Annotated in this window: 54 protein-coding genes, 1 tRNA gene and 4 pseudogenes (2 of these 59 running past the window's edge); 29 read left to right on the top strand and 30 right to left on the bottom strand. The window is 62.4% G+C overall.

Going from position 1 to position 55,682, the window contains the following annotated elements:
- Positions 1 to 54, bottom strand: the start of a protein-coding gene (locus tag Q6A47_RS10825) for a YebC/PmpR family DNA-binding transcriptional regulator (RefSeq protein ID WP_039577023.1). It extends 657 nt beyond the left edge of the window; the window shows 54 of its 711 coding nt (coding positions 1-54); its start codon is at positions 52 to 54; the stop codon falls past the left edge of the window.
- 96 nt (positions 55 to 150) lie between these two features.
- Complete coding sequence (locus Q6A47_RS10820) at positions 151 to 1,542, bottom strand: FAD-dependent oxidoreductase (protein WP_304484305.1); 1,392 nt, start codon at positions 1,540 to 1,542, stop codon at positions 151 to 153.
- A gap of 129 nt (positions 1,543 to 1,671) precedes the next feature.
- Between Q6A47_RS10820 and Q6A47_RS10815 the strand changes: the two genes are divergently transcribed.
- Complete coding sequence (locus Q6A47_RS10815) at positions 1,672 to 2,547, top strand: LysR substrate-binding domain-containing protein (protein ID WP_304484304.1); 876 nt, start codon at positions 1,672 to 1,674, stop codon at positions 2,545 to 2,547.
- A gap of 18 nt (positions 2,548 to 2,565) precedes the next feature.
- On the opposite strand, the gene tam is transcribed toward Q6A47_RS10815, so the two are convergent.
- Positions 2,566 to 3,342: a trans-aconitate 2-methyltransferase gene (gene tam, locus Q6A47_RS10810; protein WP_304484303.1), complete on the bottom strand. Its 777-nt coding sequence runs from the start codon at positions 3,340 to 3,342 to the stop codon at positions 2,566 to 2,568.
- A 165-nt stretch (positions 3,343 to 3,507) separates the two neighbouring features.
- On the opposite strand from tam, the gene Q6A47_RS10805 reads away from it, so the two are divergent.
- On the top strand, positions 3,508 to 4,242 hold the full coding sequence (locus tag Q6A47_RS10805; RefSeq protein ID WP_162889506.1) for a FecR family protein: 735 nt from the start codon (positions 3,508 to 3,510) through the stop codon (positions 4,240 to 4,242).
- Between the two features lie 64 nt (positions 4,243 to 4,306).
- Here the strand turns inward: Q6A47_RS10805 and Q6A47_RS10800 are convergent, their stop codons facing one another.
- Positions 4,307 to 5,719 carry an amino acid permease gene (locus Q6A47_RS10800; RefSeq protein ID WP_039577013.1) on the bottom strand — a complete coding sequence of 471 codons (1,413 nt, stop codon included), beginning with the start codon at positions 5,717 to 5,719 and terminating at the stop codon, positions 4,307 to 4,309.
- A gap of 333 nt (positions 5,720 to 6,052) precedes the next feature.
- On the opposite strand from Q6A47_RS10800, the gene Q6A47_RS10795 reads away from it, so the two are divergent.
- Complete coding sequence (locus Q6A47_RS10795) at positions 6,053 to 7,468, top strand: aminotransferase-like domain-containing protein (RefSeq protein WP_039577012.1); 1,416 nt, start codon at positions 6,053 to 6,055, stop codon at positions 7,466 to 7,468.
- Positions 7,469 to 7,730: 262 nt separating this feature from the next.
- Positions 7,731 to 7,898, top strand: coding sequence for a hypothetical protein (locus Q6A47_RS10790; protein WP_304484302.1), 168 nt, complete (start codon positions 7,731 to 7,733; stop codon positions 7,896 to 7,898).
- A 313-nt stretch (positions 7,899 to 8,211) separates the two neighbouring features.
- Here the strand turns inward: Q6A47_RS10790 and Q6A47_RS10785 are convergent, their stop codons facing one another.
- From Q6A47_RS10785 to lexA, 4 genes are read right to left on the bottom strand one after another with little or no spacing between them, the layout of a single operon-like run.
- Positions 8,212 to 11,313 carry an error-prone DNA polymerase gene (locus tag Q6A47_RS10785; protein ID WP_304484301.1) on the bottom strand — a complete coding sequence of 1,034 codons (3,102 nt, stop codon included), beginning with the start codon at positions 11,311 to 11,313 and terminating at the stop codon, positions 8,212 to 8,214.
- Positions 11,289 to 12,707, bottom strand: coding sequence for a Y-family DNA polymerase (locus tag Q6A47_RS10780; RefSeq protein WP_304484300.1), 1,419 nt, complete (start codon positions 12,705 to 12,707; stop codon positions 11,289 to 11,291). Before Q6A47_RS10780 ends, Q6A47_RS10785 begins: the two co-directional genes overlap by 25 nt.
- A gap of 6 nt (positions 12,708 to 12,713) precedes the next feature.
- Entirely contained in the window at positions 12,714 to 13,334 is a 621-nt protein-coding gene (imuA, locus tag Q6A47_RS10775; RefSeq protein WP_116887992.1) for a translesion DNA synthesis-associated protein ImuA, read from the bottom strand.
- A complete protein-coding gene (gene lexA / locus Q6A47_RS10770) occupies positions 13,334 to 13,951 on the bottom strand; it encodes a transcriptional repressor LexA (RefSeq protein WP_304484299.1) in 618 nt (205 codons plus the stop codon). Before lexA ends, imuA begins: the two co-directional genes overlap by 1 nt.
- 94 nt (positions 13,952 to 14,045) lie before the next feature.
- Here lexA and Q6A47_RS10765 point away from each other — a divergent pair, with 94 nt between their 5' ends.
- Positions 14,046 to 14,711 carry an HAD family hydrolase gene (locus Q6A47_RS10765; protein ID WP_304484298.1) on the top strand — a complete coding sequence of 222 codons (666 nt, stop codon included), beginning with the start codon at positions 14,046 to 14,048 and terminating at the stop codon, positions 14,709 to 14,711.
- Positions 14,712 to 14,736: 25 nt separating this feature from the next.
- Here Q6A47_RS10765 and Q6A47_RS10760 read toward each other — a convergent pair whose 3' ends face one another.
- Entirely contained in the window at positions 14,737 to 15,942 is a 1,206-nt protein-coding gene (locus Q6A47_RS10760) for an MFS transporter (RefSeq protein ID WP_369811468.1), read from the bottom strand.
- 325 nt (positions 15,943 to 16,267) lie between these two features.
- On the opposite strand from Q6A47_RS10760, the gene Q6A47_RS10755 reads away from it, so the two are divergent.
- Entirely contained in the window at positions 16,268 to 17,962 is a 1,695-nt protein-coding gene (locus Q6A47_RS10755) for a methyl-accepting chemotaxis protein (protein ID WP_369811467.1), read from the top strand.
- Between the two features lie 38 nt (positions 17,963 to 18,000).
- On the opposite strand, the gene Q6A47_RS10750 is transcribed toward Q6A47_RS10755, so the two are convergent.
- Entirely contained in the window at positions 18,001 to 19,404 is a 1,404-nt protein-coding gene (locus tag Q6A47_RS10750; protein ID WP_029613158.1) for a purine-cytosine permease family protein, read from the bottom strand.
- Between the two features lie 317 nt (positions 19,405 to 19,721).
- Here Q6A47_RS10750 and Q6A47_RS10745 point away from each other — a divergent pair, with 317 nt between their 5' ends.
- The 10 genes from Q6A47_RS10745 to Q6A47_RS10700 all read left to right on the top strand — a co-directional run bounded on the left by Q6A47_RS10745 (position 19,722) and on the right by Q6A47_RS10700 (position 29,139).
- Entirely contained in the window at positions 19,722 to 20,207 is a 486-nt protein-coding gene (locus tag Q6A47_RS10745) for a flavin reductase family protein (RefSeq protein WP_039576989.1), read from the top strand.
- 111 nt (positions 20,208 to 20,318) lie between these two features.
- Positions 20,319 to 21,362: an LLM class flavin-dependent oxidoreductase gene (locus tag Q6A47_RS10740; RefSeq protein ID WP_029613157.1), complete on the top strand. Its 1,044-nt coding sequence runs from the start codon at positions 20,319 to 20,321 to the stop codon at positions 21,360 to 21,362.
- A 145-nt stretch (positions 21,363 to 21,507) separates the two neighbouring features.
- Positions 21,508 to 22,104, top strand: coding sequence for an amino acid synthesis family protein (locus Q6A47_RS10735; RefSeq protein WP_029613156.1), 597 nt, complete (start codon positions 21,508 to 21,510; stop codon positions 22,102 to 22,104).
- A 59-nt stretch (positions 22,105 to 22,163) separates the two neighbouring features.
- A complete protein-coding gene (locus Q6A47_RS10730) occupies positions 22,164 to 22,997 on the top strand; it encodes an alpha/beta fold hydrolase (protein WP_039576986.1) in 834 nt (277 codons plus the stop codon).
- Positions 22,994 to 24,475 carry an aldehyde dehydrogenase gene (locus tag Q6A47_RS10725; protein ID WP_304484296.1) on the top strand — a complete coding sequence of 494 codons (1,482 nt, stop codon included), beginning with the start codon at positions 22,994 to 22,996 and terminating at the stop codon, positions 24,473 to 24,475. Before Q6A47_RS10730 ends, Q6A47_RS10725 begins: the two co-directional genes overlap by 4 nt.
- 14 nt (positions 24,476 to 24,489) lie before the next feature.
- Positions 24,490 to 24,975, top strand: coding sequence for a flavin reductase family protein (locus Q6A47_RS10720; protein WP_039576980.1), 486 nt, complete (start codon positions 24,490 to 24,492; stop codon positions 24,973 to 24,975).
- A 97-nt stretch (positions 24,976 to 25,072) separates the two neighbouring features.
- Positions 25,073 to 25,462, top strand: coding sequence for a 4-carboxymuconolactone decarboxylase (gene pcaC, locus Q6A47_RS10715; RefSeq protein ID WP_029613154.1), 390 nt, complete (start codon positions 25,073 to 25,075; stop codon positions 25,460 to 25,462).
- Positions 25,463 to 25,547: 85 nt separating this feature from the next.
- Complete coding sequence (locus Q6A47_RS10710; protein ID WP_029613153.1) at positions 25,548 to 26,300, top strand: GntR family transcriptional regulator; 753 nt, start codon at positions 25,548 to 25,550, stop codon at positions 26,298 to 26,300.
- A 1-nt stretch (position 26,301) separates the two neighbouring features.
- Positions 26,302 to 26,865, top strand: coding sequence for an NUDIX hydrolase (locus Q6A47_RS10705; protein ID WP_295487634.1), 564 nt, complete (start codon positions 26,302 to 26,304; stop codon positions 26,863 to 26,865).
- 93 nt (positions 26,866 to 26,958) lie between these two features.
- On the top strand, positions 26,959 to 29,139 hold the full coding sequence (locus Q6A47_RS10700) for a GAF domain-containing hybrid sensor histidine kinase/response regulator (RefSeq protein ID WP_304484295.1): 2,181 nt from the start codon (positions 26,959 to 26,961) through the stop codon (positions 29,137 to 29,139).
- A gap of 26 nt (positions 29,140 to 29,165) precedes the next feature.
- On the opposite strand, the gene Q6A47_RS10695 is transcribed toward Q6A47_RS10700, so the two are convergent.
- A complete protein-coding gene (locus Q6A47_RS10695) occupies positions 29,166 to 31,376 on the bottom strand; it encodes an ATP-binding protein (protein WP_304484294.1) in 2,211 nt (736 codons plus the stop codon).
- Positions 31,377 to 31,757: 381 nt separating this feature from the next.
- Here Q6A47_RS10695 and Q6A47_RS10690 point away from each other — a divergent pair, with 381 nt between their 5' ends.
- The 7 genes from Q6A47_RS10690 (at position 31,758) to Q6A47_RS10660 (ending at position 38,682) form a co-directional block, all read left to right on the top strand.
- Positions 31,758 to 32,426 carry a GntR family transcriptional regulator gene (locus Q6A47_RS10690; RefSeq protein ID WP_039576967.1) on the top strand — a complete coding sequence of 223 codons (669 nt, stop codon included), beginning with the start codon at positions 31,758 to 31,760 and terminating at the stop codon, positions 32,424 to 32,426.
- Between the two features lie 60 nt (positions 32,427 to 32,486).
- Positions 32,487 to 33,296 (top strand): ABC transporter substrate-binding protein, encoded by an 810-nt coding sequence (locus tag Q6A47_RS10685; RefSeq protein ID WP_029613152.1) that lies wholly within the window; start codon positions 32,487 to 32,489, stop codon positions 33,294 to 33,296.
- A gap of 15 nt (positions 33,297 to 33,311) precedes the next feature.
- Entirely contained in the window at positions 33,312 to 34,082 is a 771-nt protein-coding gene (locus tag Q6A47_RS10680) for an amino acid ABC transporter permease (protein WP_304484293.1), read from the top strand.
- A 1-nt stretch (position 34,083) separates the two neighbouring features.
- A complete protein-coding gene (locus Q6A47_RS10675; protein ID WP_116887982.1) occupies positions 34,084 to 34,863 on the top strand; it encodes an amino acid ABC transporter ATP-binding protein in 780 nt (259 codons plus the stop codon).
- A gap of 10 nt (positions 34,864 to 34,873) precedes the next feature.
- On the top strand, positions 34,874 to 35,965 hold the full coding sequence (locus Q6A47_RS10670; protein ID WP_039576958.1) for a polyamine ABC transporter substrate-binding protein: 1,092 nt from the start codon (positions 34,874 to 34,876) through the stop codon (positions 35,963 to 35,965).
- Positions 35,966 to 35,997: 32 nt separating this feature from the next.
- On the top strand, positions 35,998 to 37,614 hold the full coding sequence (locus tag Q6A47_RS10665; protein WP_039576956.1) for a gamma-glutamyltransferase family protein: 1,617 nt from the start codon (positions 35,998 to 36,000) through the stop codon (positions 37,612 to 37,614).
- A gap of 183 nt (positions 37,615 to 37,797) precedes the next feature.
- Positions 37,798 to 38,682: a hypothetical protein gene (locus Q6A47_RS10660; protein WP_304484292.1), complete on the top strand. Its 885-nt coding sequence runs from the start codon at positions 37,798 to 37,800 to the stop codon at positions 38,680 to 38,682.
- Positions 38,683 to 38,742: 60 nt separating this feature from the next.
- Here the strand turns inward: Q6A47_RS10660 and Q6A47_RS10655 are convergent, their stop codons facing one another.
- Positions 38,743 to 39,816: an aldo/keto reductase gene (locus Q6A47_RS10655; RefSeq protein WP_304484291.1), complete on the bottom strand. Its 1,074-nt coding sequence runs from the start codon at positions 39,814 to 39,816 to the stop codon at positions 38,743 to 38,745.
- A gap of 190 nt (positions 39,817 to 40,006) precedes the next feature.
- Positions 40,007 to 40,723, bottom strand: a complete 717-nt coding sequence (locus Q6A47_RS10650) for a hypothetical protein (RefSeq protein ID WP_304484290.1) — start codon at positions 40,721 to 40,723, stop codon at positions 40,007 to 40,009.
- Here Q6A47_RS10650 and Q6A47_RS10645 point away from each other — a divergent pair.
- Together Q6A47_RS10645 and Q6A47_RS10640 are read left to right on the top strand one after the other, a co-directional pair.
- Positions 40,722 to 41,282, top strand: a complete 561-nt coding sequence (locus Q6A47_RS10645) for a YeeE/YedE family protein (protein ID WP_369811465.1) — start codon at positions 40,722 to 40,724, stop codon at positions 41,280 to 41,282. The two genes, Q6A47_RS10650 and Q6A47_RS10645, sit on opposite strands and share 2 nt — an antisense overlap.
- Before the next feature lie 2 nt (positions 41,283 to 41,284).
- Positions 41,285 to 41,695: a DUF6691 family protein gene (locus Q6A47_RS10640; protein ID WP_304484288.1), complete on the top strand. Its 411-nt coding sequence runs from the start codon at positions 41,285 to 41,287 to the stop codon at positions 41,693 to 41,695.
- Positions 41,696 to 41,797: 102 nt separating this feature from the next.
- Here the strand turns inward: Q6A47_RS10640 and Q6A47_RS10635 are convergent, their stop codons facing one another.
- The 6 genes and pseudogenes from Q6A47_RS10635 to Q6A47_RS10610 all read right to left on the bottom strand — a co-directional run bounded on the left by Q6A47_RS10635 (position 41,798) and on the right by Q6A47_RS10610 (position 45,341).
- The gene (locus tag Q6A47_RS10635) at positions 41,798 to 42,025 is read right to left on the bottom strand and encodes a hypothetical protein (protein WP_029613145.1); all 228 of its coding nucleotides are present in this window, start codon (positions 42,023 to 42,025) and stop codon (positions 41,798 to 41,800) included.
- Positions 42,026 to 42,380: 355 nt separating this feature from the next.
- Positions 42,381 to 42,620: a PA2433 domain-containing protein gene (locus tag Q6A47_RS10630; protein ID WP_029613144.1), complete on the bottom strand. Its 240-nt coding sequence runs from the start codon at positions 42,618 to 42,620 to the stop codon at positions 42,381 to 42,383.
- A gap of 34 nt (positions 42,621 to 42,654) precedes the next feature.
- Positions 42,655 to 42,918, bottom strand: coding sequence for a hypothetical protein (locus Q6A47_RS10625; protein WP_029613143.1), 264 nt, complete (start codon positions 42,916 to 42,918; stop codon positions 42,655 to 42,657).
- Between the two features lie 524 nt (positions 42,919 to 43,442).
- Positions 43,443 to 43,853 (bottom strand): annotated as a pseudogene (locus tag Q6A47_RS10620) (transposase); the annotation flags it as partial.
- A pseudogene (locus Q6A47_RS10615) lies at positions 43,851 to 44,060 on the bottom strand (tail assembly protein); the annotation flags it as partial. The pseudogenes Q6A47_RS10615 and Q6A47_RS10620, both read right to left, overlap by 3 nt.
- 116 nt (positions 44,061 to 44,176) lie before the next feature.
- A pseudogene (locus Q6A47_RS10610) lies at positions 44,177 to 45,341 on the bottom strand (IS256 family transposase).
- 202 nt (positions 45,342 to 45,543) lie between these two features.
- Between Q6A47_RS10610 and Q6A47_RS10605 the strand changes: the two are divergent.
- A complete protein-coding gene (locus Q6A47_RS10605) occupies positions 45,544 to 46,014 on the top strand; it encodes an SMI1/KNR4 family protein (protein ID WP_304484287.1) in 471 nt (156 codons plus the stop codon).
- Between the two features lie 297 nt (positions 46,015 to 46,311).
- Here Q6A47_RS10605 and Q6A47_RS10600 read toward each other — a convergent pair whose 3' ends face one another.
- On the bottom strand, positions 46,312 to 46,800 hold the full coding sequence (locus Q6A47_RS10600; protein ID WP_304484286.1) for an SMI1/KNR4 family protein: 489 nt from the start codon (positions 46,798 to 46,800) through the stop codon (positions 46,312 to 46,314).
- An 85-nt stretch (positions 46,801 to 46,885) separates the two neighbouring features.
- Positions 46,886 to 47,455 (bottom strand): GNAT family N-acetyltransferase, encoded by a 570-nt coding sequence (locus tag Q6A47_RS10595; protein ID WP_304484285.1) that lies wholly within the window; start codon positions 47,453 to 47,455, stop codon positions 46,886 to 46,888.
- Between the two features lie 116 nt (positions 47,456 to 47,571).
- On the opposite strand from Q6A47_RS10595, the gene Q6A47_RS10590 reads away from it, so the two are divergent.
- The 3 genes and pseudogenes from Q6A47_RS10590 to Q6A47_RS10580 all read left to right on the top strand — a co-directional run.
- Positions 47,572 to 48,078 carry a hypothetical protein gene (locus Q6A47_RS10590; protein WP_304484284.1) on the top strand — a complete coding sequence of 169 codons (507 nt, stop codon included), beginning with the start codon at positions 47,572 to 47,574 and terminating at the stop codon, positions 48,076 to 48,078.
- A gap of 408 nt (positions 48,079 to 48,486) precedes the next feature.
- Positions 48,487 to 48,963, top strand: coding sequence for a hypothetical protein (locus tag Q6A47_RS10585; protein ID WP_304484283.1), 477 nt, complete (start codon positions 48,487 to 48,489; stop codon positions 48,961 to 48,963).
- A pseudogene (locus Q6A47_RS10580) lies at positions 48,960 to 49,841 on the top strand (tyrosine-type recombinase/integrase); the annotation flags it as partial. The gene Q6A47_RS10585 and the pseudogene Q6A47_RS10580, both read left to right, overlap by 4 nt.
- A 90-nt stretch (positions 49,842 to 49,931) precedes the next feature.
- Here the strand turns inward: Q6A47_RS10580 and Q6A47_RS10575 are convergent.
- The 9 genes from Q6A47_RS10575 to thrS all read right to left on the bottom strand — a co-directional run.
- Positions 49,932 to 50,008 (bottom strand) — tRNA-Pro (locus tag Q6A47_RS10575).
- A 100-nt stretch (positions 50,009 to 50,108) separates the two neighbouring features.
- Entirely contained in the window at positions 50,109 to 50,465 is a 357-nt protein-coding gene (locus tag Q6A47_RS10570; protein WP_009394050.1) for a MerR family transcriptional regulator, read from the bottom strand.
- Positions 50,446 to 50,748 carry an integration host factor subunit alpha gene (gene ihfA / locus Q6A47_RS10565; protein ID WP_029613142.1) on the bottom strand — a complete coding sequence of 101 codons (303 nt, stop codon included), beginning with the start codon at positions 50,746 to 50,748 and terminating at the stop codon, positions 50,446 to 50,448. Before ihfA ends, Q6A47_RS10570 begins: the two co-directional genes overlap by 20 nt.
- 4 nt (positions 50,749 to 50,752) lie before the next feature.
- Entirely contained in the window at positions 50,753 to 53,134 is a 2,382-nt protein-coding gene (gene pheT, locus Q6A47_RS10560; RefSeq protein ID WP_304484282.1) for a phenylalanine--tRNA ligase subunit beta, read from the bottom strand.
- A gap of 33 nt (positions 53,135 to 53,167) precedes the next feature.
- On the bottom strand, positions 53,168 to 54,184 hold the full coding sequence (gene pheS, locus Q6A47_RS10555) for a phenylalanine--tRNA ligase subunit alpha (RefSeq protein ID WP_029613141.1): 1,017 nt from the start codon (positions 54,182 to 54,184) through the stop codon (positions 53,168 to 53,170).
- 110 nt (positions 54,185 to 54,294) lie between these two features.
- The gene (gene rplT, locus Q6A47_RS10550; RefSeq protein WP_003250671.1) at positions 54,295 to 54,651 is read right to left on the bottom strand and encodes a 50S ribosomal protein L20; all 357 of its coding nucleotides are present in this window, start codon (positions 54,649 to 54,651) and stop codon (positions 54,295 to 54,297) included.
- Positions 54,652 to 54,679: 28 nt separating this feature from the next.
- A complete protein-coding gene (gene rpmI, locus Q6A47_RS10545; RefSeq protein WP_003250667.1) occupies positions 54,680 to 54,874 on the bottom strand; it encodes a 50S ribosomal protein L35 in 195 nt (64 codons plus the stop codon).
- 61 nt (positions 54,875 to 54,935) lie between these two features.
- Entirely contained in the window at positions 54,936 to 55,487 is a 552-nt protein-coding gene (gene infC / locus Q6A47_RS10540) for a translation initiation factor IF-3 (protein WP_205419309.1), read from the bottom strand.
- Positions 55,487 to 55,682, bottom strand: partial view of a threonine--tRNA ligase gene (gene thrS, locus Q6A47_RS10535; RefSeq protein WP_039576902.1) — the end only. The gene runs 1,727 nt beyond the window's last position; 196 of the gene's 1,923 nt are visible here — the last part of the coding sequence; its start codon lies off the right edge, out of view — the gene reads right to left on this strand; its stop codon occupies positions 55,487 to 55,489. Before thrS ends, infC begins: the two co-directional genes overlap by 1 nt.

Genomic DNA, 55,682 nt, shown 5'->3' with positions numbered 1-55,682 from the left:
GCCCTTGGCATTGGCGGCGGCTTCTCTATGTTTGGCTTTCCACTGTGCGCCCATCTCGACTCTCTTGTTTGCGCGGCCGGTTCAGGAAGCGACCGGCCAAAAAGTGGGGAGAGTTTATACGCCCTCGCCGACCGGTTCGACAAGAAATCCTCACCCCTTGTCGGCCTTCCCCGCCGCGGCCGCGAACTTGGCCAGGCGGACATCGAGCCGCCGAGGCCGTTGCCCTCGGTCTTCGGCGCGCTCCTTGCGGCGGATGGCCTCGCGCACCAGCAACGAACCGAGGTAGCGGATGGGCTCTGGCGGAAACAGTCCCAGCGGCCCACGCACCAGCGGTGAGCGGGTCCAGGCATTGTCCAGGCCCAAGGCCAGCGACGAAAGGATCTGACCGCCCATGTGGCAGGGTCCGACACCGCTGCCGGAGTAACCCAAGCCGTAGAACACGTTGGCCTGCCCGTCCAGCCGCCCGAAGAACGGCAGGCCGCTGACCGAGCGATCCGATGGACCGTTCCAGCTCGCCGCCAGCGGCACCTCGGCCAGACTCGGAAAGAACTCGCCCAGGGTGCGCTGGAGCAGCGCACGATACGGCGAAGGCTGGTCGAACACCTTGGACAGGCGCCCACCGTAGGCGAACGTATTACCGCCCTTGCCCAGCATCAGCCGACCATCGACGGTAGTGCGGTAGTAATGTACGAAAATCCGTGAGTCGAGCACGCTGATGCCGCTGTCCAGTCCGGTCTGGTGCAGCAGCTCAGCGCACGGCTCGGTGATGACCATGTCGCTGGAAACGATCGCCACGCTGCGCTCGAACGCCCGGAACTGACGCGCCATCGCGGCATTGAGCCCCAACACCACGCGATCGGCGCGGACAGTGCCGTGAGGCGTGTGCACCGCCACCACTGAGCCATGCTGCAACTGCGTCATCGCCGTGCCTTCATGAATTCGCACGCCGTGCTGCAGCGCCACCCGGCGCAGCCCGCGCACCAGCTTCGCCGGTTGCACGGTGGCCGCCGCTGGCGAGAACCAGCCCTCCAGGTGCCGGCGCGAGCCGGCGCGGCGCTGCACCTGCGGCAACGGCAGACGCTGGAAGCTGCTGATGCCCTGGCGCTCGAGCGCCGCGATCACCGCATCGGTGCTGCCCACCTGTGCGGCATTAGTGGCCGTATACAGCGTGCCGTCACGGCGGTAATCGCAGTCGATGCCGTGCGCCTGGCAGAACGCGCCGATGGCGGCGATGCTGCGCTCGGACTCGCTCACCAGACGCACCGCCTCGGCCACACCGAACAGCCGTTCCAAGGTGAAATACTTGGCTGACCACGACAGCGCACAGCCGCCATTGCGACCACTCGCGCCGGCCCCGCAGATATCCGCCTCGATCAGCAGCACATCCAGCGTCGGCTGGGCCTGCTTGAGCATCAGCGCGGTCCACAGGCCAGTGTAGCCGCCGCCGACGATGCAGACATTGCAGCGGACATCGCCCTGCAATGGGGGACACGGCGACCCAGACTGTGACGCCAGCGCCTGCTGCAGCCAGAACGGTCTCATTGCGCGAGTTCCTTGTAGACGAAAGCAAAAGACAGGGCGGTATCAAAACAAGCGCTGAATAATAAGAAAAATCGATTTATCGTATGTCAGTCATAAGCCAAGCTTTCACTACTGTCGTTGGAGACGTCCATGTCGGTCTCGCATGCTCAGCTCAAAGCCTTCCACGCCGTCGCCCTGCATCACAACTTCACCCGTGCCGCCGAGTATCTGTGCCTGACCCAGCCTGCCGTCTCCGATCAAGTACGCAAGCTGGAAGAACGCTTCGGCATCCTGCTGTTCCAGCGCAACAAGCGCACCGTGGGGCTGACCGACCTGGGTGAGCGCCTGTTCGGCATCACTCGACGGCTATTTGCCTGCGAAGCCGAGGCCGTCGAGCTGTTGCAGGACTCACGCGCCCTGGACACCGGCAGCCTGGTGCTGGCGGTGGACGCGCCGGTGCATGTACTGCCGCAGATCGCACGCTTCTGTCAGCGTTATCCGGGCATCCAGGTCAAGGTCGAAACGGGCAACAGCGACCAGGCGCTGGCCCGGCTCTTTCGCTACCAGGCCGACTTGGCGCTGCTCGCCTGCGAGGTGACGGATGAACGGCTGTTCTGCCTGCCGATCCGCAGCGACCCGCTGGTGGCATTCGTTTCCGCCCAGCACCCCTGGACGACACGCGGCGCCCTCCGTCTTGCCGACCTGGACGACACGCCACTGGTGCTGCGCGAACCCGGCTCGGTGACCCGGCAGGTACTGGAAGAGGAAATGCAGCGCGCCGGCCTGCGCGTGCGCACGGCCATCGAGGTGCAAGGCCGCGAAGCCGCGCGCGAAGCGGTCGTGGCGGGAATTGGCGTGGGCGTGGTGTCGGCGGCCGAATTCGGCGCCGATGCCCGCTTGTGCGCACTGCCGATCGAGGACTGCCATCGGCGCTTGAGCGAAACCCTGGTGTGCCTCGATGAGCAGCGCTCGCGCCGGGTGGTGGCGACGTTCCTGCAGATGGTCCAGGAAAATGCCGAGGATTGATGCTCGCCGGCGCCGCACTTAGCGCGTGGCCACCACGAACAATCGTGGAAAGGGTAGCAGCACCTTGCCGTCGGTCGCGGCTGGGTAATCCTGCTGCATCGCTTGCAGGTACAACTGCAGGAACGCCGCGCGTTCGTCCTCATCCAGGCGCGCCAGGTAAGGCCGCAGACCCGAGCCCTTGAACCACTCCACCACCGCTTCGGCGCCACCGATCAGTGGGTGGTGATAGGTGGTGCGCCAGACGTCTACCCGTGCGCACAGCGGGCTGAGCAGGTCGTAGTAGAACGTGGCGCTGTGCCGTGGCGGCAGGGCGAAGTCGCTGAATTTTTCTTTCCACGGTCCTTGGCCGGCAATCTCGCGCATGCGCCGATGTGCAGGCTCGTCCAGGTTGTCAGGGGTCTGCACCGCCAGGCTGCCACCTTCGGAAAGCTGTTGCACCAGGTGTGGGTACAGCGCGCCATGCTCGGGCAGCCACTGCAAGGAGGCGTTGGCGAGAATCAGGTCCTGAGGTTCGGCGGCGTTCCAAAGCGCGATGTCCGCGACCTCGCAGCGTACCCGGGGCACCTTCAGACGGGCACGTTCACGGGCCTTGTCGATCATGTCCTGATCACTGTCCAACGCCAACACCAACGCATCACCGTACTGTTGCAGCAGCACTTCGGTGGAGTTGCCGGGGCCACAGCCCAGGTCGGTAGCGTGACGGACCGGGCGCGGCGGCACCGCCGCAAGCAAGTCGCGCACGGCGCGGGTGCGCTCGTTTTCGAACAACGAATACTGAGTGGCAGACCAGGCCATGGGCAGCTCCTTGGGCAGGGGGAAGTATCAGCATATGCCTTTCGGTGCTCGTCTGGGGTAAGTGCCGCACCGATTCGTTTCGTCAGAAACAGATCATGCCTGCGAAGGCTGGAACTGACAGGCGAAGGCGAAGGTCATCCGCTTAGTCCATACATGCTGCCAACCATGAAATCCTTGCGCTCCTCACCCCTTGCCTTGCCCATCGCTCTCCTCGCTCTGGTCGGCGCATCGCTGCTGCTCGCCTCGCCCTGGATGGGCCAAGGCTTCGACGTGTCGGATCTGTCCACCGATAGCCAGAACCGCCTGACCCGGCAACTGGAAGACGGCAGCCTGCTGACCCTGGATAACGGCTCGGCCGTGGATCTGGAGTTCGACAGGACGCAACGCCGCATCCACCTACTCAAGGGGCAACTGCTGCTGGAAGCGGCCAGGGGCGACACCCGACCGCTGTACATCGTCACCCCGTACGCCACCCTACGGCCACTGGACGCCACGCTGATCGTCGAACGGCTGCAGGACAGCAGCGAGGTGACCGTGCTCGACGGTCGGGTCGAATTCCAGGGCAATGATGGGCGCCTGTCACTGAACCGCAGTCATTACCTGCGCTTCGATGCCCAAGGCCACAGCACACCGATCAAGGCCGATGGTGGCGATGCCCAAGCGGCCTGGTATCTGGAACGCCTGCCGGGCACTGGCCAAGCGTTGAACGAAGTGCTCGAACGCCTGGCTCGACATCACCGTGGCGTGCTGCTGTTCAGCGCCGCCTCGCTGGCCGACCTGCGAGTGGCCGACGATCTGGCGCTGGACGACAGCGACGAGGCCTTGCAGTCGCTGGAAGCCGCGCTGCCCATCACGGTCAGCCACTACACCGACTGGATCACCGTGGTCAGGCGCCGCTAGCGGCCACATACAAAAACGCGGCCGACCCTGGGAGAGTCGACCGCGCGTGACGAGCGGCGAAACGTCAGTGACGCTTGGCGCTGCGGATCTGGTGCACGACGCCCATGGCCACCACGACGGCCGCGGCAATACCGGTGGACAGCACGATTTCCTGGTAGTCAGCCATGAACGCCATGGTCACCAGTGCGGCCACGATGAAGGCGATCACCAGGTAGGTCAGCCAAGGGAACAGCCACATCTTCAGGCGTACCTCGCGGCCTTCGGCAATCAGCTTGCGACGCATGCGCAACTGCGAGAAGGCGATCACCAGGTACACCAGCAAGGCGATCATGCCCGTGGTGTTCATCAGCGTGTCCAGGACATCCTTCGGACGCAGGGTGTCGCTGAAGTTGATGAGTGCGCAGAAAATCGCCACCACGCACGACCCCATGATCGCGTACACCGGCACGCCAGTACCGGCGCGGGTGATCTTGAAGAACGACGGTGCGTCGCCGCGCTGGGACAGCGAGAACAGCATGCGCGAGGCGGTGTAGTGGCCGGAAATCAGGCAACTGCTCACCGAGGTCAGCACCACGAAGTTCATCAGCAGTTCGGCATAGGGCACGCCCAGCAGTTCCAGGGTGCGACGGTAGGCGCCGTAGCCGGAAACGCCCAAATGCGGGTCGTTCCACGGCACCAGGCAGACGATCAGGAAGATCGAGCCGACATAGAACAGGCACACGCGCCAAACCACCGAGTTGGTCGCCTTGACGATCTGGGTGGCCGGGTCCTTCGCTTCGGACGCGGCAATGGTGACGATCTCGGCGCCGAGAAAGGCGAACATCACCCCGAGCAAGGCACCGATCACCGTGGTGATGCCGTTGGGCATGAAGCCTTCGGCGGTCAGGTGGGTAATCCCGCGCACCTCACCGAATTGCCAGATGTTCAGCACCGCCGCGGTACACACCACCAGGAAGCAGACAATCGCCACCACCTTGATCAAGGCGAACCAGAATTCGAACTCGCCGTAGTGCTTGACGTTGAAGAAGTTCACAGTGATCAGCAGCAAAGTGGTCGCCAACACGAACACGTTGACGCTGACGCCGGGGAAGAAACCGTGCAGGATCTTGCCCGCCACGTAGGCTTCCCAGGCCATGAGGATGACCCAGTACCACCAATACAGCCATCCGATGGTGAAACCGGCCCAGCGCCCGATGGCGCGGTCGGCGTAGGTGGAGAACGAGCCGGTGTCCGGCGAGGACGTCGCCATCTCGCCGAGCATGCGCATGATCAGCACCACCAGGATGCCGCCGGCGAGATACGCCAGGACAGCCGCTGGACCGGCGCTGTGGATCACGCTGCCGGAGCCGACGAACAAGGCGCCGCCGATCACCCCGGCGATCGACATCATCGTCAGGTGGCGCGACTTGAGCGAGGCACTGAGCTGGCTCTCGTGCCCGCCTTTCGCGGTGGTGGAGGATGTGGATGTTGCGTCCATCAGTTGTGTACCCCGTGTTTCTTTTTATCCAAGGAAAACTGTGAAACCCCGATGGTTATCGGCCTCACCTTTACATCAGCGCTAATGCGGGCAGGAGGTGTGAGAAACACACGCAGACCTTCCATGGCGGCCTGCTGACGCGTCCGAACGTGGCCGCTCGGACGTACTGAACGTGCTACATCTGGCGATATCTGACACCTAATGTAAAAATGTCCGACACAGAGAGCCATGCACAGTGGCATGAAATCCGCACTGCACTGTACAGGCCGCCCATGCAATACACCTGCGACACCGCGCAGGCGCCCGCCGCTCTGCACCCCTGAAGGCCCCCCCATGCTGCGACTACACCCCGACGCCCCTACCCCGCTGGTCAACCAGATCATCGACGGCCTGCGCGCACTCATCGACAACCAGACCCTCAAGCCCGGCGCCAAGGTGCCGTCGATCCGCGCGTTCGCCTCGACCTACTCGGTGAGCACCTTCACCGTCGTCGAAGCCTACGACCGTTTGGTGGCCCAAGGGCTGCTGGTCAGTCGCGGCAACGCCGGCTTCTTCGTCAGTCGCACGGCCGGCGAGGTGCTCGACGCCCAGACCCCGACCGCAGACGCAACCCGACCATCGTTCAACTCGGAATGGTACCTGCAGCAGATCTTCGAAACCCGCCAGTTGCCGTTCAAGCCCGGTTGCGGCTGGCTACCCAACGACTGGATGTATGAAGACGGCCTGCGCCGGGGCATGCGCCAGGTGGCCGGCAGTCCGCTGGAGCTGTCCGGCTACGGCGACCCGATGGGCCTGCCGGAGCTGCGCGCGCTCACCGCGCAGAATCTGCAGCAGGAGCTGTCGATCGTGGTCAACCCGGCGCAGCTGATGCTCACCCACGGCGCCAGTCAGGCACTGGACCTGGCGGTACGCACGCTGGTGCGCCCGGGTGACGTGGTGCTGGTCGACGACCCGGGCTATCCCAACCTGATGAGCATCCTGCGCTTTCAGGGTGCCACGCTGGTGGGGGTGCCGCGCACGCCGGCCGGCTATGACCTGGACCAACTGCAGCGGCTGCTGGCCGAACATCGACCGACGGTGTTCTTCACCCAGCCGCACCTGCACAGCCCAACCTGTTCGCGCACGCCGCTGGCGCAACTGCACCGTCTACTGCAACTGGCGTCGCAGCATGGGGTGCGCTTGGTGGAGAACAACTTGTATGCGGACATGATCGCCAATCCGCAGCCTTGCCTGGCCAGCCTCGACCACTTGCAGCAGGTGGTGTATGTGGGCAGCTATTCCAAGAGCATCTCGCCGAACGTGCGGGTCGGCTATCTGGTGGCTGAGTCGGAACTGATGCAAAGGTTGTTGCAGTTGAAGATGCGCTCGGGGCTGACCACCTCTCAGGTGATGGAGCGGGTGGTGTATGCGGCGGTGATCGATGGGCGCTGGCGCAAACACCTCAAGCGTCTGCGCCAGCGCCTGGCGCAAGCGCACCAAGTGGTCGGGGGGCGCCTGCAGAGGATGGGGTTCGAGCTGTTCACCGAGTCGGATGAGGGGATGTATATCTGGACGCGGCATCCGGGGATTCCTGATAGCGCGGCGTTGTTGGACGAGGCGCTCGAGGCGGGGGTGATGTTGGGGCCTGGGCAGTTGTTCATGGTCGATGCGGGGGTGACGGGGTGGATGAGGTTCAATGTGGCGTTTAGTTTGGATGAGGGGATGTGGGGGGTCTTGGAGCAGGTTGTTCGGGGGCGGTTGGGGTTGTAGGGGGGCTGGTGGTGTCTGCTATTTTTTTGTTGCATCTCTTTGATTTGTATTGGGTTTTAGTCACCTTTTCGCCTTTACGGCAACCCCCTTTTTTTCTTGGAAAAAAGGGGGGCAAAAACCGCTTGCTCCCGCATCCGGCCCCTGCGCTGCGCGCAGGGGTTCCCTCGCGCCGGCGTCGCTCCGGGAGGACCGCGCTTAGGGACCATCGTGGTCCCAAGCGCTTGACGGGCATCCATGCCCGTCACCTCCCTGCGCAACGCCTATGCTCGGCCTCCTGAGGTCGCGGTTGGCGGTGTTGGAGCTACCGCGCACTAAGATCAAGATCAAGGGCAACGGCAACCGCAACGGCAACGGCAACGGCAACGGCAACGGCAACGCCGATTTGATCGCGCAGCGCTCCAGAACATCTGCCCCACCGCCCAGCTTCTAAGCGCGCGCCAGTTCAGACGCCGCCCATCGCGACCTCAGGAGGCCAAGCAGAGGTGGCATGGAGGGGGTTGACGGGCATGGATGCCCGTCAAGCGCTTGGGGCCATGGATGGCCCCTAAGCGCGGTACCCCCGGAATGCCACCGGCGCGAGGGAACCCCGCAGCGCAGCGAAGGGGCCGTATGCGGGAGCAAGCGGTTTTTGCCCCTCTTTTTTCCAAGAAAAAAAGAGGGTCGCCGTAAGGGCGAAAAGGTGACTCAGCCTCAACAAAGCCACCGGATAAGCCCCCAAACCACCCGTCCCCTCCCCAAAAGAATCAATGAAAATCCCGGCTCCTAACCTCAAGCCCCTCCAACAACCCACTGACATCTTCAAGCCGCCGAGCAACAAGATGCAACACCCCTTTCTCCCGCTCCAACCTCCCCCTGACCTTCAACAACCGAGCCCCCACCAATACCCCCCGCTGCCGCTCCGCCAACTCCCGCCACACCACCACATTCAGCAACCCATGCTCATCCTCAAGCGTCACAAAGGTCACCCCGCTGGCAGTCTGCGGTCGCTGCCGCCCCACCACGATCCCAGCCACGGCAACCGCATCCCCATGCCCCAACGCCTCGAGCTCCACCAGACTGCGGCACCCCAACCCCCGCAAACGCCGTCGTAACAGAACCAACGGATGCGGTCCGAGCGTCGTACCCAACGAGGCATAGTCGGCAAACACCTCCTCAGCCACCGTCGGCACCGGCAATGACACCGCCGCTTCCGCCACAGGTTCGAGCCCTGCGAACAAGGGCAACTGCGCCTGCACAGCAGCCACCTGCCAGCGCGCCTGGTGCCGGTCCGCAGCCAGCGCCCTCAAGGCGCCAGCATCGGCAAGACGCGCGCGGGCGCGGCTGTCCAGGGCGGCACGCAAACACAAATCCTCGACATCGCGCCAGGCACGCTGCGCCCGCGCCTGCTCCAGACGCCGCGCATCCTCCTCGCTGAAGCCGCGGATCTGCCGCAACCCCAGACGGATCGCCAAGTCGCCGTCTTCCCTCAATTCCAACGTACAGTCCCATGCACTGTGGAACACATCCACCGCACGCACCTCAATGCCCTGCCGACGCGCGTTCTGCAACAACTGGTCGGGACTGTAGAAACCCATGGGCCAGCTATTGACCAACGCACAGGTGAAGATCGCCGGCTCATGGCACTTCAGCCAACTGCTGGCGTAGCACAACAAGGCGAAGCTGGCCGCATGGGATTCGGGAAACCCATAACTGCCGAAGCCCTTGATCTGCTCGAAGATGCGTTCGGCGAAGGCTGCTTCGTATCCGTTGCGCTGCATGCCTTCGAGCAGCCGCACACGATGTGGCTCCAGCCCGCCGTGTCGCTTCCATGCCGCCATGCTGCGACGTAATTGGTCGGCCTCGCCTGGGCTGTAGTCGGCCGCGACCATCGCCAGCTCCATCACCTGCTCTTGGAACAAAGGCACACCCAGGGTGCGTTCGAACACCGCTTCGAGTTTCTGCGACGGGTAACTGACAGGCTCATCGCCCATGCGACGACGCAAGTACGGGTGCACCATGTCGCCCTGGATCGGCCCAGGCCGCACGATGGCCACCTCGATCACCAGGTCATAGAAGGTGCGTGGCTGCAGGCGCGGCAGCATGGCCATCTGCGCCCGCGACTCGATCTGGAACACGCCCATGGTCTCGGCGCGGCTGATCATCGCATAGGTGGCCGGGTCTTCCTGGGGGATGGTGGCCAGGGTCAGATCACGACCCCGGTGCTGCCTGAGCAGGTCGAAGCAGCGACGCAAAGCGCTGAGCATGCCCAAGGCAAGCACATCGACCTTGAGTAAGCCGACCATGTCCAGGTCGTCCTTGTCCCACTGGATCACCGTGCGTTCGGGCATCGCCGCGTTCTCCACCGGCACCAGGCGATCCAGCGGTTGCTCGGAGATGACGAAGCCGCCGGGGTGCTGCGACAGGTGTCGGGGGAAGCCGATCAATTCGCCCGCCAACACCAGAATGCGCCGCAACCACGGGCTCTGCGCCTCGAAGCCGGCCTCGCTCAGGCGTTGCGCGTCGGGTATGCGGTCGCTCCAGCGTCCGCAGCACTGAGCCAGGGCATCGATCTGGTCGGCCGGCAAGCCCAGCACCCGGGCCACATCGCGTACCGCACCGGCAGCATGGTAGGTACTGACCACCGCAGTCAGTGCTGCGCGATGACGACCATACCGGCGAAACACGTACTGGATGACCTCTTCACGCCGGTCGTGCTCGAAGTCCACGTCGATGTCCGGCGGCTCATTGCGTTCGCGTGACAGAAAACGCTCGAACAGCAGGTGATGGCGGGTGGGGTCCAGCTCGGTGATGCCCAGCACGAAGCACACCACTGAGTTGGCGGCAGAGCCCCGGCCCTGGCAGAGAATGCCTTGGCGTCGAGCGAAGGCGACGATGTCGTGCACCGTCAGGAAGTAGCTTTCGTAGCCCAGTTCTTCGATCAAGGCCAATTCGCGTTGCAACGCCTGATGAACCTCGTCTTCGGCGCCGTTTGGCCAGCGTTCCGGTACGCCCTGCAGGCACAGGTGACGTAACCAGGTGGCGGGGGTATGGGTGTCTGGCACCAACTCGCGCGGGTACTGATACTTGAGCTCGCTCAGGTCGAACCGGCAACGCTCGGCGATGACCAGGGTCTCGGCCAACAGTGGCGCGGGATACAGCTGAGCGAGTTGATCGCGGCTGCGCAAATGTCGCTCGCCGTTGGGGTACAGGTAGCGGCCTGCCTCAGCCACCTTGCAGTGCTGGCGGATGGCGGTCATGCAGTCCTGCAAGGCCCGGCGACCGCGCACATGCATGTGCACATCGCCGCAAGCCACGAGCGGTAATTGCAATTGCTGCGCGAGAAGCTGGACTGCTCGCAGGCGCTGATCGTCGTCGGGGCCACGGTGCAGGTGCAGCGCCAGCCACAAGCGCTCGGGAAACAGGCGCTGCAACCAATCGGCATCGGCATGATCGGCGAGTGAATCGGCAACCCACAGCGCCAGCAGACCTTGGGTGCGATGCTCCAAGTCCTCGGCAAGCAATTGATACTCGCCCTTTTCAGCCCGGCGCCGCGCACGGGTGATCAGCGCACAGAGATTCTGGTAGCCCTCGAGGTTTTCGACCAGCAGCACCAGGCATGGCCCGTCGTGCATCCGCACTTCGCTACCGACGATCAGCCGCACGCCGTGCTCGCGGGCCGCCTGCCAGGCCCTGACGATACCGGCCAAGGTGCATTCGTCGGTGATCGCCAGGGCCTGGTAACCCTGCTCACCTGCCCGACGAAACAGCTCGTCGGCACTTGAGGCGCCGCGCTGGAAGCTGAAGTTCGACAGGCAGTGCAGCTCGGCGTATTCGGGCGGCGTCATGCGAACCAGCCCTGCAGCCACAAGGGTCCAGGCTGCGCGAGATCGCGATAGGCCCAGCCGCGCAAGCCGTCGCGGGTTTCGATGCGGTAGTAGTCGCGGCGCACGTCGCCACCGTCCCACCAGCCCGACTCGATGCGTTCGGCCTTGCCCAACCAGTGCACACCCGATTCGGGCAAGGCTTGAGCCTGGCTCAGCAGCCAGCCAGGACGGCTGCCAGGGATGACCACAAGGCCGCTCGCCGCGCCCTGCTCCGCTGTCTGCCAAGCGTGTTCCGGACGATGATCGGCAGCGGCGCACAGGCTCTTGACCGCCTCGTCGCCCAAGCGGGCGCGCAGACGCTCGCGCAATTGCTCCCAGGGCTGGGCCTGCTGCGCACGCGGGTCGAACAACGCTCGGTGCTGGGGCACGAACGCTGGCAGGTCCTCGGCCAGCAAGCGCAAGGTGCGCACTGGGGCGGCAATACGCAAGGGCTCGAGGCGACCACGCGCCAGCTCGAACAACATCGCAGGCTCCCGCTCGGCAGCCAGCAGGCCAACCTTGAGTACGGTGTCCGGACCTTCGACATGCTCCAGGTGCAGCTCGAAGCGCTGCACGCCACAGTCACGTCCGGCAAGAAAGGCTGCCAGGTCGTTGATCAGCCGGCGCAACGGAAACAGCAACGCCTGATGCGACTCGACATCGAAATTCAATTCCAGCCGTGACTCGAAGCGATCAGGCGGCTGATAGAAATCCAGGCCAAGGGCACGCAGGCCGAACAGGTGATCCAGGTGTAACTGCACACTGGCGGCGAAGCGTCGGGCCACGGCATCGCGAGGCAAAGCCTGCACCTGCGCGAGTCGATGCAGGCCCATGCGGGACAACGCCTGGGCAGCCTCGGTCGGCAAACCGACGCGGTCCAGCGGCATGTTCGCCAACGCGGCGCGGGTCTGCTCGGGGCAGGTCAGCGCGAGGCCATCGTGACCGTTTGCCAGCATGCGAGCGGCCACTGGATTGCTCGCCAGCACGATGCGATGGCGCAGGCCCAACGCCTGCAGCTCTTCGCGCAGTCGCGCCTCGAAACGTGACCAGGGGCCGAACAATTGCAGGCTCGAGCCCACTTCCAGCAGCAGTGCGCGTGGGTAGTGCAGGCTGACCTGGGCGCTGAAGCGGTAGGCCCAGGCTGCCAGCAGTTGCTGGACCTGCTCGATGCGCGCCGGTTCCACCTCGACACAGGTGAATCCTTCGGCCAAGGCGCGGGCGGCGGTCAGCGTCTGGCCCGCACGCAGCCCCAGCGCTGCGGCGGCGCCATTGACCGCTTGCAACACCCGACGCTGCGCGGGACCGGCCAACAGCACCAGCGGCGCATCGGCGTCGTCGCGTCCGCGCAGGACGGTGTCCAGCGCCAGTTGCGGCAGCAGGATGCAAGCCCAGAGCATGGCGCATCAACCTCGCCCGGCAGTGCTGATGGGGGCCGCAGGCACCAGGCCACCGCGGCACTTGAGCACCCGCCACTGCGCCGGGCGGGTATCGATAGCGATGCGCAGGGCCGCAGGCGATGGGTTGTGTGCCGCCTGTTGCGGGCGACAGGCGAACGCCAGCGCCTCACCGGTTTCGGCAGCCACCTGCAAGCGACGCAAGGCGCGATCGTCGACCCGCTCCGGCCAGCACAGCACCGCCGCACAACTGCCCGAACGCAGGCATTGCTCGGCAGCCCAGAGCGCTTCGTCCGGTTTGGCCTCGACCTGCGCCAGCCAGCGCAGGTCGACCCCGGCGGCCTGCCAGGCCGGGGCATAGGGAATGAACGGCGGCGCCACCAGCAGCACCCGCCCGCCCTCACCGCTCAGGCGCGCCAACGTCGGCCACAACAAGTGCAACTCGCCGCAGCCCGGGCTGGCCAGCAGCAGTTCACTGAGCGCCGCCGGTGGCCAGCCGCCTTCGGGCAAGCGTGCATCCAGGTCGGCATGACCGGTGGGCTGCAGGCCCAGGGCACGGGGCTGAGCCTGTCGCCCGCGCCAGACACGACGCTGGTCGAGCAGCCCGTCGAGATCGACCACCGCGCCCATCAGTCACGCCTCACCAGGCCACAGAACACCCCTTCGATGCAGAAGTCGTGCTCGGGGCCGACCTCCATAGCAGCATAGGCCGGGTTGCGCGGCAGCAGCCGATACCCACCGTTGACCCGCTCCAGCCGCTTGATGGTGACCTCGCCGTCGAGCCGGGCGACGACGATCTGCCCGTCGCGGGCCTCGGCCTGCTGCAGGATGCCCACCAGATCGCCATCGAGTATGCCGTCGCCGATCATCGAGTCGCCGCGCACCTTCAGCAGATAGTCCGGTGTGCGCCGAAACAGGCTGGGGTCGATCAGCAGTTGCTCGTGGATGTCCAGATCCGGCCCGATCGGCGCACCGGCGGCCACCCGACCGAGCACCGGCAACTCCAGCACCTGCGGACGGCGCGCGGGTTGGGCCAGGCGAATGCCTCGCGCCTGGTTGGGCGTGACCTCGATGAACCCCGCCTGATGCAAGGCGCTGATGTGCTTGCGGGCCACACTCCGCGAAGCGAAGCCGAAGCGCTGGGCGATGTCGGCCAGACTCGGTGGCTGACCGTGTTCGGCGATGCGTTCACGGATAAAGTCGAGGATGGCGCGGCGTTTGGGAGTGAGCGTATTCATGGAGCACATTTGTACTCTTTTCGTAAAACACTGAACAGCCCCCTTCGTCGCCACATTGGTTATAGTGGCCGCTGAATTGTTTCTTCACCTGACAGGAAGCCCGATGCTGACCGCCCTGCTGTTCGACCTCGACGGGACCCTTACCGATACCGACACCCTGCACCTGCAGGCCTTTCGCAAGCTGCTGCACGATCACGACGGTCGCGAATTGACCCAGGCACAGTTCAACGAACAGGTCAGCGGTCGCTCCAACGGCCTGCTGTTCAAGGAACTGTTCCCTCAGGCCGATGCCGCCCAATGCCAGGCCTTGGCCGAACGCAAGGAGGCACTGTTCCGCGAGCTGTCGCCCCGCCTCGAACCCCTGCCCGGTCTGCTGCCCCTGCTGGCGCACGCCGAGCAGCAAGGCCTGGGCATGTGCGTGGTCACCAATGCGCCACGCCTGAATGCCGAACACATGCTTCAGGCCCTGGGGCTGATCGAACGCTTCGAGCATGTGCTGGTGGCTGACGAGCTGGCGCGGCCCAAGCCCGATCCCCTGCCCTATCTCACTGGCCTGCAACGCCTGAACGCCAAGGCCGAGCAGGCGCTGGCCTTCGAGGATTCGCTGCCGGGCGTGAAAGCAGCGGTCGATGCCGGCATCTTCACCGTGGCCCTGGCCACCACCCAGCCGGCCGAGCGCCTGCTGCAGGCGGGGGCAGGACTGGTGATCGACGATTACCAGGACCCGCGCCTGTGGACACTGATCGAGTCCATGCAAGCCAACGCCTGATGCACCAATGCCAGGGGCGCAGCGCTCAACCCCGAGCGCGTCGCCCCTGTATCAGGAAGACCAACAGCCCGATTGCCGGCAACGCCGCGCCCACCAGCACTACGCCCGTCCAGCCGTAACCGGCGTAAACGGCGCTGGCCACCGCCGAGCCGAGGGCTCCGCCAATGAAGATACTGGTCATGTACAGGGCATTGAGCCGTCCACGGCTGGCCGGATCCAGTGCATACACCTCGCGTTGACCGATCACCATGTTCATCTGCACGGCAAAATCCAGCAGCACACCGGTCAGCGCCAGGCCCACCACACTCGCCCCCGGCGCTGTCAGCCCGAACAGCAGCGACAGCGGTGCCAGCGTCAGGGCCAACAGGGTGCCCAGACGCGCATGGCCCGCGTCGGCCATGCGCCCGGCAATCGGCGCGGCGATCGCGCCCACCGCGCCGATCAGGGCGAATACGGCGATCTGGCTCTGCGACAAACCGTGCTCCTGCGTCAGCGCCAGGGGTACGGCAGTCCAGTACAGGCTGAACCCACCGAACATCAGCGCCTGATACAACGCGCGCTGTCGCAACGCCCGGTGGCGCCGCAACAGCCCGACCAACGAGGCCATGAGCGCCGCATAACTGGCCCTGTGCTCAGGCACCCGACGCGGCAAGGTCAGTGCCAGCAACAGCACCATCGCCGCCATCAGCCCCGCGGCCGCGATGAATACGGCACGCCAGCCGAAATGGTCGGCGATCAGGCTCGATAGCGGACGCGCCAGCAGAATCCCCAGCAGCAGACCGCCCATGATGTTGCCCACCACACGCCCGCGTTGATGCTCCGGTGTCAGGTGGGCCGCCAGCGGAATGAGCATCTGCACCGACACCGAACTGAAGCCGATCAGCAAGGCATAGGCCAGGAACAGATGGCCCTGCCCCTGGCCGCTGCTGCCGGCCAGCAACAGGCTGACGCACGCCAGTACAGCCGTGGCGATCATCAGCCGGCGGTTCTCCAGCAAGTCGGCCAGCGGTACCAGCAGCAGCAGGCCCAGGGCATAGCCGATCTGGGTGAGCGACACGATCAGGCTGGCGCGCTCGGTGGACAGCCCCAGGTCCGGCGCGATCAGGCCGACGATGGGCTGGGCGTAGTACAGGTTGGCGACGATGGCGCCGCAGCAGAACGCGAGCAGTATCACCAGACCTCGGCTGATCGGCGCTGCGGCGGGTGAAGTCAAGGTGCGGGGACTTGTCATGGTCAGGTTCATACCGGGCGGAGTATGCCGCGCACCTTAGCGGCTACGCGGCGCGGAGGAAACCATGAGGGCGCGAGATGCGCGAAGTGGCTGACTGCGACCCAAGGTCGCGGCGGGCCATAGACGCAAAACTGGCTTTAGAACACCGCAAAGTGGTCACTGAACCGATAAAAGCTGACAGATTCGTCAAAAAATGACGTATCAGTTTGTAAACGTTGTTACATCGAACAAGTGGTCACGAATCGTGGCGACATGGCATCATTGACGTCAAAAATCTTACACATCGTGACGAAAGCATACTTTGCCGTAGGTCACCCGGCGCCAGATGTGTTGCCTAGATCCCGCGACACGCCGGCCACCGAGGGCCTGCCTGCCACATCCAAGGAGTAGCGAGATGCAGTTAAGGAATATGAAGATCGGAATCAGGGCGGCGTGTGTCTTCGCACTGCTGGGCGTGCTGGTGCTGATCATGGGCCTGGTCGCCCTGTACGAGACCCGGCGCATGGACAGCGCCACCGACGAAATCCGCGTGACCTGGATGCCGGCGATCATCGCCCTCAATGAGGTCGGTACCAGCCTGGGCCGGGCCCGTGCACTCACCTTGCGCAGCGTGATCGAAGAAGACCCCACCGCACGCCAAGCCACGCTCAGCCACATCGGCGACATCAACAACGAGCTTGCCGAAGGTATCAAGACCTACGAGGCTACCATCGAGGAACAGGACGACCGCGCCCTGTTCAACACCTTCACCCGCTTGTCCGAGCGCTACCACGGCCTGCAGAAGTCCATCCGCGAGGCTGCCGCCAATGGCGATATCGCCCAGGCCCAGCGCCTGGTCAACGGCCCGCTCGCCGAATACGCCGACACCATGATGAAAGCCCTCGGCGAGTTGATGCAGTACAACACCAACGGCGCGGACAAAGCCTCTCAACTGAGCAGCGACACCTACGACGAAGCCTTCCTGCTGATCGTCGCCGCGCTGGTCACCATTCTCATCGCCCTGGCCGCCATCGCCGTGTTGCTGACCCGCAGTATCGTGCTGCCCTTGGGCGAGGCCGTGCGGGTAGCCGAACGCGTGGCCACCGGTGACCTCACCCAAGAGATTCACATCGTCGGCCGTGACGAGCCGGCCTTGCTGCTGCGCGCCCTGAGCCGCATGCAGCAGAACCTGCGCGACACCATTCGGCAGATCGCAGCGTCCTCCGACCAACTGGCCTCGGCCTCCGAAGAGCTGCACACGGTCACCGAAGACACCAGCCGCGGCCTGCACCAGCAGAGTGCCGAGATCGATCAGGCGGCCACTGCCGTCAACCAGATGACGGCGGCGGTAGAAGAAGTGGCGAACAACGCGGTCAGCACAGCCGACGCGTCCAAAGGCGCCGACCAGACCACCCGCGACGGCCGCGATCAGGTCAACCAGGCCTTGAGCTCGATCCAGCATCTGGTCGAAGACGTTACCGGCACCTCCAGCGAGATCGAAGCACTGGCCACCAGCGCCAATGAGATCAGCCGCGTGCTGGATGTGATTGGCTCGATTGCCGGGCAGACCAACCTGCTGGCACTCAACGCGGCCATCGAAGCGGCGCGCGCGGGCGAAGCCGGACGCGGCTTCGCCGTGGTGGCCGACGAGGTGCGGGCACTGGCGCACCGCACGCAGCAGTCCACGGCGGAAATCGAACAGATGATCGGCGGTATCCAGACCGGCACCGAGCGCGCCGTCGGTTCGATGCACAGCAGTCAAGGGCGTGCCAGCGGCACCTTGGAAGTGGCCCAGGCCGCCGGCCAGGCGCTGGAGTTGATCGCCGAGGCCATCGCGGCGATCAACCAGCGCAATCTGGTGATCGCCAGTGCTTCGGAACAGCAAGCGCAGGTGGCGCGCGAAGTGGACCGTAATCTGGTCAACATCCGTGACCTGGCGATGCAGACCTCGGCGGGAGCCAACCAGACCAGCGCGGCGGCGCAGGACCTATCGCGCCTGGCGGTGGAGTTGAATGGGATGGTGGCGCAGTTCAAAGTCTGATTCAGAGAGACCGGGGCCGCCCTGCGGCCCCTGGCGCTTCATTCATTTACCCGCACCACCCTCCCCGCCTTCACCGGCTGCCCGCGCGTGGCCAGGCAGTAGTAAAGCGGCACGGTCACCAGCAGACCGAACAACCACGACAAGTCCGCACCTTCGACAAGATTCGAGTAGGGCCCCACATACAGCGCGGTATTGGCGAACGGCAACTGCACCAGAATCCCGCACACGTAGGCGACGATGGCGTGATGGTTGAAGCGTCCATAGATGCCCCCATCAGCGCGGAAGAACGAGGCGATGTCGTACACGCCCTTCTTGATCAGGTAGAAGTCCACCAGGTTGATCGACGCCCAGGGCACCAGCACCAGCAGCAGTGCCAGGATCAGGCCGATGAACTGACCGATGAAGCCGGCCGAGGCGTTGAGTGCCACCAGCGCACAGCCCAGCAGAATCAGCGAAGCCAGCACCACCCGCACGCGCACGCTCGGCGTCCACCGAGCGGCGAACGTCTGGATCGCGGTGACGATCGACAGCACCGCCCCGTACAGATTCAGCGCGTTGTGACTGACGATGTTGAGCAGGAACAGCACCATCAGAATCGGTCCGAGCCAGCCGGTGGCCTGCTTCACCGCCTCCATGGCATCGGTGCCTTCGGGCACGCACAACACCGCCACCGCGCCAAAGCTGAAGCACAGGATAGTGCCCAGGGTGGCGCCGAAGTAGGTCGCCCAGAATGGCTTGGCGATGCCGATTTCCTTGGGCAGATAGCGCGAGTAGTCCGAGGTGTAGGGCGAGAAGCTGATCTGCCAGATGGTACCCAGCGACACGGTGGCGATGAAGCCCGACAGGTTGAAGGCGCCGCGGCTGTAGAAGTCGGCCGGCAGGTCCTGGGCGAACATCATGATGAAGCCGGCCAGCAGCGCCGAACCCATCACCCAGGTGCCGATGCGGTTCAGGCTATGGATGAAGCGATAGCCGATCACCCCGATGGCCGTAGCGCTCAGGGCGCCGATCACGATCGCGCTCGGCATCGGCACGCTCGGGGCGATGCCATGGATCGACTTGCCCGCCAGGACGATATTGGAAATGAAGAAGCCGACGTAGATCAACGCGGTGAAGAACACGATCAGCAACGCGCCGTAGCGCCCGAACTGACCGCGGCTCTGCACCATCTGCGGAATGCCCAGCTGCGGTCCCTGCGCAGAGGCCAGGGCGATGACGATACCGCCCAGCAGATGCCCCATCACGATGGCGACCAGACCCCACATCAGGTTCAGGTGAAACACCTGGATCACCATCGCGCCGGTGACGATCGGCAGGGGGGCGATGTTGGTGCTGAACCAGAGGGTGAACAGGTCGCGCGCCTTCCCGTGGCGCTCGGAGGGGGGAACATGATCGACCGTATGATTTTCGACAAACTGGTGTTGCGACGACGGTTGGGACATAGGATTTCAGCTCGAAAGGATCATTTTTATCGTTGTATGGAAACCGCTCTGGGCGGCCTCTCAGCTGAAGACCATATTATGGTATTCCAAACTTTTGACAACACTGCTCCGCACTTTTTCGGCGCACCTGATCCGTTTAGCGCCTCACGCCAGGGCAGTCGCCTAGCCCAGCGGACCAGTGATTACGGGCTTTGCACCGTTCATCGCCGCCCCTGGGTCGCGGAAAAATTCGCTTGCAATATAGGTATTACGGTATACCATCAGACACATCAACGATAAAAACCGCGGACCACCGCACGCCCCATCGAGGTAACGCCATGATCGACGCAACCCTCTATAAGCACGTCCTGGGCTCCTTCCCCTCCGGCGTCACCGTCATCACCACCCTGGACGACGACGGCTCGGTCGTCGGCCTCACTGCCAGCGCTTTTTCCTCCCTGTCGATGGACCCGCCGCTGGTGCTGTTCTGCCCCAACTACAGCTCCGACTCCTACCCCGTGCTAATCAAGCAGAAGCGCTTCGCCATTCATCTGCTCTCCGGCGATCAGCAGGCCGAAGCCTATGCGTTCGCGAAAAAGGGCAAGGACAAGGCCAACGGCATCGAGTGGACCCTGAGCGCCTTGGGCAATCCCCTGCTGACCGGTGCCACGGCGATCATCGAGTGCGAGCTGTGGCGCGAATACGAAGGCGGCGATCACGCCATCATGGTGGGCAAGGTGCACAACCTGATCGTCCCCGACGAGGCCCCCAGCCCGATGATCTATTGCCGCGGCAAGATGGCCAGCCTGCCCGCGCTCGCCTGACACCACCTGCCTGAGCGAGCGACAGGGGTCTCACCTGAGCACACGGCCCGAGCCGTTGTCATCCGCCCCCTGCCCCGCCAGGCGACCACCACTCGCTCCGAGGAAAACCCCATGAAATTTTCGCTGTTCGTGCACATGGAACGTTGGGATGACCAGGTCAGCCACCGCCAGCTGTTCGAGGATCTGACCGAACTGACCCTGATGGCCGAGCGCGGCGGATTCAGCACGGTCTGGATCGGCGAACACCACGCCATGGAATACACCATCTCGCCAAGCCCAATGCCGCTGCTGGCCTACCTGGCCGCCCGCACCGAAACCATTCGCCTGGGCGCCGGCACCATCATCGCGCCGTTCTGGAACCCGATCCGCGTGGCGGGCGAATGCGCCCTGCTCGATGTCATCAGCAACGGCCGCATGGAAGTGGGCCTGGCCCGCGGCGCCTACCAGTTCGAGTTCGACCGCATGGCCGGCGGTATGCCCGCCACCGACGGCGGCAAGGCCCTGCGCGAAATGGTCCCGGCGGTGCGCGCGCTGTGGCAGGGCGACTACGCCCACCAAGGCGAGGTGTACAACTTCCCCACCTCGACCAGCGTGCCCAAGCCGGTACAGGCGGGCATGCCGCCGATGTGGATCGCTGCGCGCGACCCGGACTCGCACAACTTCGCGGTCAAGCATGGCTGCAACGTCATGGTCACCCCATTGATGAAGGGCGACGAGGAAGTGCTGGACCTGAAAAACAAGTTCCAGGCCGCTCTGGATAACAACCCCGAGGTGCCACGCCCGCAACTGATGGTGCTGCGCCACACCCACGTGCACAGCCCGGCCGACCCGGACGGCTGGAAAGTCGGCGCCCAGGCCATCTCGCGCTTCTACCGCACCTTCGACGCCTGGTTCGGCAACAAGACCACGCCGGTCGATGGTTTCCTGGAGCCGAGCCCGGAGTCCAAGTTCGCCGAAGTGCCGGCGTTCGCGCTGGACAACATCCGCAAGAACACCATGATCGGCACCCCCGAAGAAATCATCGCGCGCATCCGCTACTACCAGGCGTTAGGTGTCGATGAGTTCAGCTTCTGGTGCGACAACAGCCTGCCGCACGAAGAAAAGCGCAAGTCGCTGGAGCTGTTCATCAAGGAAGTGGTCCCGGCCTTTGCCTGAGACAGGCCGTCACAAGCGGCAGGTTGATCGCAGCCTGCGTTGACTTGCCGCTTGAAGCTCGCCATTTGGCACTTCCATAATTGGTATTATGGTATACCATAAGACAAACTGATTAATCGCTGACTTTCCTCACCAGGAGCCCCCCATGAGTTTCGAAATCCGCAAGATCGTCACCTACTCCGAAGAAACCCGCATCGAAGGCGGCAAGGCCACCGACAAGCCAGTGACCATGGTCGGCCTGGCCGTGGTGATCAAGAACCCATGGGCCGGTCGCGGTTTCGTTGAAGACCTCAAGCCAGAAATCCGTGCCAACTGCTCCGAGCTGGGCGCCCTCATGGTCGAGCGCCTCACGGCAGCCATCGGCGGCGCGGACAAGATCGAAGCCTACGGCAAGGCAGCGGTAGTGGGTGCCGACGGCGAGATCGAGCACGCCTCGGCGGTGATCCACACCCTGCGTTTCGGCAATCACTACCGCGAGGCCGTGCAGGCCAAGAGCTACCTGAGCTTCACAAACAAGCGCGGCGGCCCTGGCACTTCGATCCAGATCCCGATGATGCAAAAGGACGACGAGGGCCTGCGTTCGCACTACATCACCCTGGAAATGCAGATCGAAGACGCCCCGCGCGCCGACGAGATCGTCGTGGTCCTGGGCGCAGCCGACGGCGGCCGCCTGCATCCGCGCATCGGTAACCGCTATATCGACCTGGAAGAACTGGCGGCCGAGAAAGCCAGCGCCCAATAACGACCTGCACACCGGCCGCAGCGACGCGTCGACGCTGCGGCCTTCAAGGAGCACCACCCATGATTCAGCCTGTCGCTGAACGTACACCGGCCGGGACCAGCTACCTGAGCCTCGGCCAGGGCCAACCCGTGGTGCTGATCCACGGCGTGGGCCTGAACAAGGAAATGTGGGGCGGACAATTCGTCGGCCTGGCCGCCGATTACCGGGTCATCGCCTACGACATGCTCGGCCATGGCCAGAGCGCTCGCCCCGCTGTCGATACCGACCTGCAAGGCTACGCCGCGCAACTGGTCGAGCTGCTCGATCATCTGCAGATCGCCCAGGCCACCGTGATCGGTTTCTCCATGGGCGGGCTGATCGCCCGCGCCTTCGCCCTGCACTATCCGCAGCGGCTGTCGGCGCTGGTGGTGCTCAACAGCGTGTTCAACCGCAGCCCCGAGCAAAGCGCCGGGGTCATTGCCCGCGCCGCCCAGGCCGCCGAACTGGGCCCGGACGCCAACGTCGATGCGGCGCTGGAGCGCTGGTTCAGCCGTGAATACAAGGCCGCCAATCCGGCCCAGGTCGCGGCCATCCGTCAGGTGCTGGCCGGCAACGACCCGCAGGGCTACCACACCACCTATTCGCTGTTCGCCACACAGGACATGTACCGCGAAGCCGACCTGGGCAGCATCCAGGTGCCGACGCTGATCGCCACCGGCGAGCTCGACACCGGTTCCACCCCGGCCATGACCCGCCAGCTTGCCGCGCGCATTCCCGGCGCCCGCAGCGTGGTGCTGGCCGAGCAACGGCATATGATGCCGGTGGAAGCCCCACGTGACGTCAACCGCATGCTGCTGGACTTCCTGCGCGAAGCGCGCACCCTCACCGAATCCGCCAAGGGGATAGTTGCATGACCCTCGTTCGTTTCCAGATGTGCATCGACGGCCAGTGGCGCGATGCCCAGAGCGGCAAGACCTTCGACAGCCTCGATCCGTCCACCGCCCAGGCTTGGGCGCAATTGCCCGATGCCGACGCGCAGGACGTCGAACTGGCCGTGCAGGCCGCCCAACGCGCCTTCGACAACCCGGCCTGGCGCGGCCTCACCGCCACTGCGCGCGGCAAGTTGCTGCGCCGCCTCGGCGACCTGATCGCCGAGAACAAGGAACACCTGGCGCAACTGGAAAGCCGTGACAACGGCAAGCTGATCCGCGAGACCCGCGGCCAGGTCGGCTACCTGCCGGAGTTCTTCCACTACACCGCCGGTCTGGCCGACAAGCTCGAAGGCGGCACCCTGCCGCTGGACAAGCCCGACCTGTTCGCCTACACCGTGCACGAGCCGATCGGCGTGGTAGCGGGCATCATCCCGTGGAACAGCCCGTTGTACTTGACCGCGATCAAGCTGGCCCCGGCACTGGCCGCCGGTAACACCATCGTCCTCAAGCCGTCAGAGCACGCCTCGGCGACCCTTCTCGAACTGGCCCGCCTGGCCCTCGAGGCAGGCTTCCCTGCGGGCGTGGTCAACGTGGTGACGGGCTACGGCCCCAGTGCCGGTGCCGCCCTCACCCGTCACCCGCTGGTGCGCAAGATCGCCTTCACCGGCGGCGCCGCCACGGCCCGCCATGTGGTGCGCAGCAGTGCCGAAAACTTCGCCAAGCTGTCGCTGGAACTGGGCGGCAAGTCGCCCAACATCATCTTCGCCGACGCCGACCTGGACAGTGCCATCAATGGCGCGGTCGCAGGTATCTACGCCGCCTCCGGGCAAAGCTGCGTGGCCGGTTCGCGCCTGCTGGTGCAGGACGAGATCTTCGATGAGTTCGTCGCACGCCTGATCGAGCGCGCCAAGCGTATTCGTATCGGCAACCCGCAGGACGAGGCCAGCGAAATGGGCCCCATGGCCACGGCCCAGCAACTGGCGGTGGTGGAAGGCCTGGTGGCTGCGGCCCAGGCCGAAGGCGCCAAGCTGCGCCTGGGCGGCAAGCGCGCCGAGGTCGAGGGCGACGGCTGGTTCTACGAACCGACCCTGTTCGAATGCGACAGCCATTCGATGACCATCATGCAAGAGGAAGTGTTTGGCCCGGTCGCGGCAGTGATCCGCTTCAAGACCGAGGAACAGGCCCTGGCCATGGCCAACGACTCGCAGTTCGGCCTGGCCGCCGGCATCTGGACCCGCGACCTGGGCCGAGCCCATCGCCTGGCGCGCGACGTGCGCTCGGGCATCATCTGGGTCAACACCTATCGCGCCGTTTCGGCCATGGCGCCGATCGGCGGTTTCAAGAACAGCGGCTACGGCCGTGAGAGCGGCATCGATTCGGTGCTCGCCTATACCGAGCTGAAGACCGTGTGGATCAACTTGTCCACCGCGCCGATGCCCGATCCGTTTGTGATGCGTTGAAGAGGTAGCACGAGATGATCGAACCTGGCATCTACAAAGACGTGATGGGCTCCTTCCCGTCCGGCGTCACCGTGGTCACCACCCTCGATCCGCAGGGCGGTATCGTCGGCATCACCGCCAGCGCCTTCAGTGCGCTGTCGATCGAGCCGGCGCTGGTGTTGTTCTGCCCCAACTACGCCTCCGACACCTACCCGATCCTGCGCGACAGCAAGCAGTTCGCCATCCACCTGCTGTCCGCCGAGCAGACGGCCGAGGCCTATGCCTTCGCGGGCAAAGGCAAGGACAAGGCCAAGGGCATCGACTGGCACCTGAGCGAGCTGGGTAACCCGCTGCTGGCCAAGGCCACGGCGATCATCGAGTGCGAGCTGTGGCGCGAGTACGATGGCGGTGATCATGCGATCATCGTCGGCGCCGTGAAGAACCTGGTGCTGCCGGCCGAACCGGTGACGCCAATGCTCTATCACAAGGGCAAGCTCGGCGCGCTGCCGCCGCTGGGCTGAGGACCGGGGTTGAATTCATCGTCGGTGAGCCGACGATGGATTCACCCCAGGCTTCGCGCTCATTTCATCTTATCGACCTTCTCCAGGAGCCCCGCCGATGAGCAACGAGAAGTACGAAAAAGGCCTGCAGATCCGCACCCAGGTGCTGGGCGAGGCGTACGTCAACCGTTCGATGCAGAACGCCGACGATTTCACCAAGCCGCTGCAGGACCTGGTCACCGAATACTGCTGGGGCCATGTCTGGGGCCGTGACGGCTTGTCGCTCAAAGAGCGCAGCATGATAAACTTGGCGATGATTTCCGCCCTCAACCGGCCCCACGAGCTCAAGCTGCACATCCGCGGCGCTTTGCGTAATGGTCTGAGCCGGGAACAGATTCGTGAAATCCTGCTCCAGGTCGGCATCTATTGCGGCGTACCCGCGGCGGTGGACAGCTTCCGCCTGGCCCGCGAAGCGTTCGCCGAAGCCGACGCGGAGCCCACCCGTTAACAGCGGGCTGTCGAACCACTGCAAGGAGCGTCTGGGTTCGGGGCGCTTCGAGCCTGGCGCAACAGCCACACACAGAGCTCCCCTGATGAAACGCCAGCCACTCGACGACAGCTTCAAGGTCAACCGCAACCCCGTCACGCTCCGCGAAATCGTGCTCGACAAGCTGCGCGCGGCGATCATGAACTTCCACCTGCTGCCCGGCGACCGCCTGGTCGAGCGCGACCTCTGTGACCGCCTGGGCGTCAGCCGCACCTCGGTGCGTGAAGCGCTGCGTCACCTGGAGTCCGAAGGCCTGGTGGAGTTCGCCGACGCCAAGGGCCCGCGAGTGGCAATCATCACCTTGGAAGATGCGCGCGACATCTACGAGCTGCGCTGCGTACTCGAAGGGCTGATCGTCCAACTGTTCACCCTCAACGCCAAGGCCAAGGACATCCGCGCCCTCGAGCGTGCCCTGGAAGTGAACCGTGAAGCGCTGGAAGAAGGCGAGCTGCAGCAGGTGCTCGATTCGGTGCAAGGCTTCTACGATGTGCTGCTCGAAGGCTCGGGCAACCACGTCGCCGCCACCCAGTTGCGCCAGTTGCAGGCCCGTATCAGCTACCTGCGCGCCACCTCGGTGTCGCAGCAGAACCGCCGTGGGGCCAGCAACCGGGAGATGGAGAAGATGGTCGAGGCGATCAAGAGCGGCGACCCGAAAGCAGCGCACCAGGCCTCCGTCGATCACGTGCGCGCCGCCGCCAAGGTGGCCCTTGAGTACCTGCGCCAGAAGCAGGACGACAACGCCCAGGTGCGCGACATCGTCGCGCCCTTGGCCCTGAAGGACCCTCGCATAGGCCGCTGACATGCCCAACGCCCCGCGCTACTGCCCGCACTGCACCACGGCACTGGACCGGGGCGTCCCCACCGGCGACACCCATGCTCGCCAGCACTGCCCGGCCTGCGGCTATATCCACTACGTCAATCCGAAGATCATCGCCGGCTGCATCATCGAGCGCGACGGTCGCTACCTGCTGTGCCAGCGCGCCATCCCGCCGCGCCCTGGTACCTGGACGCTGCCAGCCGGGTTCATGGAGGCCGGGGAAACCACCGAGCAGGCGGCGCTGCGCGAGGTGTGGGAGGAGACCGGCGTGCGCGCCGACATCGTCTCGCCCTACTCGATCTTCAGCGTGCCGAAGATCAGCGAGGTGTACATCGTCTTCCGCGCCATCGCCACTGAGGAAACCGGCCAATTCGGCCCCGAAACCCTCGACTACCGTTTCTTCGCACCTGAAGACATTCCCTGGGACGAGATCTACTACCCTGCGATCCGGCAGATCCTCGAGCGCTATATCCTCGAACGCCAGGCAGGTGTGTATGGCATATACATGGGCAACGACGACAGCGGCAAAGTGCACTTCATGCGCTGAGCCGCACTGCACGTCCGATCGGCACAAATCGCTCGCCAGCCAGCCATTCCCGGTGCACCCTATGCGCTCCTGACAAGCGAAGCGGCAATTTTCATGGCGAATTGGCTGGAAGGCGGCGGACACATGGCCGAGCGCATCCGCACCCACGACTGGGCGGCAACGCCGCTTGGCCCCCTGGACACGTGGCCCGATGTCCTCAAGACCACAGTGGCCCTGTGCCTGGGCTCGCGCTTCGCCCAGGCGGTGCTGTGGGGCGACGAGCTGATCACCCTGTACAACGACGCCTTCATCGAAATCCTCGGGGACAAACCCCTGGCCCTGGGCCGTCCGTTCAGCCACGTGTGGCAGGAGGCCTGGAGCGAGATCGAAGGTATGGCGCAGCGCGCCCTCGCGGGTGAAGCCGTGTACATCGAAGACTTCCCGTTGATCATCGAACGCCATGATCGGCCCGAACGCGCCTATTTCACCTTCTGCTACAGCCCGATCCGTGACCAGCACGGTCGCGTGGTCGGCATGCTCGACACGGTCAACGAAACCACCGCCAACGTGGTGGCCAACCAGCGTCTGAAATTTCTCGACGACCTTGGCCGCGCCGTGGCCAACGTCACCGAGCCGGAGTGCATTCTGGCCATCACCACGGCTCGACTGAGCGAGCATCTGAACCTGTCCAGTTGCGCCTACGCGCTCATGGCCCCGGACCAGGATGGCTTCACCGTCTGCGGCGACTGGGTCGCCCCTGGGTTACCGCAATTGCTTGGCCAGTACCGGCTGGCCGACTTCGGGCAGTTGGCCCAGCAGCGCCTGCGCGCCGGTGATGCGCTGGTGATCAACGACCGCGACGCCGAACTTGATCCCGCCGAGGCCGTGGCTTTCGCCGGCATGGGCGTCAGCGCGACGATCTGCAGGCCGCTGGTCAAGGACGGGCGCCTGACGGCCCTGATGGCCATCAACGACCAGCAGCCCCGGCTGTGGACCGGCTACGAGTACGCGCTGATCAGCGAAGTGACCGAGCGCTCCTGGGCACACATCCAGCGCGTGCAGGCCAGCACCGAGGCGCGCGAGACGCTACAGGCGCTAGAGGTGCTCAACGCCACGCTGGAACAGCGGGTGGAGGAACGCACCGAACAGTTGCTGCACACCGAAGCGCTGCTGCGCCAGACCCAGAAACTCGAAGCCATCGGCCAGCTCACCGGCGGCGTGGCCCACGACTTCAACAACCTGCTGACCATCATCCGCTCTTCCCTGCACTTCCTGCAGCGTCCGGACCTGGACGACAGCCGCCGTCAGCGCTATCTCAAAACCGTGGCCGACACCGTCGATCGCGGCGCCAAGCTCACCGGCCAGTTGCTGGCCTTCGCCCGGCGCCAGGCCCTCAGCCCGCAGGTATTCGAAGCCGGGCCACGGCTCGAGGCCATGGCCGAAATGCTCGATACCGCGACCGGCGCACGCATCCAGGTCAACCTGGAACTGCCGGACCAGCCGTGCCATATCCGTGCCGACCTCGCCCAACTGGAGACGGCTGTGATCAACCTGATGATCAACGGCCGCGATGCCATGAATGGTGAAGGCGTGCTGCGCCTGCGCCTGCAGCCGGACCAGGTGGTGCCGACGCTGCATGGGCAACCGGGCCTGAGTGGAACCTTCGCCGCGATCTCGGTGATCGACAACGGCGTGGGCATCGCCCAGGACCTGCTCGAACGTATTTTCGACCCGTTCTTCACCACCAAGGCGTCCGGCCAGGGCACGGGCCTGGGCCTGTCGCAGGTGTTCGGTTTCGTCAAGCAATCCGGCGGCGACGTGCAGGTCACCAGCGTGCCCGGCCAGGGCACCACCTTTACCCTTTATCTGCCGCAGGAACGCGCCACCGACGCCCACGCCGCCCCCGAGCCCAGCTCGCCGGTCACCGTGGAGCACGGGCCACGGCGAATACTGGTGGTGGAAGACAACCGCGACCTGGGCAGCTTCACCGCGCAGATTCTCAAGGACCACGGCTACCAAGTCAGTTGGGCCACCTCGGCCGAAGATGCCCTGGCGCAGATGCACATGACCGAAGACCCCTTCGACGTGGTGTTCTCAGATGTGGTGATGCCTGGCATGGGCGGCTTGGCCCTGGCCCGCCAACTGCGTCGCAGCCAACCGCACCTGCCAGTGATCCTGGCTTCCGGATACAGCGATGCCATCGCTGAAGGCGGCCATCAAGGCTTTCCCTTCCTGGCCAAACCTTACTCGGCCGAACAGGTGTGTCAGCTGCTCGACAGCGTCCTGGGCGGCTAGCACCGCCAGGGCGCGCGGACTCGGCGTCAGACCGACGGCACCAGCCGCGCCAGGCTACGGGCCAGCTCGCTCCGCCGAAAGGGTTTGCGCAGCACCTCGAACCCGCACAGTTCACGGGGCGTGAGGTTGGCGTAACCGGTGATGATCAGCACAGGCAGTTCGGGCAAATGCATGCGTAAGTGCTTGGCCAGCTCGGCCCCAGTCTGCTCGGGCATCACCTGATCGGTGACCAGCACCTCCAGCGCCAAGCCCTGCTCCAGCAGCGTCCGTGCTTCGGCGGCACTGGCGGCCTCGGTGACCTGGTAGCCCAGATCGCGCAACTGCATGGCCGTCACCTGACGCACGATAGCTTCGTCGTCCACCAACAGCACCCGCACCGGCCCTTGAGCGCTGGGCACCTCCTGAGCGTAGTCTTCCCGGCTTGGCCGGTAATCGGCACTCACTGGTAACCACAGCGTCGCTACCGTCCCCTTGCCCAGTTGCGAGCGGATGGCGAAGTCGCCGCCGGACTGCAGCGACAGCCCCTGCACCATGGGCAGTCCCAGCCCGGTACCCTTGCCGACGCCCTTGGTGGAATAGAACGGTTCGAAACAGTGGGCCAGCACGTCTTCACTCATGCCGCAGCCGGTGTCGGCCACCTCCAACCAGATCACCTGGCCTGCTTCCAAGCCTGCCGGACGATCCTCGCGCGCGCTGTCCAGGCCGGCGCTGATCCGCAGGTGACCGCCCTGAGCCATGGCGTCACGGGCGTTGACCACCAGGTTGAGCAGCGCCACCTCCAATTGATGCGGATCGATCACCGCGGCGGGCAGGTCGGCGGCAATGTCGATGTGGATGGCGATGGTCGGCCCCAGCGAACGGCTGATCAGTTCGTGCATGTCGCTGACCAGCGTCGCCAGTGACACCGGTTGCGGCTTGAGGGTCTGGCGCCGGGCAAAGCTGAGCAGGCGGCCGACCAGGCTGCGGGCGCGGTCCGCCGCCTGCAGCGCACCTTCGATCAGGCGCGCCGAGCGCGCGGTGTCGTCGGGGCGTCGGGCGATCAGCTCCAGCGTAGCGATGATGGGCGTGAGCATGTTGTTGAAGTCATGGGCAATACCGCCAGTGAGCTGGCCGACGGTTTCCATCTTGCGCGCTTCGTGCAACTGCATGAGGTCCGACTCACGCTCGGCCAGCATGCTGGCGACGCGCTCCTCCAGTGTGGCATTGAGCGTCATCAGTTCCAGCAGCGTGGCTTCCAGGTGCGCGGAACTGGCGTGCAACGCCTGTTGGGCGCGGGCATGGAGGATCGCCGACCAGGCCAGTTGGGCGGCTTCTTCCACCAGGCGACACTGGTCCACGGCGAGCACCTGGGGACGGTCGAAATCCACGCACAGCATCGCCTCCAACACACCCGCACGTAACAACGGCACCTTCAGGCTGGCGCAAGGTTCAGCCGATGCGCCGGCCAGACGATCCCCGAACAGCGGATGGCCGGTCTGCAAATACGCGTGCACCTGTGCGCCGTGCTCGCTCCAGGCGCCTTCACCGGTCTGCGACGGTACGCCGTCGACCCAGTCGCGGGTGACACGATAGCGCTCGCCATCGCCCAGGTCCTCGGCCAACCACACCCGTGACGCGCGCAACTCTTCGCCGAGTCTGCGTGTGACGTGAACCTCGATGGCCTCGGCCTCGGCGATCTCCGGCAAGGCCTTGCCCAGCGCCAATAGAAACGCTTGGCGCCGCTCGAACTGCACCCGCTCAGTGGTCTCGGTGACGATGCACAGCACGCCGCCGACACTGCCATCGGCCTCGCGCACCGCCGAATAGGACACATCGAAATACACGGTCTCACCGACGCCGTGACGTTCCAGGTAAAAGGCACGGTCCTTGGCAGAAAACGTCTCGCCGGTCTCGCGCACGTTGCGCAACAGCGGCTCAAAGTCGTCCCACAGCTCGCGCCAGTGCTCGATGGCCGGGCGGCCCAAGGCATGCGGATGCTTGGCGCCGATGGTCGGGGCGTACGCATCGTTGTACAGCGCCAAGTACTGCGGCCCCCAGAACAGTACGATTTGCGCCTGGGCAGGAAGAATGGTGCCCATCAAGGTTTTCAGGCCCAGCGGCCAGCCCTGAGGATCGCCCAGGGGCGACGCGCTCCAGTCCCGCTGCTGCAGCAACGTGGCGACCGTTCCGCCATCGCGCAGAAAGCCGGGCTCAGGCGAGCGAGTACGGGATGTATCGCTGTCCTTGATTGAGTTCATGTTGGGCGGACCATCAGGGTTTTTACGGCACGGTTAGCGGATTCTGAGCGTATGAAATCAGCGACTTGGATACGTTCCCTTGAGAGCAACGCAGATTGCTCAGCGGTCGACTTGTCCACGCTCCAGACGTGAACCGCCTCTCAAAAAGCGGTTGATACGGGCGTGGCCAGCAATAAGCCGCCTTTGTTACCGAACGTTTCCAGACGCCCGCCGACGGGGCACAAAAGTGACACCTGCTCCGACTCAGCGCAGCAATCGCACCCGCGTCTTTTCAACATTCCTTTGCCATTCAAGAGCTTGCTTCGAACACAAAAACTGGCACGCGCGGTGCATTACTGCCTACATGGATAATTGGATACAAAAATCCACAAGGAATTCGGTATGCATCTGGTCTCGCCCTACCCCCGTCAGCCCGCCACCGCCGAAGAAGAGGCCTACGCCTTTCTGCTCGACGCCATCTGCAAGGGCCGCTACCGCACCGGTGACCGGCTGATCGCCGAAGACATCGCCAATGACATCGGCATGAGCCGCATGCCGGTGCGCGAGGCGTTCCGCCGCCTGGCCGCCGAAGGCCTGGTGAACCTGCGGCCGAACCGTGGCGCCATCGTCAGCGGCCTGAACATCGAAGAAATGCGTGAAGTGTTCGAGATGCGCAGCGCCCTCGAAGGCCTGGCCATCCGCCTCGCCGTCGCGCACCTGAACGAACGCCACCTCAATCGCCTGGAGCGGTTGCTCGACGAAATGGACGAGTGCCGCGACGACAGCGCCGAATGGATCGGCCGTCACCGCGCCTTTCATCACTACCTGTGCAGCCTGGCCGAGCGCCCGCGCCTGCTGCGCCAGATCAGCGCGCTGTACTCGGTGATCGAGCCGCACCTGCGCCTGTGGCTGCAGCATGTCGACAAACCCTTGAGCGCCCGCGAAGAACACGCCGCCATCCTCGATGCCTTGCGCAGCGGCGATGCCGTCCAGGCCCAGCGGGTGCTCTGCGAACACATCGAGGGCACGGTGCCCTCGCTGCTGGAATTCCTCGAAGCAACGGGCACCTGAGACCCGCACTTCGACTGTCCCACTGAACTGCCACGGCAACCTCACCTTCTGGAGCTGACCATGTTCGTACGCAGGATCCCGCAGTGCCTCATCGCCCTTTGCCTTGCCGCGCCCCTGGCGCATGCCGATGCGGTCAAGATTCCCGACCGTCTGCAGCACGCCGACAAACTGGTGTTCTGCGGTGCCATGGACTCGCCGCCGATGGGCTTCTTCGACGCCGCGCAGAAACCGGCCGGGGTCACCGTGGAACTGGGCCAGGCGATTGCCAAACGCCTGGGCGACAAGCCCATCGACTGGCGGGTGACACCCTTCTCCGGGCTGATTCCGGCGCTGCTGGCCGGGCAGTGCGACATGCTCGCCGACCAGCTGTTCGACAAGCCCGAACGGCGCGAAGTGATCGACATGGTCAACTACATGTATTCCAGCCAGGCCGTGGTGGTCGGCAAGGGCAACCCCAAGGGCATCCATACCCTGGATGACCTCTCCGGCAAGAAAGTCGCGGTGCTCAACGGCTCCACCATCCGCACCCTGCTCGAAGCCCACAACGAAAAACTCAAGCAGGCCGGCAAAGCGCCCATGCAGGTGGTGGTGTACAACTCCGACACCGACGCCTTCCAAGCCCTACGTATCCAGCAGGCCGATGCCTACGGCACCACCCTGGAAACCGCAGGCTACTACCAGGGCATGGCCCCCGACCTGTTCGAGACCGGCGTGCCGGCCTTCGCCCGCATCCTCACCGGTTTCGGCTTTCGCAAGGACGACCCGCAGTTGAGCGCGGCGGTGACGCAGATCATCAAGGACATGCAGGCCGACGGCAGCTACCAGGCGCTGCTCGCCAAGTGGCACATCGAAGGCGACAAGCTGGACTGACCTGAGGCGACCACGATGAATTTCAATTGGGACGTGTTTTGGCAATACCTGCTGCGACCCAGCGACATCTACCTGTACGGCCTGTGGCTGACCTGCATGATCGCGGTCAGCGCCATGCTCCTGGGGTGTCTGCTGGGCCTGTTGGCAGCCCTGATGCGGCTGTCGTCCAACCCGCTGCTGCAATATCCGGTGCGCTGCTACGTGTGGCTGATGCGCGGTACGCCACTGCTGGTGCAGATCGTGTTTCTCTACACCGCACTGGCCGCCGGCGGCATCTTCCGCTTCCAGGACCTGGACCTGGGGCTGTTCGTGCTGCCCGGCAACATCCAGGCAGCGATCATCGCCCTGGGCCTGAACGAAGGCGCCTACATGGCCGAGATCATCCGCGCCGGCATCGGCGCGGTAGACAAGGGCCAGTACGAGGCCGGACGCTCGCTGGGCATGACCTTTGCTCGACTGATGCGGCGCATCGTGCTGCCCCAGGCGTTGCGGGTGATCGTGCCGCCGCTGGGCAACGAGTTCAACGTGATGCTCAAGAACACCACGCTGGTCAGCGTGATCGGCGTTCAGGAACTGCTGCTGAGCACACAGATGGTCACCTCCGCGACCTTCCGGGTGTTCGAGCTGTATCTGGTGGTCGCGATCTACTTCCTGGCACTGACCACGCTCTGGGGCCTGTTCCAGCGCTGGCTGGAGAAACGTTTCGGGCGCGCCGACGGCCACGTGGCGTCGGCACCACGACGAATGTTCGGCCTGCAGGCCATGAAACTGCTGAGGGGGCGCTGAGATGACCGGCACACATCACCCGGTGGTGATCCAGGCGAACGACGTGCACAAGTCGTTCGGCGAACTGCAGATCCTCAAGGGCGTGTCCTTGGAGGTGCACAAAGGCGAGGTGGTGGTGCTGATCGGCGCTTCCGGCTCCGGCAAGACCACCTTCATCCGCTGCATCAACCTGCTCGAGGACATCCAGGGCGGCAGCATCCGCGTCAACGGCGAGCTCATGGGCTACCGCGAGCGCCCTGACGGCAAGCGCGTACGTGACTCGGAAAGCAACATCGCCCGCCGCCGTCGCGACATCGGCATGGTGTTCCAGCGCTTCAACCTGTTCCCGCACATGACGGTGCTGGAGAACATCATCGAGGCCCCGACCGGCGTGCTCGGCGTGCCCCGCGCCGAGGCACTGGAGCAGGCCCGAGCGCTGCTGGCCCGGGTGCGTCTGAGCGACAAGGCCGAGCACTACCCTGCGCAGCTTTCAGGCGGGCAGCAGCAGCGCGTCGCCATCGCCCGCGCGCTGGCCATGAAGCCCCAGGCCATGCTGTTCGACGAACCCACCAGCGCCCTCGATCCGGAGACCGTTGGCGAAGTGCTGCAGGTCATGAAGGAGCTGGCCGAGGACGGCATGACCATGGTGGTCGTGACCCACGAGATGGGCTTCGCCCGCGAAGTGGCCGACCGCGTGGTGGTGCTGCACCAGGGCGAGCTGATCGAGCAAGGCCCGCCGGCCCAAGTGTTCGGCAACCCTCACCACCCGCGCACGCGGGAATTTCTCAGCCGCGTCCTGTAGAGGTCGACCCATGCGCACATCCCTGCCGTCCCTCGCCGCACTTGGCCTGTTGGCCTGCGTCAACGCCCAGGCCGACCAGTCACTGGTACGCTTCTACAACTGGTCCGACTACATTGGCCCCGACACCCTCAAGGCGTTCGATCAGGCCAGCGGCATCAAGGTCCAGTACGACGTCTTCGACACCAACGAGATGCTCGAAGCCAAGCTGCTCTCCGGCCACTCCGGCTATGACTTGGTGGTGCCGTCCAGCCAGTTCCTCACCAAGCAGATCAACGCCGGCATCTACCAGCCGCTGGACCGTAGCCAGTTACCCAACTGGAAGCACCTGGACCCGCGACTGATGCAACGCCTTGAGGCCGCCGACCCCGGCAACCGCTTCGCGGTACCCTACATGTGGGGCACCGTGGGCATTGGCTACAACGTCGCCAAGGTCAAGGCCGTACTCGGCGACAATGCGCCGGTGGACTCCTGGGACCTAGTGTTCAAACCGGAAAACCTGGCCAAGCTCCATCAGTGCGGTGTGGCTTTCCTCGATGCGCCGGTGAAGATCATTCCCCAGGCCCTGCACTACCTCGGCCTGGATCCCAACAGCCAGAATCCCGACGATTACCGCAAGGCCTCGGCCCTGTTGCAGAAACTGGCGCCGTCGGTGACCTATTTCCACTCCTCGCGCTACACCACGGACCTGGCCAATGGCGACATCTGCGTGGCGATCGGCTACTCGGGCGATGTCATGCAGGCGCAGAGCCACGCCAAGGAAGCCGGCAAGCCCATCGACATCCGCTACTCGATCCCCAAGGAGGGCGCCAACCTGTGGTTCGACATGCTCGCCATCCCGCGTGACGCGCAGAACCCCAAGGGCGCCTTGGCGCTGATCGACTACCTGCTGCGCCCCGAGGTGATCGCCAAGGTCAGCGACTACGTCGGTTATGCCAACCCCAACCGCGACGCCACCGCCCTGCTCGACCCCAAGGTGCGCGACAACCCCGGCATCTACCCCAGCGACGCGGTGATCGAGAAACTGTTCGTCTCCGCCGACCTGCCGCCGAAGATCCAGCGCGTGATGACCCGCGAATGGACCCGGATCAAGACTGGCCAATGACGGCTGCAAAGCCCTTTTTAAGAGTCCCCGACATGCTTGATTTCTCCGCCCACGAATACCCCTACGCCTCCCAGCGCCAAAGCGTCTTCGCCCGCAACGGCATGGTCGCCACCTCGCAGCCCCTGGCGGCCGAGGCCGGCATCGCCATGCTGCGCGCCGGCGGCAACGCCATCGACGCCGCCATCGCCACCGCTGCCGCGCTCACGGTGGTCGAGCCCACCGGCTGCGCCATCGGCGGCGACGCGTTCGCGCTGGTTTGGGTCAAAGACCAGTTGCACGGCCTGGACGCCAGCGGCCGCGCCCCGGCGTCGCTGTCGATCGAGGCGGTGAAGGCCGCCGGTCACGACAAGATGCCCGTGCACGGCTGGCTGCCAGTCACCGTGCCCGGCATCCCCTCGGCCTGGGCCGCGCTGTCCGAGCGCTTCGGCAAGTTGCCCTTCGCCGACCTGCTGCAACCGGCCATCGCCCTGGCCCGCGATGGCTTCCCGGTGTCGCCGGTGGTCGCCCATCAGTGGCGCATTGCCCAGGACGAATACCAGGCGAGCCTGGAACGCGAGCCGGCCCTGCAAGCCTGGTTCGACACCTTCCTGATCGACGGGCAGGCACCCCAGGCAGGCCAGTTGTTCCGCAATCCGGCCCAGGCCCGCAGCCTGGCCGAGCTGGCCGAAACCCGCTGCGAAAGCTTCTACCGCGGCCCGCTGGCCCAGCGCCTGGCCGACCATGCGGCAGCCAGCGGTGGACACCTGAGCGCCGCCGACCTGGCCGGCTACCGGCCCAAATGGGTCGAGCCGATCAAGCTCAACTACCGCGGCTATGACGTCTGGGAGATTCCGCCCAGCGGCCAGGGTCTGATCGCGCTGATGACCCTCAACATTCTCCAGGGCTACACCTTCGACCAGCGCGACAGCCAGCTCACCTGGCATCGCCAGCTCGAGGCCATGAAGAAGGCCTACGCCGACGGACTGCACTACATTACCGACCCCGAACACATGCGCATGGCCACCGAGCAGTTGCTGGGCGAAGCCTACGCCGCCCGCCGCCGCGCCGAGATCGGCGAGCGCGCCCAGGCACCGCTGCACGGCGATCCGCACGCCAGCGGCACGGTGTACATCGCCACCGCCGACGGCGAAGGCAACATGGTCTCGTTCATCCAGAGCGCCTACCACGGGTTCGGCTCCGGCGTGGTGCTGCCCGACAGCGGCATCGGCCTGCAAAACCGCGGCTCGGAGTTCAGTCTCGACCCAGGGCACTCCAACGCGCTGGCGCCGGGCAAGCAGACTTTCCACACCATCATCCCGGGCTTTCTCAGCAAGGACGGCGTGGCGGTCGGTCCGTTCGGTGTAATGGGCGGCTACATGCAGCCCCAGGGCCATGTGCAGATGGTGATGAACCTGGTGGACTTCGGCCTCAATCCCCAGGCCGCCCTGGATGCCCCGCGCTGGCAGTGGCTGGGCGAGATGAAGGTCGGCATCGAACAAGGCGCCTCGCGAGATCTGGCCTTCGCCCTGGCCCGGCGTGGACACCAAGTGGAAATCGCCCATGACCTGACCGATTTCGGCCGCGGCCAGATCATCGTGCGCGACCCTGTCACGGGCGTGCTGTGCGGCGGCACCGAGCCGCGAGCGGATTCGCATATCGCGGTGTGTTGAACGACGGCGTGGCGCTGACAGCACTTACGCTGCCGGCGTCCTGTCGCCTAGGCGACAAGCAGCTTTTGCGAACCGGCCTACAGCGCGGCGCGCCTGCGTCACCTTGCAGGAACAGCTTCCACCTCAGAAAATTCGCAACCGATCCATCGCCCCCGGGCGTGCGGTCGTGGCTGAACTGACTGAATGGAATCTGACCTGCCCATGAACGCGCTAAAAACCAAACTGCTCGACGCCTACCGGCACACCCCCGTCTCCCACCGTTTCTACCTCGCATCGATAGTCCTCTACCTGCTCGGCTTCGCCTGTCACCTGAAGACTGGGCTTCCTTCGCTCACTGCGCTCACCGGCCTGACCAGTGCGTTGGTACTGTGCGGATTCATCGCTTGGTGCCTGCCTTTGACGCGTTGGGTGCACGCCGCCTGGGACAGGCCCTTCGCAAAAACGCCCATCATCTTGCTGCATTTGCTGGCGCTGCTGATCGCCACTGCCTGCGCCCGATTTGCGGTGGCCGAGAGCCTGGGCCTACCGCCCCAAAGCTTCGATCTCACAGTCGGCTTCCTGGCTGCGCTGTTCTATCTGCCAGCCTGGTTTGCGGTGGTGGGGATCCTGCTTGGACTGGCGGCGGTAATGATCATGATCGTCGCCTTCGTCACCCTGCCCTTCGAGGCGGTGTGGCAACAATTGGCCTTTTTGATCAACCCGTGGCGAAGCAAGCCTATGACCGGGCCGCCCCGCCAGATGATGATCTTCCATGGCCTGGGCGCCCTGTATGCCGGCGTTCTCCTTTCGACAGGCTATAGCTACGCTACGGAAGATTTCAGCGCGACCTTCAAGACGCTGGTAACGGTCGTCGCGCTCAAGAGCGACTTCCACCAAGCGCCGAACTATCCCGGCTATCGCTCCGGCGAGTACGTGCATCCTTTGGAGAATGGCTATATCGCTTTCGCCCGCAGTCAAGACGACCACAGCACGGTGTTCGGGGTGAGGTCTCAGGCGGCAGATGCAGCGGAGGTCGAAATTGGAACATTGCCAGGGCCTGGCTCGTTTCTGAAATCACTGTTTCAGTAGGAAGGCCGACAGCCGCCGAGTCGTGGAAAAGCGGCAGACAGACTGCCGCCTCGCACCCTGTCATTCGCCGCGCTGCTTCATGGTTTCACGATACAGTGCGATGAACGGCGCCTCGGCCGGGTCGATGCGATCCATCTCGGCTGCAATCCGATGCCAGTAGGGATACTGCGGTGCAATGCGAGTAGCTTGCTCGATCTGTGCCAGATCCTCGGCCGTCAGCACCAGATCCACCGCCTGCAGGTTGTCTTGCAACTGCTCGAGCGAACGGCCAGCAGTGATCACACTGGTGATGCCCGGGCGGTCCTTGAGCCATGCCAGGCACACCCGCGCCGGCGAACAGCCGTGGCGCTGACCAACTTCGATCAAGGTCTCGATGATGTCGTAGGCGCGCTCACGGTCATGCACGTAGGGTTCTGGCCAGTTATTACCCTGGCGTGTGCCTGGCGGCGTCTGCTGACCACGGCGCACCTTGCCGGTAAGCAGACCCTCGCCCAGCGGCCCCCATACGAGGGTCGCCAAGCCTTGGTCCAGCGCCATCGGCAGCAGTTCGTACTCCGCCTCGCGTGCCTCGGGGGTGTAATAGATTTGCTGCGATACCGGCTGTTGCCAGCCATTGAGTCGCGCGCTGCCCAGGGTCTTCATCATCTGCCAGGCGGTATAGTTGGAAGTGCCGAAATAGCGGACCTTGCCGCTCTGCACCAAGTGTTCCAGCGCCGCCAGGGTTTCCTCCACCGGGGTGATACCGTCCCAGTTGTGGATCTGGTACAGGTCGATATGGTCAGTGCCCAGGCGCTTGAGGCTGGCCTCGCAGGCGCGAATCAGGTGATAACGCGAAGCACCGCTGTCGTTGGGGTTATCCCCCATCGGGCTGCGCGCCTTGCTGGCGAGAATGATCGACTGACGTTTGGCACCCAGTGCTTTGCCGACGATTTCCTCAGCCAAACCGTGGGAGTACAAGTCAGCGGTGTCGACCAGGTTGACTCCCGCCTCGAACGCCAGGTCGAACTGACGTCGAGCCAGATCAACGTCCACACTGCCGGTTTTCTCGAATGCGCCACGCCCACCGAATGGGACCGTGCCCACCACCAGCTCGGATACCAACAGGCCAGTGTTGCCGAGTGCTCGATACTTCATGGGGTACCTCCGTTGAAAGACACTTGGAAGTACCGACGCAATCGCGAGCTGAAACGTTCAATCCGATCAACATCGCCCGGTTACCGAGCGTCGCGGCTGGCCGCAGCATCCTCGACGCAGATGCAAGGAAGCGTCGAGGCTACTGGCCAAGGATACGGGTCGCAAGCAAATAGAGCGCCGGCCCTTATGATCAGGGCCGCATCAAAGGCTCGATACCGATCCAGCGCTTGACCGGATGATGACAAAGCTCCAGCGGCGGGATCTCGATCCTGCGCCCCTGAACCTGCAGCTCACCCAGATGAATAGTCCATTTCGAGTCCGGTGCGAACTTATCCGTCGGAAAAATCACGTACGTCGAGCCATAACGTGTGTTGTTGGTGATCTTTGGAATCAGCCGGTGCACTTCATCACTGTTGATGTCGTACGGCGAAGGCCGAGCGTCGCGCTCGTCTTTCCATGGATAGTCGTAGGTCTCGTTGCTCCCCACGTACACTTCAGGCCGCGCTTTGAGCTGTGAGCCGTCCTCGAAAGTGATGTACGCCTGTCGGCTGTCGTACAGCATCGGAATCGGTGCTTCACCGCGACTGGAGGTAGACGTGGGCCGGCGCCGGTCCTCGTTGTAGGCGATCAATTGCACGTAGAACTCCGCTCGCTTGTATTGCTCGCCGGGATACTGCACATGCAGCACCTGCTGGAACGGCTGGTCGCTCCAGCGCGCAGCATGATCGTAGAGGTAGGTTTCCAGGTGAAGCGTGGTTTCGCCTTTGGGGCCGACTGCTTTGAACTCGAACGCGGACTGGCACAGGTCCGCGTAGGCTGGCCGTTCGCGCTGCCAAGGTACGCAAGCAGCGAGCGAGGTAACAACGAGAACCAGCGGGAGCAATCGTACGCCGTAGGAAGAGTTCATGACCGGCCCTGGTCCGCAACTGAAACGTCAGATTTTCCAGGCCCGCGGCGACGCTGTCCAGACAGCCATTTTGCTATCATCGCCCGCCAGACTCCGACACAACCGTCTCCACAGGAGAGGCCGCATGACTATCGACTGGAGCAATTTCACGCCATGGGCGTCACTGGCCGGCGGCGCGCTGATCGGCCTGTCCGCCAGCCTGTTCATCGTCGCCAACGGCCGTATCGCTGGCATCAGCGGCCTGCTCGGCAGCGTACTGCAGCGCGGCAGCGAGGGCTGGAGCGAAAAAGCCCTGTTCCTGCTCGGTCTGCTGTTGGCACCACTGCTGTGGGGACTGTTCACTGTGCTGCCTGAGATCGACATCCACGCCAATTGGCCGATTTTGGCCATCGCCGGCCTGCTGGTCGGCATCGGCACGCGCTACGGCGCGGGCTGCACCAGCGGCCATGGTGTGTGCGGTATTTCTCGCCTCTCGCCTCGCTCGCTGCTGGCCACCCTGTGCTTCATGGCTGCTGGCTTTGCCACGGTCTACCTCATGCGCCACGCGCTGGGGGTTTGAAGATGCGCAGATTAACCGCGCTCCTCGCTGGGCTGATCTTCGGCTTCGGCCTGCTGCTCGCCGGTATGGCCAACCCTGCCAAGGTACTGGCGTTTCTCGATGTGACCGGCACCTGGGACCCGTCCCTGGCGTTGGTGATGGCCGGCGCCATCGTTGTAGCTGCAATCCCTCTGAACTGGGCGCGTAAACGCACGCACTCGCTGCTCGGCGCACCCATCCAATTGCCCAGCAAACGCACGCTGGATGCCCGCCTGGTGGGCGGCAGCCTGCTGTTCGGCGTGGGCTGGGGATTGGCCGGGCTCTGCCCTGGACCGGCTGTAGCGCTGCTGGCAACGGGACGTTGGCAGGTGCTGCTGTTCGTGACGGCGATGCTGTTTGGGATGTGGATCTTCGCGCAGTTTGAGAAGCGGTAGACGTCTTGACGACTGTTTCTTGGAGACCGTCTTTCGCAGAAAAAGAAAGAGGGCCGCATCGCGGCCCTCTATGGCATTGAGTCGCTAAAGGTTATCGACGCCTCACAGGTCTTTCTTCACCGTCTTGTCGATGTGCTTGCCTTCTTTGTGGCGTTCTTTGTTCAGGTGATGAGCGCCCTTGTCGATTTCCTTTCCGTCATGTTTAGCACCCTTGTCCACTTCGCGGACATCATGCCGGACACCCTTTGCCACCTCGCCTTCCGCCTGTGCCATGGACACCGTCATGAGGGTGGTCAGGGCAATCGCAATCGCAGCAACCGTTTTCTTGATCATGTCAGCACTTCCTTCGAGGGGGTATGTTCTTGGGTCTTGCAAGCTGACTGTAGCCGAAGGCAGACACGAAAAAAGGTAGGTAAACGGGGTTTAATCTGGGGTGCGTTTGGCAGGATCGAAAACGGAGCTGATTGACGAGCGACGATGAGCTGGAGCGGCTGATGGATGGGGACTCTGGCTGAAGTCGTTGTGGGCTTGGAGTCGTGGATAAGATGAACGTACCTTCATCCGCGTAGGGCACGCACAGCGCTCAAAAATGCAGACCGAGCCGTAGGTATCAAAAAGCGAACCAATGAAAAGGGCTGCAATGCAGCCCTCTTGCAACATAGGGATCAATGATCAAATCTGACGGTCAGCCCGGCTTCTGATGAGACAGGGCTTTCTCTGCCTGGTCAGCACATTTCTTGTAATCACCAGACTTGTGAGCCTCTTTTGCCTGCTGGTGCTCATGATGGCCATTACCTGTGAAGGTAGCTTCAGTGGCATCTTTCAGTTTGTCCAAAGCAGACTCGCACTTGTGACGATCCTCTTTGGCCATTGCGACACCAGGAAGCAGAACTGCGCAGAACAACAGTGCTAAGGTCTTCTTCATAAGGCAGTTTTCCTTGATCGACTAAGCGGTAAGATCAGAGATGCTTTTTGGCTTCTTTGTCGAGGTGCTTGTCTTCTTTGTGGCGCTCTTTGTCGTCGTGCTTCAAACCTTTGTCGATCTCCTTGTCGTCATGCTTGACGCCCTTGTCGATTTCTTTGGCATCGTGATCGACACCACGGTCAACGTCACGGACGCCGTCTCTAACATCTTTGGCGACATCGCCTTCGGCATGAACGAGCGAGGTGGCCATGAGCGCGCTGAAAGCGACAGCGGTGAGGGTCAAGGTCCGTTTGAACATAGGTACTACTCCTTACGGGTGTTGAGAAATAGGGATATGTCATCTGACCATAGACAAGGTTCGGAGGGCGTCAAGGGAGCTGTCGTGTTTGCTACAGGTCCATCTGCTCCGCAGTAGGCATTCGCTCCCGACTGAGGTACACATGCCGCGCTCCCACGGGGTGCGAGCACTATCGATCCACCTCAAAAACGGATCGGGAAGATGGCGAGACAATAGCCGGGCACATCACGGAGAACATGATCAAGAGCTTCCACGATAGGCACGAGGATGTGGTCTGGTCTGAGGTCGAAGCGGACTTCGATATGGGTGACAATGCTTGAAAAGATTGCGCAGGTTGTGCGCGGATTTTGCGCACGACCGCCCATAAAAAAATCCAGTCACCGCTAAGTGACTGGATTTCTTGGAGTATTTTGGTCGGGACGGAGTGATTCGAACACTTGACCCCTTGCACCCCATGCGTGGCGAGAGTGTCCGATTTTTTGTGTGCGGGCCGATAACGGCCTGCCGTCAGGCTGGCCATGCTTTTACCAGGTCGGCCTGATAAATCGATCTCCGTACAGAATCGCGAATTGATTCATCGCATTTTTCCAATCATGGGCCGCTGAGCCCCAGTTTGCCGTGATGTTCCGCAGCCCCAGCCAGATCAGCTTGGTGGCGGCCTCATCCGTTGGGAAGTGACCGCGCGTTTTGATGATCTTGCGTAGCCGGGCATTGATGCTTTCGATCGCGTTGGTCGTATAGATCACTTTTCGAATGCCTGACGGGAAGACAAAGAATGGAATCACTCGATCCCAGGCTCCTCTCCATGCCGCAACTACCGTTGGGTACTGTTTGCCCCAAGGGCCGTTTTCAAAGGCATCCAGTGCCTGCTCAGCCGCCTCGGCGTTGATGGCCTGATAGATCGGCTTGAGCGCTTTGGCCAGATCACGACGCTTATCCTCGGCATAGACCGACGCCGAGATGATCGCCCCACCCCACCGGCGCTTGCCGATGCAGATCGGGACGGGATTGCCGCTGGCGGTGGTGTTCTTGGCTGAGCCGAAGGCATACGACGGCAGATTCTCCGGCGAGCCGCTTTGCGACAGGCCCTTGGCCTGGGGGCTGAGCATTTGAATGACGCCGCCGGCGAGCAGCGCGATGCCGAAGTGCTGTTCGTACAGACTTGGATTCTCGACCTTCTCCCACCAGCCGTCTTGCCGTGGATCGTGTCCCAGGAAGTGGTGTAACTCATCATGGCGCTGGCCACTGAGTTTGCCGTTTAGTTGATCACGGCCGACAGCTTGGCCTGTGGATTATGGCTGACGGATTCAAAGGCCTCCAACTGCATATATCGCCGTTGCAGGCACCACTCGTCGTTCTGCTCCAGCAGCATCGCCCCTACCAGCCTTGTGATCGCAGGATCGTTGGGGAAGATGCCCACGACGTCGGTGCGGCGCTTGATCTCTGCGTTGAGCCGCCCCAGTGGATTGGTACTGTGCAGTTGCTGTCGATGCGCTTTGGGAAACGCCATGTGCGCCAGCACCTCGTCCTCGCACCCGTCCATGAGTGTTGCGATCTTGGGGTACTTTTCGCGCAGTTGGTCTGCAACCAAGCGCCACTGTTGGTGGCATTCAGCGCGGCTATCCTGGGCGAAAACCGTGCGCAGAAGTGCCGCTACCATGGTGCGCTGGCCCTTGCCGACATGGGCCATGGCGTTGCGCATGAAATGCACGCGGCAGCGCTGCCAGGTCGCGTTGAAGACCTTGGAAACCGCAGCCTTCAAACCCTCGTGGGCATCGGAGATGACCAACTTCACGCCACGCAGGCCCCGCCGCATAAGGCTTCGCAGGAAGTCCGTCCAGAACGGCTCGGCCTCCGACGGCCCAACCCGCATGCCCAAGACTTCGCGGCCAACATCCGTGTTCACGGCCACGGCCACGGCAATTAGTGACGTACGTGGCGTAAATCCACAGGTAAGGCCAGTCGCCTTCCAGAGGGCGATCAAGGAAGGCGTGGACGCGTTCATCGATCTCGCCAGCCAGCCGTGACACCTGGCTCTTGGAAATGCCGGTCATGCCCATGGCCTTGACCAGCTCGTCCACCGAACGTGTTGAAACGCCTTGGATATAGGCCTCCTGGATCACCGCCGCCATGGCCTTCTCGGCAGTACGACGAGGCTCAAGAAAGCCGGGGAAATAGCTGCCCTGACGCAGTTTCGGGATCTTCAGATCGACATCGCCAGCGCGGGTTTGCCAGAGGCGATCCCGGTAGCCGTTGCGGCTGTTGATCCGGTCAGGGCTTTTAACGTCGAAGCCGGCGCCGCACAGGCTTTCGACATCGAATTCCATCATGCGTTGGGCAACGACCTGGATCATTTGCTTGAGCAGATCAGCGTCTGCCCCTTTCTCAACCAACTCGGTCAGTGCGATAGTGGGCTTGGTCATCGTGGTTTTCCTGGTGAGTGTTAGGTCTTCGCAAACTCAACGTTAGCCAAGAACCACGATGACCACTCTCTTTCGCCCACAGGGCGCCTTCGGTTGGTTCAGTTACACCACTTCTCGGGACACGATCCCATTCGAACTTCTTTTAACACTTGGAATATAACTTACCGGAAGACTTGCGCGCTGAATTTTCTAGGAAATCGAAATGACATACATTGATGAAATAGCTATAAAAATTAATGCTATCGCTGAGGATCCTGCCTATGCAGGAGCTGCCGATGACCAAACCATCAAAGAATATGAAAAATTTTTAGGAGTAAAATTTCCTAGCTCATACATATTGTTTCTGAAGAAATATGGAACGTTATCTTTCGCAGGGGAAATATATTACGGGATAACTAAAGGCGGTGTAAATGTAGCAGCTATTCCAAATGTTGCATTTGCGACGAAAAGAGCTAGGGCAGATGGCGATGCCGATGAAAAAATGGTTATCATAAAGGCTTCCGGCTATGGACCAATATTTTCAATAGATACCTCTATTGTTGGCGAGCGTGGCGAGGCTGTAATAGTGGAGACGGAATTATCGTTTAAGCGGGATGGGGAGAAAAAAATTGCTTTCCAAAGTTTTGAGGATTTCTTTATTAGTACAATCATGGAAGCAATAGAGGATATTTAGGGAAACTCCGAACAAGTTGCTCATCAGCCGAAAATGGACGGCTTGAGGATGCCGAAAATCCCGACTTTCAGCCGTTGTTTATTGGAAAATCAAGGCACAGCCTTGGTTTTCTGCCCTCACGGGCCCACCTCTCCCGCAGCAGGTAATAATTGCCTGCTGCACCATCCACAGATTCGACAGGGCAAAGAGCGTGGTCCGTTGCGCCGTGTACCCGCAAGCTGCCCCCTGACTGACACGATACCCAACAACGTTCATTACTTAAAAACATCTCGGAAACCACTGTCCCCGGTTATCGGTTCACCCATAGGCATCGCCATAATTTGTACTTTTCCAGAAAATATCTTTTCCATTTGTACGATACAGCTTATTCAAAAGCTCTTCAAAGCTAAGCGAAACTATTGGGCAGCTCCCCGGCACACCATGAACTTCATGGTTACTATCATAACATCGACCATTTCTCTCCCTTGAAAGGTCTATGGAAATATAGTCACCACTATCAGTCCGACATATTGCGTACCACGTTGACGAGATATCAAATAAACACTCATCACCCAACACAACAACATTCATCTGCACAAGATCATCCGGAGATAAGATTTCAAAAGAAAAATTATCCTTTCCAGCCTCAAACAAAATAGCCCCACCACAGAGATTATAAAAATCAATCAAATCACTTGGATAAGCCAAATTAGAAGATGGCAAAGGCGGCAGTTCATTTTTGACTGGAAATATTTTGCACCGTTTATCTCTAGCCACCTCATCAATGAGGACATCAATTGCTTTCATATCACCCCTAAAACATAACCGGATTGAAAGACCCCAGGATTCAACATTCACCTTAGCTGATCAGCGATATCTCAGCTGTCAAAAATTAATTGCTGTGAGTAGCATCTAACCGCTGTACAGGGTCCGTAGATAGCAAACTGTACTGGTGGAGGCTTAAAAATCTCCCACCTTTACATTCCACATCGCGTAAAGTGCCTTCAAGCATGAATCCAAACTTCTTCAAGAGAGCGCAACTGGGCTCGTTCTCCGGCTCAACATCTGCATGAATACGGTGCAAGCCCATGGTGCTGAACCCGTAGTCAATCATTGACGGCAGTGCCTCAGATAGTAGACCTCGACCCCAGTACTCAGGCATCAACCAGTACCCTATCTCTGCTTTTCGGTGGTCGTGGCAAACATTGTTGAAGCCGCAAGCCCCTATCAATGATTCATTGTTAATTAGTGATATTCCCCACCATATTCCAGACCTTTCTTTGACGATTCGCTCAAACCACCGCATTTGCTCTTCAGTCTCGGCAAGGCTCGAATATGAAACGCCATAGTGGGCGATCACTTGGGGGTTGGAAAGCGCCTTGTACACATCGTTTATGTGTGAAGGAAGTATCTTTCTCAGTGAAATTCTTTCTAACAAAAACTCGGGAAATACTGTGAGCACTTCAATAATTCCGGCTGACTCAATGTGTCGCTAAGTTAACACAGGCGCTGCCCACTTTTACCATCTCACTCATGCCGCATCCGGCCACGGAGGGCGGCGCATGCATGGAGAAAGCCATGAGCAACAATGAAGCCGGCCCAAGCCTAGCAACCGGGCACCCAATGACCGCCGAGACCTGGGCGGACTTCTTGATCCGCCTGCGCCATCACTGCAATGGGCAGGGCGTGAAGTGGCATCACACGGCATGCGCCTTTTTCACCGTACAGCAGAAGCGGATCGACTATGGCTTCGAACCTGACTACGCCGAAGGCACAGCAGTTTGCCTGGATGGCAGCACCTGGTTCAGCCCTGAGAAATACTGGGCAGATCTCGACGAGGAGGAGCAGCACGAAATCAATCTCACCGTGCGCGATCGGTATGAGTGCAATTTCCTTGAACTGGATACTGACGATCAGTGGGAGTTCCTGGGCGAACTCGACGACCATACCGTCACTGGATGGAACAAGCGCTGGGAAATCGTGAACAGCCACTTCACCAAGGAAGCGGCGGAGGCATTCATCCGCCGCAAGCAGCACGACTACCCAGAGCTGCGCATCTACGTCGAATCCCAGTATTACGCCTGAAAGTTTGAAGCGATCAAGGCCGCCATCCTCGACGGGACACTGGTCTATCAGCCCAAGCCTGCGCCCGACGCTGAACCGGCCGTCTAACCCCGCGCTGCCCTCCAGCGCCTTCCCCTATTCAACGATAACGCCTGCCCGGCGAGGGCGGCGCCTGCACCCACGAATGCCCCGAGTGTGCAGAGCTCGAAGAGCCAGCCGAAGGGTGTACCGTCTGCGATGGCGATGGTGAATATGACCAGTGCCATCCGATCCCGTGGGACCAGATCAAGTTTATCTACAGCGAGGTCGTGAAGGGCCTGGCGCTCAAGCAGTAACCCCACCCCGCGTAACCCCTCTCCCCTCTACCCGAACGCTTAAGCCCTCCTCTCACTACTCAAGCCCGCCGATGCGCGCGGGCGAGGATTTCCTATGTCCGCAATTCAACGATTCCACGAAGTCGCCAACGATGCGCTGGTGACCATCAGCGAGCACCTGAAATCTGAAGCCAAGCTGGCACTGATCATCTACACCCCGGGCGAGCCTGAGCAGGACATCCTGCTGAAAGGCCCGGCCGTGGAAGCGGATGAAGTCTTGAACACCCTGCGCCGGCGCGGCGGGCTGAGCCTGTACGGCGACAACGCCTACAAGCGAGGCATCTGCGATGTAGCCGTCGGCGCCATGGCGAGCGGAAAGCAGAACAACAACCCACCACCCGAAGGTCACTGGGGGCAGCGCTTCTGGGATATCGGACGGGCTGAGGGCCAGCAGCGCGGTGACCTGGTTGCCGCACTCCAGCACTTGGTCGCAGTAACCACTCCTGACGCAAATGGGCAAATGGGTGCGATGGAAGAGCACATCGCCGCCCTGGAGAACGCCCGCGCAATGATCCTGCTGCATCGCGGCTGACGCATATAGATGACGAAGCGCTGGCGCCATTCATCCGGGACCGGAAGGCGGACGTGGTGCTGCCAGATGGGAAGGTGAAGAAAGGAGTGAGCAACAGGACGGTCAACATAGCGATCGAGCGAGCGATTCGCGTGCTGTCACTGGCCTGCAGGAAGTGGCGGGACGAGAAGCGCAGACCGTGGCTGGACAGCGTGCCGCTGCTCACCAAGCTCGAGGAGAAGAAGGCGAGCCGGAAGCCCTACCCCATGTCATGGGAGGAGCAATCGGTTCTCTTCGGGGAGTTGCCCGACCACCTGCAGCGGATGGCCCTGTTCAAAGTGAACACAGGGTGCCGGGAGCAGGAGGTCTGCAAGTTGAGGTGGGATTGGGAGATTTCGGTGCCCGAGCTCGACACCAGCGTTTTCTTGATACCCGCCGAGTTCGGTGGGCGGCACGCGAACTCGGGAGTGAAGAACAGGGACGAGCGCCTGGTCGTGCTGAACAGCGTGGCCAGGTCAATCATCGAAAAGCAGCGCGGCCAGTCACGGGAATGGGTGTTCCCCTACAACGGCACGGCAATGCACAGGATGAATGACTCGGCCTGGAAGAAAGCGCGGGTGCGCGCGGCAAAGCTCTGGCAGGAGCAGCATTTGCGGCCGGCACACCCTGGGTTCGCTTCAATCAGGATTCACGACCTGAAGCATACCTTCGGACGGCGCTTGAAGGCAGCCGGAGTTTCAGAAGATGATCGCAAATCGCTGCTGGGCCACAAGAACGGCAGCGTGACGAGCCACTACTCAGGCGCAGAGATTGGTCAGTTGATTGAGGCAGCAAACAAGGTGTCGGCCACCGACTCGCGCGGACCCGTGCTGACCATTCTGAAGAGGAGGATCGGATGAGAAAATGGCGAAGTCACTCGAAAAGTCACTATGGCCTCAGGCATAAAAAAATCCAGCCACCGCTAAGTGACTGGATTTCTTGGAGTATTTTGGTCGGGACGGAGTGATTCGAACACTCGACCCCTTGCACCCCATGCAAGTGCGCTACCGGGCTGCGCTACGCCCCGACATCATTCTCTATACCGCTGAGAACGGTGAAGAATTTAACCTAACCTTTTGAATAATGGAAGCTTTTTTTCAAAAATTTTCCATCGCTCAGTCGACAGATCACTTCTTCAGCACCACCAGCACATCCTCCAACTCGACAATCATCTGCCGAATCAGCTGCTTGTACTGGGTCGTATCATCCTTAGCCTCATCACTGGACAGCCGCAAGCGCGCCCCGCCAATGGTGAAGCCTTGGTCATACAGCAAGGCGCGGATTTGCCGAATCATCAAAACGTCCTGACGCTGATAATACCGCCTATTACCGCGACGCTTGACCGGATTGAGCTGCGGGAACTCTTGTTCCCAATAACGGAGCACGTGCGGCTTTACCGCACAGAGCTCGCTCACCTCACCAATGGTGAAGTAGCGTTTCCCCGGAATGGGGGGCAGCTCGTCGTTATGACTTGGTTCCAGCATAGGCCTCAACCCGGGCTTTCAGTTTCTGCCCTGGACGAAAGGTGACGACACGGCGAGCGGTGATCGGGATCTCTTCCCCGGTTTTGGGGTTGCGGCCCGGCCGCTGGCGTTTGTCGCGAAGGTCGAAGTTACCGAAACCGGACAACTTGACCTGCTCGTTCTCTTCAAGCGCATGACGAATTTCTTCGAAAAAAAGCTCGACCAGCTCCTTGGCCTCGCGCTTGTTCAGCCCCAGCTCCTCGTACAGCCTTTCGGCCATCTCAGCTTTCGTCAGAGCACCCATGCCGTTATTTCCTTAACGTGGTGTTCAACCTGTGTTCGAGCGAGGTGAGGATATTCTGCAAGCTGGCGTTCACCTCATCGTCGTTAAGAGTGCGCGATGGATGCTGCCAGGTCAAGCCGACCGCCAGGCTTTTTCTATCAGGATCAATGCCTTTACCCTGGTAGACATCAAACAGCCTGAGGTCTGTGAGCCATTCGCCTGCATTGTCACGAATCAATTCAAGCACCGCACTCGAAGCAACCTCTCGGCCTGCAATCAATGCCAGGTCGCGACGGGTTTCAGGGAACTTGGACAGCTCGCTGAACTTCGGCAAGCGGCCTTCGACCACATCGCCCAGCACTAACTCGAAGACGAACACCGGACGCTCCAGACCCAGCGTCCTGGCCAGTTCCGGATGGATGGCGCCCACATAGCCCACTTCCTTGCCGTCACGCTCGATACGGGCGGTCTGACCAGGGTGCAGGGCCGGATGGTTGCCTGCGCTGAAGGTGAAGTCGGACAGCGCACCCGAGTAGCCCAACAGAGCCTCGACGTCGGCCTTGACATCGAAGAAATCGACGCCATCACGGCCGTTGGCCCAGCCTTCTGGCAGGCGACTTCCAGTCATCACGCCGGCAATCATCGGTTGCTGTTTGAGGTCGCCCAGTTGTCCGACGAAGCGCAGGCCGCTTTCGAACAGACGCACGCGATCTTGCTGGCGGTTGAGGTTATGCTGCAGCGCCTTGATCAGACCCGGCCACAGCGAGGCGCGCATGGCGGCCATGTCGCTGGAAATCGGGTTGGCCAACAGCAGCGGTTCGACACCTGGCGTGAACAGCTCGAACAACTTGGGATCGATGAAGCTGTAGGTGATCGCTTCTTGGTAGCCGCGGGCCACCAACAGACGACGCAGAATCGGCAGCTCGCCGCGGGCCTCCGAACGAGCCTTGGGTGCCAGGCGAGCTTGTGGATAGCGCACTGGCAGGTTGTTGTAACCGTACAGACGCGCCAGCTCTTCGATCAAATCGACTTCAAGGCTAATGTCGAAACGATGACTCGGGATCTGGACAGTCCACACCCCTTCCCCATTGGACTGAGTTTTCAGCTCCAAGGCATTGAGCAACTGCTCGACCTGGGCAGGATCCATGTCCATGCCGAGCATCTGGCTGAGGCGCTCAGCGCGCAGGGTGACCGGCGCGACCTTGGGCAGGTGTTGCTCGCTCACGGTTTCGACAATCGGGCCGGCCTCACCGCCTACGATCTCCAACACCAAGCCCGTAGCACGCTCCATGGCTTCGCGGGCCAGTTGCGAATCGACTCCACGCTCGAAACGGTGCGAGGCATCGGTGTGCAGGCCGTAGGAGCGCGCCTTGCCAGCGACGGACACCGGCTCGAAGAACGCGCTTTCCAGAAATAGATCGCGGGTTTTTTCAGTATTGACGCCACTGTGCTCGCCGCCCATGACGCCCGCGATGGCCAGGGCGCGCGAGTGGTCGGCGATGACCAGCGTGTCGCTACGCAGCGCAACCTCCTGACCGTCGAGCAGCACCAGCTTCTCGCCCTCCTCGGCCATGCGCACGTGGATGCCACCATCGATCTCGGCGAGATCGAAGGCGTGCATGGGCTGGCCGAGCTCGAGCATGACGTAGTTGGTGATGTCGACGGCGGCGTCGATGCTGCGCACATCACTGCGACGCAGGCGCTCGACCATCCACAAGGGGGTGGGTTTGCTCAAGTCGACGTTACGGATGACGCGCCCCAGATAACGCGGACACGCGGTAGGGGCGCTGACTTCGACCGGGCGTACTTCGTCATGGACTGCCGCCACGGCAGGTACCACTGGGCGGGTGACCGGGACGTCGTACAGGGCGCTGACGTCGCGCGCCAACCCCGCCACCGACAGGCAATCGCCACGGTTGGGGGTCAGGCCAATCTCGATACTGGCGTCATCCAGGTTGAGGTACTGGCGGATGTCTTCGCCCACCGGCGCATCGGCAGCCAGCTCCAGCAAACCGTCGTTTTCTTCGCTGATCTGCAGTTCAGCGGCCGAGCAGAGCATACCGAACGACTCGACGCCGCGCAGCTTGGCCTTCTTGATCTTGAAGTCGCCCGGCAGTTCGGCGCCAATCATGGCGAAGGGGATCTTGATGCCGGGGCGAGCGTTGGGCGCGCCGCAGACAACCTGGAAAGTCTCCTGACCGTTGCTGACCTGGCACACACGCAGCTTATCGGCGTCCGGATGCTGTTCGGTGGCGAGAATCTCACCCACCACGATACCGCTGAACTGGCCAGCCGCCGGCGTAACACTGTCGACTTCCAGGCCGGCCATGGACAGGCGGGCGACCAGTTCGTCACGGGAGACATGCGGGTTGACCCAACCGCGCAGCCACTGTTCACTGAATTTCATGCTGTTCTCCTGAAGATTGCGTCGAGGTGTGGCCTAGCGGAATTGCGCCAGGAACCGCAGGTCGTTGTCGAAGAACAGACGCAAGTCATTGACGCCATAACGCAGCATGGCCAGGCGTTCGACACCCATGCCGAAGGCGAAGCCGGAGAATTCTTCGGGATCGATTCCGGACATGCGCAGCACGTTCGGGTGGACCATGCCGCAGCCCATCACTTCCAGCCAGCCGGTCTGCTTGCACACACGGCAGCCTTTGCCGGAGCACATCACGCACTCCATGTCGACTTCGGCGGACGGCTCGGTGAAGGGGAAGAACGAGGGACGGAAACGCACCGCCAGTTCTTTCTCGAAGAACACCCGCAGGAATTCCTCGATGGTGCCCTTGAGGTCGGCGAAGTTGATGTCTCGGTCGACCAGCAGGCCTTCGATCTGGTGGAACATCGGCGAATGGGTGATATCAGAGTCGCAGCGATAAACCCGGCCTGGACAGACGATGCGGATCGGCGGTTGGCTGCTTTCCATGGTGCGCACCTGCACCGGCGAGGTGTGGGTACGCAGCAACATGTTGGCATTGAAATAAAACGTGTCGTGCATCGCCCGGGCCGGATGGTGGCCGGGGATGTTGAGCGCTTCGAAGTTATGGTAGTCGTCTTCGACCTCAGGACCTTCGGCGATGCCGTAGCCAATATGAGTGAAGAACTGTTCGATGCGCTCAAGGGTGCGGGTGATCGGGTGCAGGCCACCGGTGGTCTGGCCACGACCTGGCAGCGTGACGTCAACGCATTCGGCGGCCAGGCGAGCGTTCAGCTCAGCTTCTTCGAAGGCAGCCTTACGAGCGTTGAGCACGTCGGTGACGCGTTCCTTGGCGTCGTTGATCAGCGCTCCGACCTTGGGGCGCTCTTCGGCGGGTAAGTTGCCCAGGGTCTTCATCACCTGGGTCAGTTCGCCCTTCTTGCCGAGAAATTGGACCCGGATCTGTTCCAGGGCATTGATGTCTTCAGCGCGCTCCACGGCCTCAAGGGCTTGGGAGACCAGCGCGTCCAGGTTTTCCATGTACAGACTCCAGATACGAAAATAGGGGAAGAGCTTTGAAGGCTCTTCCCCTATCGATGACGTTTTACACCCGCCGGCACGGTGTGCCGGTGGATGATTGTCGCGGGTACTTAAGCCAGAACGGCTTTAGCTTTCTCGACAATCGCAGCAAACGCCGCTTTTTCGTTCACTGCCAGGTCGGCCAGAACCTTGCGGTCGATTTCGATCGACGCCTTTTTCAGGCCAGCAATCAGACGGCTGTAAGACAGACCGTTGGTGCGGGCACCGGCGTTGATACGAGCGATCCACAGAGCGCGGAACTGACGCTTCTTCTGGCGACGGTCGCGGTAGGCGTACTGGCCTGCCTTGATGACCGCTTGCTTGGCAACGCGGAATACGCGCGAGCGTGCACCGTAGTAGCCTTTAGCCAGTTTCAGAATTTTCTTGTGACGCTTACGAGCGATGACGCCACGCTTTACACGAGCCATGAGTAACTTCCTCTATCTTTGACCGAAATTAACGTACGCGCAGCATGCGCTCGACTTTTGCCACGTCAGACGGGTGCAGCAAGCTGGCACCGCGCAGTTGACGCTTACGCTTGGTCGACATTTTGGTCAGGATGTGGCTCTTGAAAGCGTGCTTGTGCTTGAAGCCGGAAGCTGTTTTCAGGAAACGCTTCGCAGCACCGCTCTTGGTTTTCATTTTTGGCATGTTGGAACTCCGCATTCGATAAAATTACACAATAATCATCAGGCCTGCCGTGCCCGGGAGATTACTTCTTCTTTTTGGGAGCGATGACCATCATAAGCTGGCGTCCTTCCATCTTAGGATGCTGTTCAACGGAACCGTATTCGGCAAGGTCGGCTTCGACCCGCTTCAACAGCTCCATGCCCAGCTCCTGGTGGGCCATCTCGCGGCCGCGGAATCTCAGAGAGATCTTGGCCTTGTCCCCATCGCTAAGGAAACGTACCAGGTTGCGTAGTTTTACCTGGTAATCCCCTTCTTCCGTCCCTGGACGAAACTTGATTTCTTTAATCTGGATCTGTTTCTGGTTTTTCTTCGCTTCGTTGGCTTGCTTCTTCTTCTCGAAGAGGTGCTTGCCGTAGTCCATCACCTTGCAGACAGGCGGGACAGCGTCGGCGGAAATTTCCACCAGATCCAGCTTCGCTTCATCAGCGATTCGAAGCGCTTCATCAATCGAGACGATGCCAATCTGCTCGCCGTCAGCGCCAATTAACCGAACCTCGCGTGCCGAGATATTCTCGTTGATCGGGGCTTTCGGTGCAGTTCGTTTATCGTTTCTCATTTCACGCTTAATAGTCATTACTCCGATTCTTGGCGACCACGCCGGGAAACCGCATGCGACAGGAGCTCAACGAACTGGGCGACGGGCATGGAGCCCAGGTCTGCGCCTTCGCGAGTCCGCACAGCGACGGTTTGCGTTTCGACTTCGCGATCCCCTATAACCAAAAGGTACGGGACCTTGAGCAAAGTATGCTCGCGGATTTTAAAGCCGATC

Origin of the sequence: Pseudomonas boreofloridensis, assembly GCF_030580795.1 — a bacterium.
Taxonomy (GTDB): domain Bacteria; phylum Pseudomonadota; class Gammaproteobacteria; order Pseudomonadales; family Pseudomonadaceae; genus Aquipseudomonas; species Aquipseudomonas boreofloridensis.
The sequence above is the reverse complement of the archived record's forward strand: the minus strand, read 5'-3'. Positions and strand labels throughout refer to the sequence as shown.

Excerpts from the sequence above, each read along its gene's own strand:
- Q6A47_RS10660 (WP_304484292.1), top strand. The coding sequence starts at position 37,798 with ATGGAATCTGACCTGCCCATGAACGCGCTAAAAACCAAACTGCTCGAC.
- tam (WP_304484303.1), bottom strand. The coding sequence starts at position 3,342 with ATGGCCTGGTCTGCCACTCAGTATTCGTTGTTCGAAAACGAGCGCACC.
- ihfA (WP_029613142.1), bottom strand. The coding sequence starts at position 50,748 with ATGGGTGCTCTGACGAAAGCTGAGATGGCCGAAAGGCTGTACGAGGAG.
- Q6A47_RS10700 (WP_304484295.1), top strand. The coding sequence starts at position 26,959 with ATGGCGAATTGGCTGGAAGGCGGCGGACACATGGCCGAGCGCATCCGC.
- Q6A47_RS10740 (WP_029613157.1), top strand. The coding sequence starts at position 20,319 with ATGAAATTTTCGCTGTTCGTGCACATGGAACGTTGGGATGACCAGGTC.
- Q6A47_RS10585 (WP_304484283.1), top strand. The coding sequence starts at position 48,487 with ATGTCCGCAATTCAACGATTCCACGAAGTCGCCAACGATGCGCTGGTG.
- Q6A47_RS10685 (WP_029613152.1), top strand. The coding sequence starts at position 32,487 with ATGTTCGTACGCAGGATCCCGCAGTGCCTCATCGCCCTTTGCCTTGCC.
- Q6A47_RS10795 (WP_039577012.1), top strand. The coding sequence starts at position 6,053 with ATGCTGCGACTACACCCCGACGCCCCTACCCCGCTGGTCAACCAGATC.
- Q6A47_RS10665 (WP_039576956.1), top strand. The coding sequence starts at position 35,998 with ATGCTTGATTTCTCCGCCCACGAATACCCCTACGCCTCCCAGCGCCAA.
- Q6A47_RS10815 (WP_304484304.1), top strand. The coding sequence starts at position 1,672 with ATGTCGGTCTCGCATGCTCAGCTCAAAGCCTTCCACGCCGTCGCCCTG.
- pcaC (WP_029613154.1), top strand. The coding sequence starts at position 25,073 with ATGAGCAACGAGAAGTACGAAAAAGGCCTGCAGATCCGCACCCAGGTG.
- Q6A47_RS10625 (WP_029613143.1), bottom strand. The coding sequence starts at position 42,918 with ATGTTCAAACGGACCTTGACCCTCACCGCTGTCGCTTTCAGCGCGCTC.
- Q6A47_RS10730 (WP_039576986.1), top strand. The coding sequence starts at position 22,164 with ATGATTCAGCCTGTCGCTGAACGTACACCGGCCGGGACCAGCTACCTG.
- rpmI (WP_003250667.1), bottom strand. The coding sequence starts at position 54,874 with ATGCCAAAAATGAAAACCAAGAGCGGTGCTGCGAAGCGTTTCCTGAAA.
- Q6A47_RS10765 (WP_304484298.1), top strand. The coding sequence starts at position 14,046 with ATGCTGACCGCCCTGCTGTTCGACCTCGACGGGACCCTTACCGATACC.
- Q6A47_RS10605 (WP_304484287.1), top strand. The coding sequence starts at position 45,544 with ATGACATACATTGATGAAATAGCTATAAAAATTAATGCTATCGCTGAG.
- Q6A47_RS10720 (WP_039576980.1), top strand. The coding sequence starts at position 24,490 with ATGATCGAACCTGGCATCTACAAAGACGTGATGGGCTCCTTCCCGTCC.
- Q6A47_RS10735 (WP_029613156.1), top strand. The coding sequence starts at position 21,508 with ATGAGTTTCGAAATCCGCAAGATCGTCACCTACTCCGAAGAAACCCGC.
- Q6A47_RS10705 (WP_295487634.1), top strand. The coding sequence starts at position 26,302 with ATGCCCAACGCCCCGCGCTACTGCCCGCACTGCACCACGGCACTGGAC.
- Q6A47_RS10670 (WP_039576958.1), top strand. The coding sequence starts at position 34,874 with ATGCGCACATCCCTGCCGTCCCTCGCCGCACTTGGCCTGTTGGCCTGC.
- Q6A47_RS10630 (WP_029613144.1), bottom strand. The coding sequence starts at position 42,620 with ATGAAGAAGACCTTAGCACTGTTGTTCTGCGCAGTTCTGCTTCCTGGT.
- Q6A47_RS10805 (WP_162889506.1), top strand. The coding sequence starts at position 3,508 with ATGAAATCCTTGCGCTCCTCACCCCTTGCCTTGCCCATCGCTCTCCTC.
- Q6A47_RS10675 (WP_116887982.1), top strand. The coding sequence starts at position 34,084 with ATGACCGGCACACATCACCCGGTGGTGATCCAGGCGAACGACGTGCAC.
- Q6A47_RS10780 (WP_304484300.1), bottom strand. The coding sequence starts at position 12,707 with ATGCTCTGGGCTTGCATCCTGCTGCCGCAACTGGCGCTGGACACCGTC.
- Q6A47_RS10640 (WP_304484288.1), top strand. The coding sequence starts at position 41,285 with ATGCGCAGATTAACCGCGCTCCTCGCTGGGCTGATCTTCGGCTTCGGC.
- Q6A47_RS10790 (WP_304484302.1), top strand. The coding sequence starts at position 7,731 with ATGCTCGGCCTCCTGAGGTCGCGGTTGGCGGTGTTGGAGCTACCGCGC.
- Q6A47_RS10645 (WP_369811465.1), top strand. The coding sequence starts at position 40,722 with ATGACCGGCCCTGGTCCGCAACTGAAACGTCAGATTTTCCAGGCCCGC.
- infC (WP_205419309.1), bottom strand. The coding sequence starts at position 55,487 with ATGACTATTAAGCGTGAAATGAGAAACGATAAACGAACTGCACCGAAA.
- pheT (WP_304484282.1), bottom strand. The coding sequence starts at position 53,134 with ATGAAATTCAGTGAACAGTGGCTGCGCGGTTGGGTCAACCCGCATGTC.
- Q6A47_RS10820 (WP_304484305.1), bottom strand. The coding sequence starts at position 1,542 with ATGAGACCGTTCTGGCTGCAGCAGGCGCTGGCGTCACAGTCTGGGTCG.
- Q6A47_RS10655 (WP_304484291.1), bottom strand. The coding sequence starts at position 39,816 with ATGAAGTATCGAGCACTCGGCAACACTGGCCTGTTGGTATCCGAGCTG.
- Q6A47_RS10690 (WP_039576967.1), top strand. The coding sequence starts at position 31,758 with ATGCATCTGGTCTCGCCCTACCCCCGTCAGCCCGCCACCGCCGAAGAA.
- Q6A47_RS10600 (WP_304484286.1), bottom strand. The coding sequence starts at position 46,800 with ATGAAAGCAATTGATGTCCTCATTGATGAGGTGGCTAGAGATAAACGG.
- Q6A47_RS10800 (WP_039577013.1), bottom strand. The coding sequence starts at position 5,719 with ATGGACGCAACATCCACATCCTCCACCACCGCGAAAGGCGGGCACGAG.
- Q6A47_RS10745 (WP_039576989.1), top strand. The coding sequence starts at position 19,722 with ATGATCGACGCAACCCTCTATAAGCACGTCCTGGGCTCCTTCCCCTCC.
- Q6A47_RS10755 (WP_369811467.1), top strand. The coding sequence starts at position 16,268 with ATGTGTTGCCTAGATCCCGCGACACGCCGGCCACCGAGGGCCTGCCTG.
- Q6A47_RS10710 (WP_029613153.1), top strand. The coding sequence starts at position 25,548 with ATGAAACGCCAGCCACTCGACGACAGCTTCAAGGTCAACCGCAACCCC.
- rplT (WP_003250671.1), bottom strand. The coding sequence starts at position 54,651 with ATGGCTCGTGTAAAGCGTGGCGTCATCGCTCGTAAGCGTCACAAGAAA.
- lexA (WP_304484299.1), bottom strand. The coding sequence starts at position 13,951 with ATGTGCTCCATGAATACGCTCACTCCCAAACGCCGCGCCATCCTCGAC.
- Q6A47_RS10650 (WP_304484290.1), bottom strand. The coding sequence starts at position 40,723 with ATGAACTCTTCCTACGGCGTACGATTGCTCCCGCTGGTTCTCGTTGTT.
- Q6A47_RS10570 (WP_009394050.1), bottom strand. The coding sequence starts at position 50,465 with ATGCTGGAACCAAGTCATAACGACGAGCTGCCCCCCATTCCGGGGAAA.
- Q6A47_RS10760 (WP_369811468.1), bottom strand. The coding sequence starts at position 15,942 with ATGACAAGTCCCCGCACCTTGACTTCACCCGCCGCAGCGCCGATCAGC.
- Q6A47_RS10590 (WP_304484284.1), top strand. The coding sequence starts at position 47,572 with ATGAGCAACAATGAAGCCGGCCCAAGCCTAGCAACCGGGCACCCAATG.
- Q6A47_RS10750 (WP_029613158.1), bottom strand. The coding sequence starts at position 19,404 with ATGTCCCAACCGTCGTCGCAACACCAGTTTGTCGAAAATCATACGGTC.
- imuA (WP_116887992.1), bottom strand. The coding sequence starts at position 13,334 with ATGGGCGCGGTGGTCGATCTCGACGGGCTGCTCGACCAGCGTCGTGTC.
- Q6A47_RS10695 (WP_304484294.1), bottom strand. The coding sequence starts at position 31,376 with ATGAACTCAATCAAGGACAGCGATACATCCCGTACTCGCTCGCCTGAG.
- Q6A47_RS10725 (WP_304484296.1), top strand. The coding sequence starts at position 22,994 with ATGACCCTCGTTCGTTTCCAGATGTGCATCGACGGCCAGTGGCGCGAT.
- Q6A47_RS10680 (WP_304484293.1), top strand. The coding sequence starts at position 33,312 with ATGAATTTCAATTGGGACGTGTTTTGGCAATACCTGCTGCGACCCAGC.
- pheS (WP_029613141.1), bottom strand. The coding sequence starts at position 54,184 with ATGGAAAACCTGGACGCGCTGGTCTCCCAAGCCCTTGAGGCCGTGGAG.